This is a genomic window from Actinomadura spongiicola (assembly GCF_003432485.1).
Classification (GTDB): domain Bacteria; phylum Actinomycetota; class Actinomycetes; order Streptosporangiales; family Streptosporangiaceae; genus Spirillospora; species Spirillospora spongiicola.
The window spans coordinates 1-57,671 of record NZ_QVNQ01000011.1 but is presented as its reverse complement, the minus strand read 5'-3'; the positions used below and the strand labels follow the sequence as shown (position 1 = coordinate 57,671).

At 68.3% G+C, this 57,671-nt stretch carries 44 protein-coding genes and 1 tRNA gene; 29 read left to right on the top strand and 16 right to left on the bottom strand.

All coding sequences use genetic code 11. The features are described 5' to 3' along the window. The first annotated feature begins 110 nt into the window (after nt 1-110). Complete coding sequence (locus D0T12_RS29185; RefSeq protein WP_117403598.1) at nt 111-1,196, top strand: LacI family DNA-binding transcriptional regulator; 1,086 nt, start codon at nt 111-113, stop codon at nt 1,194-1,196. Between the two features lie 335 nt (nt 1,197-1,531). Next, complete coding sequence (locus D0T12_RS29180; RefSeq protein ID WP_199487771.1) at nt 1,532-2,059, top strand: NADAR family protein; 528 nt, start codon at nt 1,532-1,534, stop codon at nt 2,057-2,059. Here D0T12_RS29180 and D0T12_RS29175 read toward each other — a convergent pair. Further along, nucleotides 2,049-4,187 carry a terpene synthase family protein gene (locus tag D0T12_RS29175; RefSeq protein WP_117403594.1) on the bottom strand — a complete coding sequence of 713 codons (2,139 nt, stop codon included), beginning with the start codon at nt 4,185-4,187 and terminating at the stop codon, nt 2,049-2,051. The two genes, D0T12_RS29180 and D0T12_RS29175, sit on opposite strands and share 11 nt — an antisense overlap. A 137-nt stretch (nt 4,188-4,324) precedes the next feature. On the opposite strand from D0T12_RS29175, the gene D0T12_RS29170 reads away from it, so the two are divergent. From D0T12_RS29170 to D0T12_RS29135, 8 genes are all read left to right on the top strand, one after another. Then, complete coding sequence (locus D0T12_RS29170; protein WP_117403593.1) at nt 4,325-4,705, top strand: phage holin family protein; 381 nt, start codon at nt 4,325-4,327, stop codon at nt 4,703-4,705. Nucleotides 4,706-4,708: 3 nt separating this feature from the next. Next, a complete protein-coding gene (locus D0T12_RS29165) occupies nt 4,709-5,611 on the top strand; it encodes a Cgl0159 family (beta/alpha)8-fold protein (RefSeq protein ID WP_233526346.1) in 903 nt (300 codons plus the stop codon). A 30-nt stretch (nt 5,612-5,641) separates the two neighbouring features. Then, entirely contained in the window at nt 5,642-6,187 is a 546-nt protein-coding gene (locus tag D0T12_RS29160; RefSeq protein ID WP_117403591.1) for a 2Fe-2S iron-sulfur cluster-binding protein, read from the top strand. Then, entirely contained in the window at nt 6,184-7,161 is a 978-nt protein-coding gene (locus D0T12_RS29155; RefSeq protein ID WP_117403589.1) for an FAD binding domain-containing protein, read from the top strand. The genes D0T12_RS29160 and D0T12_RS29155 overlap by 4 nt, the downstream gene beginning before the upstream one ends. Continuing rightward, nucleotides 7,158-9,212, top strand: a complete 2,055-nt coding sequence (locus D0T12_RS29150; protein ID WP_117403587.1) for a xanthine dehydrogenase family protein molybdopterin-binding subunit — start codon at nt 7,158-7,160, stop codon at nt 9,210-9,212. Before D0T12_RS29155 ends, D0T12_RS29150 begins: the two co-directional genes overlap by 4 nt. Before the next feature lie 105 nt (nt 9,213-9,317). Further along, on the top strand, nt 9,318-9,746 hold the full coding sequence (locus tag D0T12_RS29145; protein WP_158581670.1) for an STAS domain-containing protein: 429 nt from the start codon (nt 9,318-9,320) through the stop codon (nt 9,744-9,746). Between the two features lie 145 nt (nt 9,747-9,891). Beyond that, the gene (locus D0T12_RS29140; protein ID WP_117403583.1) at nt 9,892-10,713 is read left to right on the top strand and encodes an acetate uptake transporter family protein; all 822 of its coding nucleotides are present in this window, start codon (nt 9,892-9,894) and stop codon (nt 10,711-10,713) included. An 88-nt stretch (nt 10,714-10,801) separates the two neighbouring features. Further along, entirely contained in the window at nt 10,802-10,987 is a 186-nt protein-coding gene (locus tag D0T12_RS29135) for a hypothetical protein (protein ID WP_117403582.1), read from the top strand. A gap of 113 nt (nt 10,988-11,100) precedes the next feature. Here the strand turns inward: D0T12_RS29135 and D0T12_RS29130 are convergent, their stop codons facing one another. Further along, nucleotides 11,101-11,694 carry a flavin reductase family protein gene (locus tag D0T12_RS29130; protein ID WP_117403580.1) on the bottom strand — a complete coding sequence of 198 codons (594 nt, stop codon included), beginning with the start codon at nt 11,692-11,694 and terminating at the stop codon, nt 11,101-11,103. A 113-nt stretch (nt 11,695-11,807) separates the two neighbouring features. Further along, nucleotides 11,808-12,728 (bottom strand): NADP-dependent oxidoreductase, encoded by a 921-nt coding sequence (locus tag D0T12_RS29125; protein ID WP_117403578.1) that lies wholly within the window; start codon nt 12,726-12,728, stop codon nt 11,808-11,810. A gap of 95 nt (nt 12,729-12,823) precedes the next feature. Between D0T12_RS29125 and hsaA the strand changes: the two genes are divergently transcribed. Beyond that, nucleotides 12,824-13,990 (top strand): 3-hydroxy-9,10-secoandrosta-1,3,5(10)-triene-9,17-dione monooxygenase oxygenase subunit, encoded by a 1,167-nt coding sequence (hsaA, locus tag D0T12_RS29120; RefSeq protein WP_117403576.1) that lies wholly within the window; start codon nt 12,824-12,826, stop codon nt 13,988-13,990. Between the two features lie 27 nt (nt 13,991-14,017). Here hsaA and D0T12_RS29115 read toward each other — a convergent pair whose 3' ends face one another. Continuing rightward, nucleotides 14,018-22,885, bottom strand: coding sequence for a SpvB/TcaC N-terminal domain-containing protein (locus D0T12_RS29115; RefSeq protein ID WP_117403574.1), 8,868 nt, complete (start codon nt 22,883-22,885; stop codon nt 14,018-14,020). A gap of 471 nt (nt 22,886-23,356) precedes the next feature. Here D0T12_RS29115 and D0T12_RS29110 point away from each other — a divergent pair, with 471 nt between their 5' ends. Beyond that, complete coding sequence (locus D0T12_RS29110) at nt 23,357-23,983, top strand: phosphatase PAP2 family protein (protein ID WP_158581669.1); 627 nt, start codon at nt 23,357-23,359, stop codon at nt 23,981-23,983. Between the two features lie 149 nt (nt 23,984-24,132). Next, the gene (locus D0T12_RS29105) at nt 24,133-24,750 is read left to right on the top strand and encodes a TetR family transcriptional regulator (protein ID WP_117403570.1); all 618 of its coding nucleotides are present in this window, start codon (nt 24,133-24,135) and stop codon (nt 24,748-24,750) included. A 19-nt stretch (nt 24,751-24,769) separates the two neighbouring features. Here D0T12_RS29105 and D0T12_RS29100 read toward each other — a convergent pair whose 3' ends face one another. Then, nucleotides 24,770-25,960, bottom strand: a complete 1,191-nt coding sequence (locus tag D0T12_RS29100) for a beta propeller repeat protein (protein ID WP_117403569.1) — start codon at nt 25,958-25,960, stop codon at nt 24,770-24,772. 431 nt (nt 25,961-26,391) lie between these two features. On the opposite strand from D0T12_RS29100, the gene D0T12_RS29095 reads away from it, so the two are divergent. Then, the gene (locus tag D0T12_RS29095; protein WP_117403568.1) at nt 26,392-27,030 is read left to right on the top strand and encodes a DUF4360 domain-containing protein; all 639 of its coding nucleotides are present in this window, start codon (nt 26,392-26,394) and stop codon (nt 27,028-27,030) included. Between the two features lie 288 nt (nt 27,031-27,318). On the opposite strand, the gene D0T12_RS29085 is transcribed toward D0T12_RS29095, so the two are convergent. The 3 genes from D0T12_RS29085 to D0T12_RS29075 all read right to left on the bottom strand — a co-directional run bounded on the left by D0T12_RS29085 (nt 27,319) and on the right by D0T12_RS29075 (nt 32,881). Beyond that, on the bottom strand, nt 27,319-28,962 hold the full coding sequence (locus D0T12_RS29085; protein WP_117403566.1) for an SEL1-like repeat protein: 1,644 nt from the start codon (nt 28,960-28,962) through the stop codon (nt 27,319-27,321). 229 nt (nt 28,963-29,191) lie between these two features. After that, nucleotides 29,192-32,578 (bottom strand): DUF4132 domain-containing protein, encoded by a 3,387-nt coding sequence (locus D0T12_RS29080; RefSeq protein ID WP_117403565.1) that lies wholly within the window; start codon nt 32,576-32,578, stop codon nt 29,192-29,194. 78 nt (nt 32,579-32,656) lie between these two features. After that, complete coding sequence (locus D0T12_RS29075; RefSeq protein ID WP_117403564.1) at nt 32,657-32,881, bottom strand: hypothetical protein; 225 nt, start codon at nt 32,879-32,881, stop codon at nt 32,657-32,659. 222 nt (nt 32,882-33,103) lie between these two features. Here D0T12_RS29075 and D0T12_RS29065 point away from each other — a divergent pair, with 222 nt between their 5' ends. From D0T12_RS29065 to D0T12_RS29055, 3 genes are all read left to right on the top strand, one after another. Further along, nucleotides 33,104-34,690, top strand: a complete 1,587-nt coding sequence (locus tag D0T12_RS29065) for a carboxylesterase/lipase family protein (RefSeq protein WP_199487770.1) — start codon at nt 33,104-33,106, stop codon at nt 34,688-34,690. A 291-nt stretch (nt 34,691-34,981) separates the two neighbouring features. Further along, nucleotides 34,982-35,419, top strand: a complete 438-nt coding sequence (locus tag D0T12_RS29060) for a LytR/AlgR family response regulator transcription factor (RefSeq protein WP_233526345.1) — start codon at nt 34,982-34,984, stop codon at nt 35,417-35,419. Between the two features lie 31 nt (nt 35,420-35,450). Beyond that, the gene (locus D0T12_RS29055) at nt 35,451-37,034 is read left to right on the top strand and encodes an outer membrane protein assembly factor BamB family protein (protein WP_117403560.1); all 1,584 of its coding nucleotides are present in this window, start codon (nt 35,451-35,453) and stop codon (nt 37,032-37,034) included. A 257-nt stretch (nt 37,035-37,291) separates the two neighbouring features. On the opposite strand, the gene D0T12_RS29050 is transcribed toward D0T12_RS29055, so the two are convergent. Continuing rightward, entirely contained in the window at nt 37,292-38,584 is a 1,293-nt protein-coding gene (locus tag D0T12_RS29050) for a phosphodiester glycosidase family protein (RefSeq protein ID WP_199487769.1), read from the bottom strand. 91 nt (nt 38,585-38,675) lie between these two features. Further along, on the bottom strand, nt 38,676-39,638 hold the full coding sequence (locus tag D0T12_RS29045; RefSeq protein WP_117403558.1) for a DUF5954 family protein: 963 nt from the start codon (nt 39,636-39,638) through the stop codon (nt 38,676-38,678). Between the two features lie 353 nt (nt 39,639-39,991). Here D0T12_RS29045 and pqqA point away from each other — a divergent pair, with 353 nt between their 5' ends. From pqqA to pqqE, 5 genes are read left to right on the top strand one after another with little or no spacing between them, the layout of a single operon-like run. Next, nucleotides 39,992-40,114, top strand: coding sequence for a pyrroloquinoline quinone precursor peptide PqqA (pqqA, locus tag D0T12_RS35605; protein WP_158581668.1), 123 nt, complete (start codon nt 39,992-39,994; stop codon nt 40,112-40,114). A 10-nt stretch (nt 40,115-40,124) separates the two neighbouring features. After that, a complete protein-coding gene (gene pqqB, locus D0T12_RS29035; RefSeq protein WP_117403554.1) occupies nt 40,125-41,024 on the top strand; it encodes a pyrroloquinoline quinone biosynthesis protein PqqB in 900 nt (299 codons plus the stop codon). Continuing rightward, a complete protein-coding gene (pqqC, locus tag D0T12_RS29030; protein WP_117403552.1) occupies nt 41,021-41,767 on the top strand; it encodes a pyrroloquinoline-quinone synthase PqqC in 747 nt (248 codons plus the stop codon). Before pqqB ends, pqqC begins: the two co-directional genes overlap by 4 nt. Next, nucleotides 41,757-42,023 (top strand): pyrroloquinoline quinone biosynthesis peptide chaperone PqqD, encoded by a 267-nt coding sequence (gene pqqD / locus D0T12_RS29025; RefSeq protein WP_117403550.1) that lies wholly within the window; start codon nt 41,757-41,759, stop codon nt 42,021-42,023. Before pqqC ends, pqqD begins: the two co-directional genes overlap by 11 nt. Next, nucleotides 42,020-43,147 (top strand): pyrroloquinoline quinone biosynthesis protein PqqE, encoded by a 1,128-nt coding sequence (gene pqqE / locus D0T12_RS29020; RefSeq protein WP_117403548.1) that lies wholly within the window; start codon nt 42,020-42,022, stop codon nt 43,145-43,147. Before pqqD ends, pqqE begins: the two co-directional genes overlap by 4 nt. A 26-nt stretch (nt 43,148-43,173) precedes the next feature. On the opposite strand, the gene D0T12_RS29015 is transcribed toward pqqE, so the two are convergent. The 4 genes from D0T12_RS29015 to D0T12_RS29000 all read right to left on the bottom strand — a co-directional run bounded on the left by D0T12_RS29015 (nt 43,174) and on the right by D0T12_RS29000 (nt 46,780). After that, nucleotides 43,174-43,875, bottom strand: a complete 702-nt coding sequence (locus tag D0T12_RS29015; RefSeq protein ID WP_117403546.1) for a spherulation-specific family 4 protein — start codon at nt 43,873-43,875, stop codon at nt 43,174-43,176. Between the two features lie 240 nt (nt 43,876-44,115). Further along, nucleotides 44,116-44,736: a LuxR C-terminal-related transcriptional regulator gene (locus tag D0T12_RS29010; protein WP_158581667.1), complete on the bottom strand. Its 621-nt coding sequence runs from the start codon at nt 44,734-44,736 to the stop codon at nt 44,116-44,118. 644 nt (nt 44,737-45,380) lie between these two features. Beyond that, nucleotides 45,381-45,453: transfer RNA gene (locus D0T12_RS29005), tRNA-Leu, on the bottom strand. A gap of 1,120 nt (nt 45,454-46,573) precedes the next feature. Beyond that, on the bottom strand, nt 46,574-46,780 hold the full coding sequence (locus D0T12_RS29000) for a DUF397 domain-containing protein (RefSeq protein WP_117403542.1): 207 nt from the start codon (nt 46,778-46,780) through the stop codon (nt 46,574-46,576). 1,116 nt (nt 46,781-47,896) lie between these two features. Between D0T12_RS29000 and D0T12_RS35060 the strand changes: the two genes are divergently transcribed. Together D0T12_RS35060 and D0T12_RS28990 are read left to right on the top strand one after the other, a co-directional pair. Further along, nucleotides 47,897-49,069, top strand: coding sequence for a helix-turn-helix domain-containing protein (locus D0T12_RS35060; RefSeq protein WP_147339680.1), 1,173 nt, complete (start codon nt 47,897-47,899; stop codon nt 49,067-49,069). A 138-nt stretch (nt 49,070-49,207) separates the two neighbouring features. Beyond that, nucleotides 49,208-49,963 (top strand): methyltransferase domain-containing protein, encoded by a 756-nt coding sequence (locus D0T12_RS28990; RefSeq protein WP_147339679.1) that lies wholly within the window; start codon nt 49,208-49,210, stop codon nt 49,961-49,963. 326 nt (nt 49,964-50,289) lie between these two features. On the opposite strand, the gene D0T12_RS35055 is transcribed toward D0T12_RS28990, so the two are convergent. Continuing rightward, a complete protein-coding gene (locus tag D0T12_RS35055) occupies nt 50,290-50,523 on the bottom strand; it encodes a hypothetical protein (protein ID WP_147339678.1) in 234 nt (77 codons plus the stop codon). A gap of 947 nt (nt 50,524-51,470) precedes the next feature. Here D0T12_RS35055 and D0T12_RS28980 point away from each other — a divergent pair. From D0T12_RS28980 to D0T12_RS28970, 4 genes are read left to right on the top strand one after another with little or no spacing between them, the layout of a single operon-like run. Next, a complete protein-coding gene (locus tag D0T12_RS28980) occupies nt 51,471-53,699 on the top strand; it encodes a type IV secretory system conjugative DNA transfer family protein (protein ID WP_117403535.1) in 2,229 nt (742 codons plus the stop codon). Further along, on the top strand, nt 53,696-54,748 hold the full coding sequence (locus D0T12_RS28975; RefSeq protein WP_117403533.1) for a replication-relaxation family protein: 1,053 nt from the start codon (nt 53,696-53,698) through the stop codon (nt 54,746-54,748). Before D0T12_RS28980 ends, D0T12_RS28975 begins: the two co-directional genes overlap by 4 nt. Next, nucleotides 54,738-55,091 (top strand): hypothetical protein, encoded by a 354-nt coding sequence (locus tag D0T12_RS35050; RefSeq protein ID WP_147339677.1) that lies wholly within the window; start codon nt 54,738-54,740, stop codon nt 55,089-55,091. Before D0T12_RS28975 ends, D0T12_RS35050 begins: the two co-directional genes overlap by 11 nt. Continuing rightward, nucleotides 55,088-55,435, top strand: coding sequence for a hypothetical protein (locus tag D0T12_RS28970; protein WP_147339676.1), 348 nt, complete (start codon nt 55,088-55,090; stop codon nt 55,433-55,435). The genes D0T12_RS35050 and D0T12_RS28970 overlap by 4 nt, the downstream gene beginning before the upstream one ends. A 604-nt stretch (nt 55,436-56,039) precedes the next feature. Here D0T12_RS28970 and D0T12_RS28965 read toward each other — a convergent pair. Continuing rightward, on the bottom strand, nt 56,040-57,485 hold the full coding sequence (locus D0T12_RS28965; RefSeq protein WP_117403530.1) for a recombinase family protein: 1,446 nt from the start codon (nt 57,483-57,485) through the stop codon (nt 56,040-56,042). 23 nt (nt 57,486-57,508) lie between these two features. Between D0T12_RS28965 and D0T12_RS36805 the strand changes: the two genes are divergently transcribed. Then, a partial coding sequence (locus tag D0T12_RS36805) for an SAM-dependent methyltransferase (protein WP_325050853.1) occupies nt 57,509-57,671 on the top strand: 163 nt, incomplete at its 3' end.

Sequence of the window (57,671 nt, the reverse complement as noted above, 5' to 3'; positions counted from 1 at the left end):
GGCCCCGACCGTTCGACACCGTTCGGGAAAACGCTTTCTGGGTACGGTGACGCACGGGCGCGGATTCCGCGGAGCGGGACCACGCCGGCCGGCGGCGAGGGGGGCGGGGGATGACGGAACCGGGGGACGCGCACCGATCCGTGACGGCCGGGAGGGAGGGGGCCCGGGGCCGCGCGAACGTGAAGCTCCAGGACGTGGCGGAGGAGGCCGGGGTCTCGCTCGCCACCGCGTCCCGCGTCCTCAACGGGACCTCCCAGGTCCGGGCCGACCTGCGGGAGCGCGTGCTCGCGGCCGCCGCCGACCTCAGCTACACCCCGAACGCGCACGCGCAGGCGCTGGCCGGCTCGTCGAGCAAGTCCGTCGGCGTCGTCTGCCACGACGTCAGCGACCCCTACTTCGCCGCCATCGCCGACGGAGTGATGCGCACGGCCGCCGACCACGGCGTGCTCGTGATGCTCGCCAGCACGTTCCACGACCCCGCCCGCGAGGTCCAGTACGTGGCGATGCTGCGCGCCCAGCGGGCCCGCGCCATCCTGCTCATCGGCTCCGGTTACGAGGACCGCGACTGGGAGCGGTCGATGTGCGCCGAACTCGACCCCTACCAGCGCACCGGCGGCCGTGTCGCCGTGCTCAGCCGCCACCGCGGTCTCCGGGTCGACGCGGTCCTGCCGCAGAACCGGGAGGGCGCCGCCGCCCTCGCCCGCGCGATGCTCGACCTCGGGCACCGCGACTTCGGGGTGCTGACGGGCCCCCGCGCGCTCACGACGGCCTCCGACCGGCTCGGCGGCTTCGTCGACGCGCTCGCCGGCGCGGGCGTCCGGATCCCGCCGGGGCGCATCGTCGAGGCGCCCTTCACCCGTGCCGGCGGGTATGCCGCCGCGACCGAACTGGTGCGGCTCCAGCACCGTCCGACGTGCGTGTTCGCGGTGACCGACCTGATGGCGATCGGCGCGCTCGCCGCGTTCCGCGACAACGCCGTGTCCGTGCCCGGCGACGTCTCGCTGGCCGGTTTCGACGACATCCCGATCGTCCGCGACCTGACCCCGTCCCTCACCACCGTCGCGCTCCCGTTGGACGCGATGGGCGAACGCGTCATGGGCCTGGCGCTTCGCGAACCCGCCGCGCGCCGCAGCCGTGTCGAACGCGTCGCCGGCGAGGTCGTCCTGCGCGCCAGCACCGCCCCGCCCGCCGCGTGAAACGGCGGAACCCGTCCGGGGAGCCGGACGGGTTCGACATCTGTTCGGCCGTGGCCGTCAACGCGCGGCGGTCTCTCTCGCCTCGGTCTCCGTCGGACGCTCGGAGCCGGTGTCCGTCGGCGGCCGCTCCGGCCACGCGACGATCTTGGTACGACGAGGGTTCGCCAAGGGGTTGCTCATCGCTACTGCTGTCCTCCTGTAGGGCCGCCTGAGATGGAGAAGATGTTCCGATGACCGGCCCGTTTCCGCAAATGGGTCTAGACCTCATGCCGAACGGCCGCGGCCCGGCCGGAAAGCCGCTCGCCGGTGTCCGACCTTCCTGGCACGCTTTCCCCATGGACGTCGCCGAACTGCTCCGCCTCCAGAACGAGGGCACGCCCCTGAAGTTCCTGTTCTTCTGGGGTCACAGAAACATCGATCCGGGCTGCCTCAGCCAGTGGTGGCCGTCGCCCTTCACCGTGGACGGCGTCACCTACGCCACCGCCGAGCACTACATGATGGCCGAGAAGGCGCGTCTTTTCGGCGACGAGGACTCCGCCGCCGCCATCGTCGCCTCGTCCGATCCGAGCAAGGCGAAGAAGTTGGGCCGCCGCGTCCGGAACTTCGACGAGCGCGCCTGGCGGGACAACCGCTTCGCCATCGTCACGAAGGGCAATGTGGCCAAGTTCTCCCAGAACGACGAACTCCGCGACTATCTCCTCGGTACGAGCGACCGCGTTCTCGTGGAGGCGAGCCCGGTGGACCGCATCTGGGGCATCGGGCTGGCCGTCGACGACCCCCGCGCCGAGCAGGTGTCGGCCTGGCGGGGCCAGAACCTCCTCGGCTTCGCCCTGATGGCCGCCCGCGAGTCCCTCACCCCCTGACCGGGCGGAACGCCGAGGTGCCGAGGCCGGTGGGCCGCGGAACGCGCGGCGGCGTGCCGCGTTCGTCGTAGCGGGCGGACTCGCGGTGCCAGCGGAGGACTCCGGCGGTCCAGTCGCGGAGTTCGCCGACGTAGGCGGACAGGGCGGCGCGGGCGGGGCCGTCCAGCGCGAGCCGGTCGGCGAGGGCCGGGAGTTCGTGTTCGGTGAGCCGGTCGAACTGGTGGCGGCGGGACGTGATGAGGTCGTTCACGATGGACAGGGCCTCGTCACGGCCGCAGGCGAAGAAGTTCCGCACCGCGAGGACGCCGTTGTTGGGTTCGCCCTCGTCCTCGATCTCCTTGCGGTAGGAGAAGCAGTCGTTCAGGAGGCAGCCGACGTCCATCACGGAGGCCTCGATCTCGCGGAGGGTGCGGCTCTCGAAGGCCCGCGCGGGGATCTCGCGGGCGTGCTCGACTTTGGAGAGGGTCAGCGTCAGTTCGGGGGCGAAGGCGCGCCGGCGCATTTCGAGGTAGTCGACGGGGTCGGGGACGCGCGACTGGAGATGGTTGTTCAGTTCCCACAGTCGGCTTTCGGTCATGTGCTCGACGGCGGCGCGGAGTTCGTGACGGCCGTTGTCGTCCATGGGGGTGGCGGTGCGTGACCACAGATCGGCGAGGCCGGACTCGGCGGCGTTCTCGGGAGAGGGCGTGGTGCCGCAGTCCATGGGCATGAACGCGGGCAGGCGGGCGTGGAACCGTTTCGCCCCGGCCATGTCATGGTCGCGGTTGAAGACGGCGCGGAAGTAGTCGTCGACGAAGGCGCCCCAGGCCTGCCACCGCGTCACGAGGTCGAGTGCCTCGGGGTTCGCGTCGGGGGCGACGGACGCGGCGCAGACCTCGAACGCGAAACCGGTCACCCGCTCCGCGTCCCACACCGGCTCGGGATGGCGCGGTCGCGGGTCGAACATGCCCATGTCGCGGCACCAGGCGACGACGTTCTCCCCGGCGCGTTCGCGGTGCGGGTTGACGCGGACCGGGTACGGGACGTCGAAGTCCGGGAGCAACGTCGGACCCACCTTCTGGTACGGAACGTGCGGCAGGCTGATCCGGCCCGATCGGAGCAGTGCGGGCACCCGGGCGGCGGACATGCCCAGCGCCTTCTTGTTCATATAGCGGCTGGAGCGCGTGTGCCATTCGTGGCCCCCGGACTGCCAATCCTGGAGGGCCTTCACGTACAGGGTTGTCCGCAGGCGCTCGACCGGGTCGAGGGCGTGGTCCTCGAAGAGCTGCGGCAGCTCGGTCACGGCGGTGTTCTCGAACTGGCGAAGCCGGGACGTGAGCAGGTCGTTGACGGTGTCGGCGGCGGCCTGCGGGGCGATGCCCAGAAAGCGCTCCATCACCAGGACGAAATTGTTGATCTCTCCTTCCGCCTCGGTCTCGCGCTGGTAGGAGAAGATGTCGTTGCGCAGATGGACGCCGTCGGAGAACGTCTCCTTGAGGACGCGGAGCGGACGGGTCCGCACGACGCGTTCGGGGATCTCGACGTTCGCGGCGTGCTCCGCCAGGTCGGCCGACCAGGGCGCCCCGCCGACCCTGCGGCGCATCTCGATGTACTCGACCGGGTTCGGGACGCGCCCGGCGCTTATGTTGGACAGTTCCCACAGCGATTCGCGGAGCAGGTTCAAGGTGCTTTCGGAGAAGCGGCGACGCCAGGTGACCGATCGCGCCGGGACGGTCCGCGCCCACAGGTCGGTCAGCCCGCGCTCCACGGCGTTCGCCGGGTCCGGCGGGTCGAGCGTCATGAACGGGGGAAGCCGGTCGAGATACGCCTGTGCGCCCGCCTGGTCGTGATGCTTCTTGAAGACCTCAAGGAAGTGGTCGTCGAAGTAGAACACCCAGACGTACCAGTCGGTGATGAGGTCGAGTTCGGGGCCGTCGCAGTCGGGATGGGTGTAGGCGCACAGCAGCGCGTAGTCCATCGCTTCGAGCTGTGGCTCGTTCCAGATGTCGGGGGTGCCGGGGTCGCGGTGGTCGTCCAGCATCCTCATCTCGCGGGCCCACGCCATGGTGTGGGCCCGCGCCCGCTCCAGATGCGGGTTCAGCCGGGCCGGGTACGGGACGTAGAAGTCGGGCAGCTCGAACGGTTGCATCGACCGGCCTCTCTGTCGGGGGCCACGGAGTCCGTCGGGGCCTGGGGCCGATCGGCAACTTACAGCACCCACGAAGTTACCGATGGTGACACATTGCTCTCCGGAATCTCTCGCACGCTTTTGGGTAAAGCGTGGGCATGACGGAGTCGTACGAGCCCGCGGAGATCGACGACTCGCTGGAGCAGAACCTCCTGCTGGTCCGGCGGGTGATCGACGCCGCGCAGGAGGAGATGGCGGCCAAGGCGCGGCAGCGTCTGCCGGCGCTGCGGTTGGGGGTCGTGGCGGGGGCGTTCGGCGCCATGGCGGCGGCCGCCACGTACCGGATGAACGTGATCCTGCTGGAGAAGAAGCTGCCGCCGGAGCTGGCGTCGTTCGTCGCGGCGGCCGTGTACGGGAGCGGTGCCGGTGCCGCGGCGCTGGCCGCGTCCCGCAAGTGGAAGGGCCTGCCGGCGCCGCTGCCGAGCCAGACGGTGCGCCAGGTCCTGGAGACGCTCACCGACACCGACCGCTCCACCTGACGCATGGCGGGCGGCGGCGGGCCCGGGGAGGCGCGTGTCGGCGATCCGACCGATCTGACCGGCGTGCGCGCCGCCCGGCCCGAGGCGATCGCCGAGGCCGCGGCGGCCCGGGAGCGCCGGAACGGGCCGCCCGGCGGGTCGAGCCCGCTGCTGATCATCGCGGCGGACCAGCCCGCGCGGGGGACCCTCGGCGTCGGCGGCGACCTGACCGCGATGGCGGACCGGCGCGACCTGCTCGACCGGTTGTGCGTCGCGGTCGACCGGCCCGGCGTGGACGGCGTCATCGGCACCCCCGACGTCCTGGAGGACCTGATGCTGCTCGGCGTCCTGGACGGCCGTCTCGCGATCGGGTCGATGAACCGGGGCGGGCTCGCCGGGACGGTGTTCGAGGTCGACGACCGGTTCACCGCCTACGACGCCGACGCGATCGCCGCGTCCCGTCTCGACGGCGGCAAGATGCTCCTCCGCGTCGACGACACCGACCCGGCGACCGTCCGCACCCTGGAGGGCTGCGCGCGTGCGGTGTCGAGGCTGGCGTCGCATCGGCTGATGGCCGTGGTGGAGCCGTTCGTCGCGCACCGCGTCGACGGCCGCGTCCGGAACCTGGTGACGCCGGAGGCGATGATCCGCGCGGTGTCGGTCGCGTCCGGGCTCGGCGTCACGTCGGCGTACACGTGGCTGGCGGCACCGGTCGTGCCGGAGATGGAACGGGTGGTGGCGGCGACGACGCTGCCCGTGCTGGTGCTCGGCGGCGACACCGGCGGCGAGCCGGGGGAGTGGCTGGACGGCTGGCGGCGCGCGCTGCGGATCCCGGGAGTGCGGGGGATCGTCGCGGGACGCGCGCTGCTGTATCCGCGGGACGGAGACGTGAGAAGCGCCGTCGACACGGCCGTCGAGGTGTTGTGATCGACAGGGCTTCCAGGGTAGGCCGGAACCATGAACAACGCGACCACCCCGGTACATGCCGACATCACCCTCGTCGTGAACGGCCAGGAACACCGGCTCAACGTCGACACGCGAGCGTCCCTCCTGGACGTGCTGCGCGAGACGTTGGGGTTGACCGGTTCGAAGAAGGGGTGCGACCACGGCCAGTGCGGCGCCTGCACCATCCTGATCGACGGACGCCGCGCCAACGGCTGCCTCGCGCTGGCCGTCGCGCATGACGGCGCCGACATCGTCACCGTCGAAGGACTCGCGCAAGGCGACCAGCTCAGCCCGATCCAGCGGGCGTTCATCGAACAGGACGCGTTCCAGTGCGGGTACTGCACCCCCGGTCAGCTCTGCTCCGCGACGGGGATGCTCGACGAGGTCGCCCGAGGTTGGCCCAGCGTGGTGACCGATGACCTCGGCTCCGACCCCGTTCTGAACGACGACGAGATACGCGAACGGATGAGCGGCAACCTGTGCCGGTGCGGAGCGTACGTCGGCATCGTCGCCGCCGTGAAACAGGCGGCCCAGGACCGGGAGGCCGCCGAGGCATGAGGCCCTTCACTTACGAGCGCGCCACCAGCGCCGAGGACGCCCTGGCACGCCACGACCACGAGACGTACTACCTAGGTGGCGGCACCAACCTCGTCGATCTGATGCGGCTCGGCGTCGAGACACCGGCCAGGCTCGTCGACGTCGCGCACCTCCCGTACGACCAGATCCAGCTGACCCCGGACGGAGGGCTCGTCATCGGCGCGGCCGTGAGCAACAGCGCCCTCGCCGCGGACCGGGCGGTGCGCGAGGGACAGCCCATGTTGGCGCAGGCCGTCCTGGCGGGTGCGTCCGGGCAGATACGCAACCTCGCGACCGTCGGCGGCAACCTTCTGCAACGCACCCGCTGTTCCTACTTCCAGGACGCCGCCAAGCCGTGCAACAAACGGAACCCCGGCAGCGGATGCCCGGCGCGGGAGGGCGAGCATCACAACCTGGCGATCCTGGGGCACTCCACGGCGTGCGTGGCGACGCACCCGTCCGACATGGCGGTGGCCCTGGCGGCGCTGAACGCGTCGGTGCGCGTCCGGAACCGGGCCGGGGAGAGGACCATCCCCATGGACGAGTTCCACCGGCTCCCCGGCGCCGAGCCCGAACGCGACACCGTCCTCGAACCGGGCGACCTCGTCACGGCGGTCGAGGTTCCGCCGCTCGGCATGCCGTCCCGGTACCGCAAGGTCAGGGAACGGGCGTCGTTCGCGTTCGCGCTGGTGTCGATCGCGGCGGCGCTGGACGTGGACGACGGCGTGGTCCGGGACGTCCGGGTGGCGCTGGGCGGCGTGGCGCACAAGCCGTGGCGGGCCCGCCGCGCCGAAGCGGTCCTGCGCGGGTCGGCGGCGACGCGGGAGTCGTTCCTGCGCGCCGCCGAGGCCGAGCTGGAGGCCGCCGCCCCGCTGCGCGACAACGCCTACAAGGTGCCGCTCGCGCGCAACCTGATCGTCCGGACGCTGACGGAACTGGTGGAGGGGACGGCATGACCGAACGCCTGGAGAGCCGCGAGAAGGTCACGGGAGCGGCGCGGTACGCGTTCGAGTATCCCGTCGAGAACGTCGCGTACGCGGCGGCCGTACAGGCGAGCGTCGGACGCGGTGAGGTCGTCGCGGTGGACGCCGACTCCGTGCTGGCGCTTCCCGGCGTGCTCGCCGTCCTGTCCCACGAGAACGCGCCGAAGCTCCACGATCCGCCGGACGGCGAACTGGCCCTTTTCCAGTCCCGGACGGTCTCCTACCGTGGCCAGTTCGTCGCGGTCGTGGTCGGTGAGACGCTCGAAACAGCGCGGGAGGGGGCCCGTCGTCTCCGCGTCGAGTACGCGGCGGAGTCACCGGACGTGCGGCTGCGCACCGACCATCCCGACCTCTACAAGCCCGACAAGGTGAACCCCACCTTCCCGGCCGACACCGAGCAGGGCGAACCCGAGGACGCGTACGGGTGTTCGGCCGTGCGCGTGGACGTCACCTACACGACGCCCGCCGAGCACAACAATCCGATGGAGCCGCACACCACGCTCGCCCAGTGGAACGACGACGGCCTCACGCTGTACGACTCGACGCAGGGCGCGTCGTCCGTGCAGAACATCATCGCCCGGGTGTTCGGCCTTGACCGGACGCAGGTACGGGTCGTGTCACCGCACGTCGGTGGCGGGTTCGGTTCCAAGGGGTCCCCTCGGCCGAACGTCGTCATTGCCGCGATGGCCGCCCGCGCCGTGGGACGTCCCGTCAAGTTCGCGGTTCCACGCCAGCAGATGTACGCGACGACGGGTTACCGGACACCGACGATCCAGCGCTTCCGCGTCGGCGCGGACTCCGACGGGCGCCTGAACGCCGTCCTGCACGACGTGGTGGAGCAGACGTCCACCGTCAAGGAGTTCGCCGAGCAGACCGCGACGCCGACCCGCGTCATGTACCAGGCGCCGCACCGGCGCACGTCGCACCGGCTGGTCGCCCTGGACGTCCCGACTCCGTCGTGGATGCGCGCCCCGGGCGAGACGCCCGGCATGTACGCGCTGGAGTCCGTCATGGACGAGCTCGCCGTCGCCACCGGCGTCGACCCGATCGAGCTGCGCATCCGCAACGAGCCCGACCGGGACCCGGAGAACGGGCTGCCGTTCAGCTCCCGCAACCTGGTCGCGTGCCTCCAGGAGGGAGCCGAGCGCTTCGGCTGGGCCGGGCGAGACCCCGCGCCCCGGGCCCGCCGGGAGGGCCGCAAGCTCGTCGGCATGGGCGTCGCCGCGTCCACGTATCCCGCCTACATGGCCCCCAACCGGGCGACGGCCCGCGCGGAGCCGGACGGGACGTTCACGATCCGGATCGCGGCCGCCGACATCGGCACCGGCGCCCGCACCACCCTCGCCCTGATCGCCGCGGAGACGTTGAAGGCCGACCTCGGTGACGTGCGGGTCGAGATCGGCGACAGTTCGCTGCCGAAGGCGACCGTCGCGGGCGGCTCGTCCGGGACGGCCGGCTGGGGCACGGCGGTCGTCCGCGCGTGCGAGGCGTTGCGCGCCGAGTTGAACGGCGGGCTCCCGGCGGAGGGGCTGGAGGTGTCCGCCGACACGACCGAGGAGGTGAAGGCGCGGGAGGCGTTCTCCCGGCACGCGTTCGGCGCGCAGTTCGCCGAGGTGGAGGTGGACGCCGACACGGGCGAGGTCCGGGTCCGCCGGATGCTCGGCGTCTTCGCCGCCGGGCGGATCATCAACCCGGTGACGGCCCGGTCCCAGTTCATCGGCGGCATGACGATGGGGATCGGCATGGCGCTGATGGAGGAGAGCGTCATGGACCGGGAGTTCGGCGACTACCTCAACCGGGACCTGGCCCAGTACCACGTCCCGTCGTGCGCCGACGTCCGCGACGTCGACGCGGTCTGGGTGGAGGAGTCGGACCCGCACCTGAACCCGATGGGCGCCAAGGGCATCGGCGAGATCGGCATCGTCGGGGCCGCCGCGGCGGTCGGCAACGCCGTCCATCACGCGACGGGCGTCCGCGTGCGGAGCCTGCCGATCACCCCGGCGACACTCGTCCCGCGCCTCTGAGGGCTTTTCGGCCCGGCGGCGACCGGATGTCGCCCGCGGATGAGAACCTTGCCTGGACGGGACCGCCCAGGGCAGCGGCGCCCCCGGGGCCGAGGTGAGGAGCGGATGACGGTCTGGCGTACCACCGGCGACGAGGACGGCCTGGAACCGGGTGACCGGGTGTCTCCCGGTCGCGGGCCGCGCTACGACGTCGTCGAACTCGACACGCCGCTGCTGCGCGTCGTGGCCACGGCGACCGCGCCGCGGTTGCTGATGAGCGGTGAGGTCGACGTGTCGAACGCGCGGGAGGTGACCCGCGCGCTCGGCGCCGCCCGGGACCGCGCGCCCGGCGACGTCCATGTCGACCTGGCCGCCGTCGAGTTCGTCGACGTCGCGGGGTTACGTGCCTTCACGCTCGCGGCCTGCGGGCTGCACGAGGGCGACCGGCCGCTCGTCCTGCACGCCGTTGCCCCGCACATCGAGAGGCTGTTCGAGCTGATCGGGTGGTGCGCGGCCCCCGGCCTGGAGATCCACTGCCGGCCCGCCGGACGGTAAACCCGACGCCATGCGCGTCCGCGCGTTCGGTAAACGAACCCAACGGTGCCCGATATGTCGTTTGGTATCCGTTCTGATCCTGTTTGACCCATCAAGGCACGGTTAGGAGGGGGGTACGGCTCTCCGAATTGCAAAGGGGGATCTCATGGCAAGGCGTAGAGAGCGTGCGGAACCGCCGATGTCCAGCGGGCGGACCGCTGCGACGCCGGCCGAGGGCGCCGCGAGCGCGGCCCCGGGCAGGGGCGCCGATGTCCCCGGTGAGCACGCGCTTTGGGAGCAACGGACACGCATTTCCCTGCAGCCGGTCGCGGCGCCGTCCATCCTCGGACTGTTCGGCCTCGCGACCGCGACCATGATGGTCGGCGCCTGGCAGGCGGACTGGTACGGCACGGCCCTGACACCACTGGCCCTGTGGCCGCTCGTCCTGGTGCTCGGCGGCATCGCCCAGCTCCTGGCGGGGATGTGGGCCTACCGGGCCCGTGACGGGCTCGCCACCGCCGTGCACGGCGCCTGGGGCGCGTTCTGGGTCGGCTGGGGCCTGCTGTTCATGCTGGTGAGCGTGGGCGCCTATCCGGCGGCGCTGGCCCCGACGCTCGGTGCCGCCAACGAGGGCTTCGCGTTCTGGTGGATCGCCATGGCGGTCATCAGCGGGCTGGCCGCGCTGGCCGCGCTCGGCGTGAACCTCGCCATGGCGCTGCTGCTGGCGTGCCTGGCCACGGGCGCGGGCTTCACCGCCGCTGGCTTCTGGGCCCCGTCCAACTGGAGCCTGGACGTCGGCGGCTGGCTGTTCGTCGCGGCCGCCGTCCTGGCGCTGTTCGCGGCCGCCGCGATGATGATGGAACACACCTTCGGGCGCACGATCCTGCCGACCGGCCGGATGCGCTCCGGGGGCAACATCCCCGGGGGCCGCGGGATGCGACCGCTGGAGTACCGGCACGGCGAACCCGGCGTGAAGATCGGCCAGTGAAGATCGATCTGATCGGCGTTTCGCCTTGACATTCCCGTTGCCTTATCCTGGGCCGATCGCAAGCAGTGACCTCGGAGAGGGAGCGGGAATGTCATCGGCGGTCCGGCGGACGTGGCGGCGCCTCGTCCAGACCTACCACCAGCTGTGCGCGCGGGACGACGCCGCCGCGCACGGCTTCACCGTGCCCACCGGGGTCTGGTCGTGCGTGCGTTGCCACCAGGCCCACCTGGAACTGGCCACGCTCCACCACCACCTCCGCACCGAGCACTGGTGAACGCTCCCGGCGAGCGGAACCGGGCGGATCGCCAAGCGATGTCGCGTTCGCTCCCGGGAACGGTCACGTAGCGAGCCGCCAGGCGAGCGCAGTGGGCCGGGCCTGTGATGAATTCAGCCCCAGCCCCAGCGGTCGCCCACCCCCCACGGGTCGGGGGCGATCGGCCCGTCGGGCTCGCCGACGCCGAACCGGCTGCGGAAGAACACCATGGGACGCCGCCAGACGCCGTCCCGCGTGTCATGCCGCTCGACGCCGAGAACCCGTCCGATCACGACATCGTGATCCCCGGCCCGGTGCACGTCGTGGACGACGGCGTGCACGCCCAGCAGGACGTCCGGGAGAACCGGGGTGCCCCACGGGGACGCCTCCCAGTCCAGGCCCTCGAACTTCGCGCCGCGCCTCGACCCGAACCGTTCGCACAGGTCCCGCTGCTCCTCGGCCAGCACGTTCACGCAGAAACGTCCCGCCGCCCGGATCCGCGGCCACGAACGGCCACGGTGGTCGACACAGAACAGGATCAGCGGAGGCTCCAGGGACACCGAGGCGAACGACTGGCAGGCGAAGCCCACCGGCTCCCCGCGGTCGAGCGCCGTGATCACGGTGACGCCCGTGGCGAACTCCGCCATGGCCTTCCGGAACTCCACCGGATCTAGGGCCTCGCCGGGCGTGGCCCCGGCACCGTCGGTGAGCGCTGGCTCGGCTGACATCTGTTCCCCTCGGGGCTGATAGCGGATCGCCCTTCCTTTCTAACAAGCGACGCCGAGGCCGCGTCAGTCAAGGGGTGCCGCGTTCCTCCGGCCCGGGAACCTGCGGCGGCGGGCTAGGCGGAGCCCTGGACGGCCAGGACGACCTTGCCGCGGCCATGGCCGGTGGCGACCTCGCGGTGCGCGTCCGCGGCCCGCTCCAGCGGGAACACCCCGCGCACGTGGATTTTCAGGCGTCCCTCGTCATACAGACGCGCCGCGTCCGCCACCCTGGACGCCGACCTTTTGTCGGGCGTGATCCGCACGCCGAACTCCGCCGCGCGTTCGTGCTCGACCATCGTGATGATGCGGTTCCTGTCCTCGACCAGCTTGAGGGACACGGCCAGCGCGTCCCCGCCGGCGCCGTCGAGCGCGGCGTCGACCCCGTTCGGCGCGGCGGCCCGGACGCGCTCTTCGAGGCCGTCGCCGTAGGCGACGGGAATCGCGCCGATCGACCGAAGGTAGGCGTGGTTGGGCTCGCTCGCCGTGCCGACGACCGTGGCCCCGGCGGCGCGGGCGAGTTGCACGGCGACGGTTCCGACCGCGCCCGCCGCCGCGTGCACCAGCAGCGTGTCACCCGGGCCGACCGCCATCTCCTCCAGCGCGATGTGCGGCGTCATCACCGCGGCGGGAAAGCCGCCCGCCACCTCCCATCCCATGCTCGCGGGCTTGCGCACCAGCACCGTTTCCGGGACGACGACGTACTCGGCGTAGGCGTTGAGGCGGCAGTTGCCGAGCACCTCCTCGCCCGGCGACAGGGCGGTGACCCCGTCGCCGACCTTGTCGACCACGCCCGCGAACTCGTTGCCCGGCACGCGGGGGAACCCCTCCGGTGTCCCCGGCGGCGACCATCCCGCCCGGACGGCCAGGTCGAACGGCTGCACCCCGGCCGTCCGCACCCGCACGAGCACCTCCCCGGGCCCGGCCTCCGGGATAGGGACGTCCAGGACCCTCAGGACCTCGGGTCCGCCCGGCTCGGTGAATCCCGCGACTCGCATTTCGGTGTCCTCCTCCGACCTCGGTCGTTCAGGACGCTAAGACCTCAAGTAATGTCGAGGTCAAGCCGGTCGGAGAGGGAAGGCGGGAGCCGTCGATGAGCAACGAGGTCCTGGAGGCCCTGCGGGCGCTGCTGCCCGGCATCGCCGAACGCGCCCGAGCCGTGGACGAGAAGGGCCGCGTTCCCGTCGAGACCATCCGCGAACTCACCGCCGCGGGCGTGTTCCGGATGCTCCAGCCCACCCGCCACGGCGGCGCCGAGGACGACCCCGTCGCCTTCTACGAGGTCGTCCGCGCCATCTCCGGCGCGTGCGGCTCCACCGGCTGGGTCGCCGCGATCCTCGGCGTCCACTCCTGGCATCTCGGCCTGTTCCCGGACGAGGCGCAGCGCGAGGTCTGGGGCCCCGGCCCGGACACCCTCGTCGCCTCCTCCTACGCCCCGATCGGACGGCTCACCCCCGTCGACGGCGGCTTCGAGGTGACCGGCCGCTGGTCGTTCTCGTCCGGGGTCGAGTTCGCCTCCTGGGCCCTGCTCGGCGCCCTCGTCGTCGGCGCCGAAGGGCGTCCCGTCGACTTCATGACGGTCCTGGTCCCGAGACGCGACTACGAGATCCGCGAGGTGTGGGACTCGATGGGCCTGCGCGGCACCGCCAGCGACGACATCGTCGTCGAGAAGGCGTTCGTCCCGTCCCACCGCGCCGTGCGCAACATCGAGCAGGCCCGGCTGCACATCCCCGGCCGCGAGGTCAACCCCGGCCCCCTCTACCGGATGCCGTTCGGCACCGTCTTCACCAACACGATCACCGCCGCCGTCATCGGCATGGCCGCGGGCTGCCACGACCACTACGTCACCCTGATGCGCGACCGGATCCGCCTCAGCCTCGGCGGCGGCCGCTTCGCCGAGGACCAGTTCGCCCAGGTCGCCGTCGCTCGCGCCGCGTCCGAGATCGACGCCGCGATCCTCCAGACCGACCGGAACGTCCGCGAGATCCACGAGTACGCCGCCCGCGACGAGAGGATCCCGATGGAACTCCGCCTCCGCGCCCGCCGCGACCAGGTCCGCGGCACCGAACGCGCCATCGAGGCCATCGACATCCTCTTCAAGACCGCGGGCGGCAACTCCCTTCATCGCGGCAACGTCATCGAACGCGCCTGGCGCGACGCCCACGCGGGCAGTGTCCACGTCGCGAACGACGTGGACCACGCCCTCTCCATGTACGGCCGCGGCGAGTTCGGCCTCACCGTCGAGGACAACCTCGTCTGATCGCACCGAACGGCGGCCGCCCAGACACTAGGGATGAGCGTTCAAGTATTCGAGCATCACCGTGCATCCGTGGCATCGTGGTTCCAACATGCCATGGGTCGCATCCTTTTTGGATGCCTTTACGGTGATGATGATCGCGTCTTTAAGAGTGTCTCGGGTGACCGTCTTACCGGCGGCTTCCAAGGCATAGAAAGTTCTCGAGCAGGCATATGTCTCTGCGCAGTAGGACCAGAACTTCGCTCTTTCTGCCGGGTCTACCAGTTCAAGAGCTTCCTGCGTTAGCGAGTGATGGACAAAGCCCTGGTTGTTCTTCATCCCGGAGATCCCGAACTCCACCACTTCGAGTTCCGGATGCCAGATCCCGGAAACCTTACGTTCCCCCTTTTTACCCAGAACTTTCCGTCCCTGCGCCCGTGCCTGGTGCGCCTTCTCCAGCACGGCGGACAGGGTCTGCTTGTACTGAGCGACCTTCCGTTCGGCGACCTCCATGGCCGTGGGCGCGACCATGGACACGCCCTTGAACACGCCCTTGGCGGCAGCTTCGCCGACAGATCCGAGAACGCCGGTGGCCGCTCCGGCCAGGGCGCCCTCACTGATGCTCGTCCCCTGGACGGCGGCGCTCGTCGCTTCGCCCGCCGCGTTCGAGACGGCGCTGTGGGCCACGGCCTTACTGCCGGTGACAACGGCCCTGGTCAGGCCGGTGGCGGCGATGCTGCCGCCGAAGGTGAGGCCGGCGAACGCGCCGGTGACGGCTCCGCCGGCCGCGGCTCCGGCGACGGCGCGCCAGTTATAGCCCTCGCCCTTCCACCACTGCATGCCCAGCTCGATGCCGGCCCCGATCACCGCGCCGCTGACGGCGCCCGCCGCGGCCGCGGCGACATTGACGACCCTGCCGTCGGGGTCGGTGAGCTTGACCGGGTTGTTGTAGGAGTAGGAATAGGAGGAGAGGTTGCGTGAGTTGTAGACGCCGCCGTTGGCGCTGCCGTTGAGATAGCGTTCCGCGGCGGGGTCGGTGGACAGCCAGCCGCCGCTTCTCGGGTCGTAGTAGCGGGCGCCGTGGTAATAGTGGCCGGTTTCGGAATCCAGTTCTTTACCGGTGAACTGATAGGGGTTGCGTTCGCCCAGGTTCTCGCTGATCCACGTTTCCCCGGAAGGGAAGAACGCGTTGTGCTCGATGACGCGGCCTCGAGCGTCGGTACCGAAGCCTGTCGTGCCCAGGTGGTCCTTCTGGTAGAAGAACTGGGCGTCTTCGTGGAAGGGGCCTTGTTTGACGGCCTTGGTCGCCAGGCGGGCGCCGCCGACGAAGACGTGTTTGAACGAGACGTTGTCGCGCTGGGTGTAGGTCTCGCTCGGGTAGACGTGGGTGCGCAGCGACTGCTTGATGACGCGGTTGCCCTGGTCGTCATAGAGGAACCGCACCGTGGGGGGCTTGCCGGGGGCGTAGCAGCCGTCCGGGTTCTGCGGCATGTCCGGCGCCTGGGTGGAGTCCTGGACGCAGGCGAGGCGGTTGTCCTCGTCCCAGACCATCTGTCGCCGCAGCCGTCCCCACTGGGTGTCGCTGCTGGTCAGGTTGCCGTTGGCGTCGTAGCGGCGGTGCGCGTCACCGATCCAGGTGGGGGCGTGCGGACCGTCGCCGAAATAGGTGTAGCGGTGCTGGTAACTAGTGTCGCGTTTGCCCTGGACGTGCCCCGCGCTCGTGACCAGTTCGTGCTGCTGGCTCTTGGCCGTCAGGTTGTGGATGGTGTCGTACGACTGGTCGAACCGGTAGCGGTCGGTGAGGTCGGCCGACATGTCGAACTCACCGCGTGCTGAGGTGAGCCGGTCCAGATTGTCGTACTTGAAGGTCTGTTTCGTCGGGCCGCCGACCTTGGGCCAGACTTCTTGCGGCGTCGGCCTGGTGGTGTCGTTCTCGATGGACGTGACGTTGCCGACGTCGTCGTAGTCGTAGCGCAGGTTCTGGAAGGCGTATCCCTGCGGGATCTTCGCTTCCTGGACGGCGAGGCGCCGGTCGGCGGCGTCGTAGGTGTAGCGGGTGACCGTGCCGTTGCCGAGTTCGGTGAGCGTCCGCTGGCCGAACTCGTCGTAGTGCTGCCGGGTCAGATAGCGGTAGCGCTGGCCGCGTTTGACGCCGTCCGCGGAGGCGACGCTTCCGCCGCTGTCGTAGCCGTACGACAGGACCTCGCCGTCCGGGAACGTCATCCGGAGCATCCGGTTCCAGCTGTCGTACCGGTAGGACGTGGTGAAGGTGCGCGAGTCGAGGTGCCGGACGTCGACCCGGCGGGTCTCCTCGGTGATCTCGCCGAGCGGCCCGTACTTCCGGTTGGTGCGTCCCGTCGCGTCACGGACCTCGACGACGCGGCCCGCGCCGTTGTGGCGGGCGCCGGGTTCGCCGTAGGTGTAGCGGACGTCGTTGCCCGTGAACGTCGGGTAGCGGATCGCGGTCAGCCGGTTGTGGTCGTAGGTGTAGGTGACGGCCTTGCCGGCGGCGGCGAGGTTCGCGGTGACCTTGCGGATGACGTTGCCCGCCGGGTCGTGGACCGTGGTCGTCGTCCCGGAATCCGGACTGGTGACCTTCGTGCGGCGGCCGAGGAGGTCGTAGGCGGCGGTGGTGACGTTGTCGTGGTCGTCGGTCGTCCTGGTGAGCCGGCCCAGACCGTCGTAGGCGTAACTCGTCCAGATGGGGGCCTGACCGTCCTCGGCGCCCGGTTCACGGACGGCGGTCCTCTCGCCGCGGGCGTCGGAGTACGACCGGGTCTGGTTGCCGTTGGCGTCCGTGGCGACGGTCTCCAGTTGGAGCGTCCCCGACCGGTCTTCACCGAAGCCGTAGGCAGTGGTGGTGACGGTCTGGTCGGGCAACTGGACGCGGAGCGCCCGGCCCAGGGAGTCGTAGGTGGTGGTGGTCGGGCGGACGGTGTCGAACCGGGGATTGAAGGTGAAGTTCGCGGGGCCTTTGGGCTCACTGGTCGGGTAGTACTGCTCGACGACGCGGCCGAACTCGTCGAACACGGCTCGGCCGGACACCGTCATGGCGTCGGCGCCGGAGATCTCCGCGTCCATCTTGGTCTGGACGGCGCGTCCGAACCCGTCGGTGAAGGTGACGGTGTCGATGGTGTCGGCCTTCACCGAGCCGTCGGCGGCGCGGTCGAGGTGCCGTGTGACGGCGTAGGGCACGTCGGCGTCGGGCCGGTACTCGAAGTCGATCGTCGGGCGGTCGGCGTCGTGGTCGTGCGGGCCCGTGACGGTGTCGACGCGTCCGATGGCGTCGTAGGTGGTCTTCCGTTCCTGGCCGTTGGCGTCGGTCGCGGTCGTGACCTGCCCGAACCTCAGGTCGTAGGCGGCGGTGGAGCGGAGCCCGAAACTGTCGACGGTGGACGTGACGTGGGTGCCGGTCGTGTCGTCGTAGGTGTAGGTGCGTTCGTAGCGTTGCCCACGGTGGTTGGCGGGGGACTTGATGGACGCGATCGTGCCGTTGTCGTTGTAGGTCAGATCGGTGACCGCGTCGTCACCGGTGCCGGACTTGGCCCGGTGGCGGGTGACCCTGCCGGTGTCGCAGTCGACCGTCGATTCGCTGGCGGCGAGCAGATCTCCGCCGCTGCGCACCTCCGTCGCCTCGGCGACACCGATGATGTGGGTGTCGGTGCATTCGGTGTAGCGGGTCGTCGTCTCGACGTCGTCGGCGGCTCCCGGCTCACCGCGGTCGACGGTGCGGACCACGTTGCCGTACTTGTCGTACGACATCTCGGTGGAGGTGATCTTGCCGGGGTCGGCGCGGCCCTCGTACCAGCGCTGTTCCATCCGCCCCAGTTCGGCGAAGACCGTGCCCGTGTCGCCGCGCCCGTCGGTGACGTCACCGGAGTCGACGTCGCGGAGAACGTGGGTTTTGAGGGTCTCGGTGTACAGCGCGCCGGACGCATCCGCCACGGCCTCCCGTTTCACCAGGCCGCGCGTGGAGTGATTCCGGGTGTCGTAGTCCTGGGTGACCGTCCGGTAGACCTTGCCGTCGTCGGTGCGGTCCTGGCTGGTCACCCGGCCGTAGCCGAGGAACTCCCGCTCCCGCCGGTCGTACGCTCCGTCCGCGTAGGTGAAGGTCGTCTTCTGTATGTCGGGACCGTCGCCCGGCAGCCCGTCGGAGACGGAGACGGACGACATCAGGTAGCGCGACCGCGGCTGGTCGTAGGTGTTGCCGTCGCGGGTGTAGTCCAGGTCGATCCGCGACCCCAGCGGCCGGTGCACGCTGCGGAGCAGGTTGGTGCGCCCGGTCTGGTTCGACGCCACCTTCAACTCGCCGTCCCTGCTGGACGCGAGATGGTCGGCCAGCCCGTCGCCGTTGATGTCCCGCAGTGTTTGCTGCGTGCGGGAGACACCGATCGAGGCGTTCACGCCGGGGTTGATGACGAAACAACCGAAGAACCAGCACGGGGCGAACCGCGCGTAGGCGCCCCCGCCGAGCGTCGCACCGCGGTCCTCGTTGACGCCGCCGAGGCTTCCGTTGAACGGGACGGGCGCGGCGAACCCGGTACCGGTGTTCAACGCGACCCTGAGCGGGTCTCCGGTGAACACCCGGTCGATCAACCCGTCGCCGTTGACGTCGGCGAGGGAGTTCTTCGTGGACGAGGAACTCTGCTCGAAGGACGCGCCGCCGCCGATGGCATAGAAGTCGGTGTTGAACCCGATGTTGAGGCCGTTGTTGACGGTCGTCCCCTCGTCGAGCTTCCCGCCCCGCCAGGGTTCGGGGTCGGCGAAGCGGTAGCCGAGGTTGAGGGCGGCGCGGCCGTCCTTGTAGACGCGGTCGGGCAGCCCGTCGCCGTTGATGTCGAGCAGGTCGTGTTCGGCGTCGGATCTGGCGGTGCCGTGGCTGCCGCCGAGCCCGAGCGGCGGCATCTCGTTGCCGGCCGAGGAGGTGTTGGACGTGGTCCAGGCCGGCGGCGTGGAATGGCCGCGTCCGGTGGTGATGGTCCGCGCCGAGCTGCCCGCGCTGGCGTTGCCCGCCACGTTCTCCGATCTGCGCAGCGCCCCGCCGGGCACCCGCCCCCTGGTCGCGCCGAGCACGCCGGTCGGGTCGGTGTATTGGACCCCGCCCGCGCCGACGACGTCGGGGAAACCGTCGGCGTTCATGTCCAGGTAGTCGAGTTCGCCGGTCGTGGTGCCGTCCGCGACGCTGCCGCCGACGTTGATCACGTCGCCGCCGCCTCCGCCGCTCAGCGAGATCTGCTTCGTCCGGGACATACGCGGCACGGCGCGGACGTCGTCGAAGTCACCGGCGGTGGGGAGCCCGATGGTCCGGCCGCCGAACCGGGCGCTCGACACCTCACCGGCCGACACCCACGAGTACTCGCCCGCGTCCCACCGCCCGTGCTCGGGACGCGGGGTGAACGGGACGACGTTCGGCGGCTTGACGCGCGGGTCCTTCTCGAAGTCGTCGCGGTCCTTCGGCGGGTCGACCTCGCCGGGGAGCTGGTTCTTGATGTCGTCGGTGACGGCGAGGTCGGCCTGCCGGATCGGCTGCCCCGCCCGCTCCTTGTTGCCGTTGTAACCGGCCATGGACCAGCCGCGGTAAGGCCGTCCGAAGACGCCCTCGGCGGCCGCGCCGTGCAGGGTGCCGGTGACCGCCGCGTCGCCGACCGTCACCTCATGTCCGGTGATCTTTCCGGTAAGGTCGGCGTCGGCGACCGCGAAGTCGAAGAACAGCTCGTCGCCCGCCTCGACGGACACCGCCACCTCGGGTGGTTCGGCGCCGAGCGCGACGGTCTTCTTGGCGAGCAGGGCGCCCCGCTTCTTGACCGTGAACACCGCGTGGCCCTGGACGCCGGACGCCGCCGTCAGCCGCGGGACGACCGTCAGCGTGCCGCTTTCCGTCACCGTGTACGGGCGGGGCGGCGCGGTGGCGCTGCTCACCGGATACGTGTCGATGTCGAACGGCGCTTCGAACTCGGGCGCGAACCGGGCGTCGCGTGCCGCCGGGCCGCGCAGTTTGACCATCCCCTCGGCCTCGACGTAGCGGGCCACGGGTTTCCAGTCGAGCGCGCTCACGTCGATCGGCGAGTCGACCTTCAGCCGCAGGGCGAGCGTCTGCCCCTGGGTGACGGACACCTTGACGTCCACCGGGGTCGTGCCGGTCGACGTGGCGGCGACCTTCTTCTCCAGCACCTGCCGCCCGTCCTGAGTGATCAGGATCGTGACGTCGTCGGTGGTGGCGGCCTTCTTGACGAGGTCGCCGGTCAGGTGGAGGGTGCCGTCGGCGGGCGCGGCGACGGTGGACGCGCGCCCGGCGAGGGTGAAGTCGGTGGACGCGGTGTAGGAGTGCAGCGGCAGCCCGTTGGCGTCGGTGACGGGCGCCATTCCCGTGTAGGTGATCTGCGGGTTCCACGCGACGCGGTCGCCGGTTCCGTCGTTCACCGAGCCGACGCGGAAGTACAGTCGCTGGCCGCGCTTCACCGGGATCGCGTCCACGTCGCCGGGGGTGTGTTCGCCGTGGTCGTCGGCCGCGATCGTCTTCGACCACAGCTCCCGGTCCTCGAACTGGACCGCGACCCGCACCCCGTCCGGCTTGCCGAACTCGGCCGGGTCGTCCTGGCTCGGCTGCAACCGGACCGTACCGGTGACGCGCACGACGCCGTCATAGGGCGCCGTCCACCGGCGGAGGGTGTCGACCAGCGGGAACGAGTCGTCGCGCCGGTCGCGGTCGGGGCCGTAGTCGGGCAGCAGCCCCTTCGGGTCGACCTTGCTGGGCCCGATCGGCACCGGCGTGTCGGCCGCGGAGCCGTACGTCACCGTGCCGTCGGCGCCGACCCGTCCGAACAGCACGCCCCGGCCGTTCACCAGGTCGGCGACGCCGTCGGAGTTGACGTCGGTGAAGTAGCGCCGGGACGTGGAGACGGTGTCGGCGTGGTCGAGCTGCGCCGCCCTGCGACCGAGATAGCCCTCCACGCCGACGATGCGGGTGCTGGACGTCTCGTCGAAGATCCCGGGGAGGTTCCGCAACGGGGTCGTCGTCTCGGCGAACCGCGGGCTCCCGCCCGGTCGCGACAGGTTCTTGCGGAAGACCCATCCGCCGCCGCGCTTGAACACCTTGTCCGGCAGGTCGTCGCCGTCCACGTCGATCAGGGCGAGCAGGCCCTCCTGCGAGCCCCGCTGGTATCCGGCCTTCACCCCGACCGAGCCGTTCTTCGCGGGCAGGAATCCGTATCCGACGTACAGGTGTCCGCCGACACCGGTGGAGGTGTTGCCGTTGAGGGCTCCGGCCTCCCCGGCACCTGACCGGACGCCGTCCACGGCGCCGTTGCGCACGTTGTCGTCGGGCGACTCCCAGTTCACGCGGTTGAAGGCGTCGTACGTGCCGCCCGCGCCACGGACGTCGTCGAAGTAGTCGAACGTGTGCTTGTTGAACGGCTTCCCGTCAGCGTCGAACTGCTCGACGGACTTCAGCAGCGTCTTGCCGAACGCCCCCTGCTCGTACGCGAAGTCGTACTTGCGGATGAGCGTGTCGTTCAGCCGCACCTCGACCCGGCGCAGGAGATCGGCCGTGACCCGTTTGAATCCTCCCCGGGCGTCGATCGACACGTCCGGGCGCCGCGCCTCGGAAAGCTCACGGTCGCGGACGAACGTCACGGAGTACGGTCCTTCGGAATCCCCGTGACCCGTGTAGGAGATCCGCTTCACGTACAGGTTGCGGCCGTCGACCGTCCCGCCCTGAACTCCGGTGTCGTCGACCCGCACGTGGTGGTAGCGGATCGTGTTGCCGTTGCGGTCCCGCACCTCGCGCAACGCCCAGGAGAAGATGTTGCCGCCGTCGTCGGCGAGGGTCGCGCCCTCACCGCCGTAGGACCAGCGCGATCCCGCCTTGTCGGTGACCTCCCACTCGTACTCCTTGGGCGAGTCGCCCTTGCGGACGATGCGCGCGAACCCGCCCTGGACGCGCGGGCGGAACATCTTGTCGGCCTCGCGTGGCACGGGCCGCCCCCGGTGGGCCATCGGCGTCAGCTGCTCGCCGCCCATCGCGTACGTCTCGGTCTCGCGCTCCGCGTCGTACCGGGGTACTCCCCATCGGGTCTCGACGTCGATGGAAGGCACCGTCAGGTTCCATCCCAGGCCGAGCCAGCCGCTCGCGTCCGCGGACGAGTAGTTCACCGCCAGTGACGGTTGAAGCCCGGCGCGCCCTTTCGGAAGCTCGATCGGATAGGCCAGGCGGGCGGCCCCGTCATTTCCCGCCTGGGGTACGTCGATCTGGTTCACACCCGTCGCCGGGCTGGCCGCCTGAATGCCCTTGATCTCGTTCGGGTCGAACGACTCGACCGACGGGCCCTCGGGGGCCGTGACCGTGGCGTTCACCATGTCGGTGAAATGGTCGGTGAGCGAGACGACGCGGTGTTTCTTCTCGTCGACCGAAACCCGCCGAAGCGCCCGCCAGCATCCGGTCGGCTCATCGAAGAAGAACGTGTGCACGTCCTGCGCCGTCATCCCCGACGCCTTCAGGACGGCGGGGTCATAGGGCAGCGAAACAGTGATTTCGGCATCGAAGCGATGCGGTGATGGAGTGAACCGATAACCGCCCTTGGACAGGTTGTCCATGCCCGTGCCAAGGTCGGGAACCTGCTTTTCGGACAGCCGCTGAATACCGATCTCGACCGGTTCGGAAACGGCGTTCGGTCCGATCGTCAACTCGGCGCCCGCATGGGCGAGCCGCCGTGTCGCACCGGGCGCCACGCTGGCCCGATACGCGGCGGGCGCCGCCGCGGCCGCCGCCTTCGGGTCGCCCCGCAGGCACCCGGTCGGCGACGGGGGCAGCGCCTCCGCGCGCTCCGCGACGGGCCCGACACTCGCCGAAAGTCCGGACAGCAGTAACGCCAACCCGACCACGACGGCCAGCAGCCGATTCCGTCCCAGCGCACGTCCCATTTCCACCAGCCCGATCCGTCATCCGGCCCAATGCAAAGGCATTCAGTTGTGTGGGCATGCCGAAAACCGTTCATGGCATGCGTGAGGTGAAACCGGCCGGTGTCGCCGGTGTTCACAAGAATGCAGCGATCTGACTACATCAAGTGATGCGAGTCATTTCCACGATCAAGATGCATGGGCTTCGGCTCACTGTCCAGAGGAGATCGCTTGCTTTTCTTTTTAGAACGGAACAAATGACCGCTTGTGGACGCAGGTCAGGACGGGCGCGATACGCGCACGCGCGGTTTGTGTCACACGGCACACTTCCGGCGGTCGTGCCACTACGCCGACAACGTCATTCCGAAAAGGTGAATGCCCGGTCACCGTAAGCGACTCGGTGACCGAGCGTGAGGCGGGACGCGGTCGACTCTCAGGGGCGTCTCAGGAACATCCCTGATGCGCGGGGCTCCCGCTGATTCGTACGGTCCATTCATGAAAGCGCTTCCGAACACCTGGCGATTCAAGATGTCCGTGGCGGGAGGAGTCTGCCTGACCACCATGGGGGTCGCCGGGCTCGCCCTGGGGGACCGTGTTCCCCCCTTGGACTCCTGGATTCTCGGACACCTGTACTCCCGCCCCGAGACAACGCCCGCCACGATCGCCACGTTGGTCAGCGGGGTCGGCTCCCTGCTCGTGCTCGCCCTGCTCCTGGCCGCCGCGTCCACCCTGCTGTGGCGGCGCCGCGCCCAGGGCGTCCGGCTGCTGCCACGGCACGGGGTGCTCCTCGCGGCATGCCTGGCCACCGTGGCCCTCCAGGCGGCCTTCCAACGTTCGGGACCGCCGGTCACCGCCCAGGACTGGACGTATCCCAGCGGACATGTGACGATCCTCGGCGCCCTGGCCTTCACCGCCCTCATGGTCAGCATGGAGTTGACCGCCAGATGGCGTACCACCGTGCTCGCCGTCGGTGTGACGACGCTGGTCGCCGTCTCGGCCAGCCGCGTGACCCTGGGCGAGCACTACCTGATCGACGTGGTTGGCGCCGTGCTCGCCACCGTCGGCGTCGGCCTCCTCGCCGCCGCCGCCCTGAACCTCCGCCCCCGACCGGCCACAGCGTGACGGCGACGCCCGGTGAGGACGCGTGGTCTCGCCCGTGGGCGGGGCCACGGGTTCGCTGGTCCGACTGACCGGTAGGGCGTGGCCGCGAAGTCCCCGGGGTCTCTGGATATTGTTCCGTGCCAAGACCGCGAGGACCCTGGGAGAGGACCGTGGCGAGGATCGCATCGGCCCGACCGTCCGCTGAGCCGACCTCACCCGAGCAGCATGACCGCCGCCGACGCATCCTCCGCGCGGCGGCGCGCATCGGGGCGGAGAAGTCGCTCGAACGCGTCCAGATGCACGAGGTGGCGAAGGAGGCCGGGGTCGCGATCGGCACCCTGTACCGGTACTTCCCGTCGAAGGCGCATCTGTTCACGGCGCTCCTGGCGGCGCGGGTCGACCGCCTTCGGGAGCGGGTCGAGGCGCCCGCACCCGACGTCGGCGCCGAGGACGCGGTCGCCGACCTGCTGGTGGACGCGAGCCGGTGCCTGATGGCGCAGCCCGTCCTGTCGACGTCGATGCTGCGCGCGTCCAGCACCGCCCACGTCGCGACGGTCGCCGACACCGTTCACATCGACAACACCTTCCGCGACATCCTGCTGCGGACCCTCGGGATCGAGGACCCGACCGTGGAGGACGTGACGCTCGTCCGATTACTGATGCAGTGCTGGTCCGGGGTGCTCCAGTGGAGCCTGAACGGCCGCGCGTCCATGGCCGACGTCGAGGCAGACGTCCGCCTGGCCTGTGAGCTGCTCCTCGCGCCCCGCTCCAACACTCCGCATCCGTGACCGCCCAGGTGTCGTTGGTCTAGCGGTGTCCTCCGGCGGCGGGCGGGCCGATCGTCACCGGCGCCCAGGTCTCTCCCGCGTCGGACGTGGCGAGCAGGACGCCCTCTCCGTTCAGTCCGGCCGGGGCGTACACGACGAAACCGTTCCGGTCGGTGGTGAACAGCAGATCCTCCCAGCCGGCGCCGCCGTCGAGGTTCTCCACGACCGTCGCCCAGGTCACGTCGCCGGTGCTGCGGTAGATCCAGCTTCCGTCGGCCACGGAGGTGACCGCGAGGGTGGTGCCCGACGGGGTGGCGGCCAGAGCCGACCAGATGCCCGGTCGCGGTGTGGTCCCGGCGTCCGAGGTGGTCCGGGCGGTGTCGGTGGAACGGAAGACGTGCTTGGTCGCCTTGGAGAAGCCGACGTCGCCCACGCAGAGCAGCGCGACCCGTCCGCGTGGCATCGGCGCGACGTCCACCAGTGCCTCGGCGTGCTCCTTGTCGCAGGGGGACGGCCGCGGCGACCAGCGGCGGCCGGAGTCGCTCGCGAAGAACGCGTCGGGCTGTCCCGCAGTGCCGGGCATGGCGATATAAGCCGTCCGCTGGTGCAGGGCGAGGATGACTCCGGACGCGGTCCCCGCCGGCAACGTCACCGGGACGCGCCGCCATTTCCCGTGACCCACGCGGGCACGCCACACCGACGGGGGCTTGTCGCACTCGTAGGGCGGTACGCCCAGGGCGCACGGTGAGACCGCCGCGTAGACGACGCCGGCGTCGGCGGCCAGGGAGAGGACGCGCCGTCCGTCGCCGGGCGGCGCGGCTTCGCGCCAGGTGTGACCGCCGTCGGACGTGGCGTAGAAGGACGGCCCGAAGGCCCAGCCGTGCCGGACGTCCGCGAACCGGATCTTGGTGATGCCCGCCTCCCCGGGCGGGGCCAGCGGCGCCGGGGGCGCGCCCACCGCCGACCAGGTGCGGCCGCCGTCGCGGGTCGTGGCGACGGCGGTGCATCGCCCCGCCGGGCACGGGACGGTGCCGAGCACCCAGCCCCGCCGAGGTGAGGGCCAGGTGGAGGACTGCGCGCGGAAGTCGCCTGGAACCGGCCGGCCGCGCACGCCTCCGTGGGTGCCGGTCCCGCCGCCGTCCGCGACGGCGGGCCCGCCGGTCAGCCCGCCGAGAAGCAGCGCCGAGGCGCCGACGACCAGGCCGCGCGTCCATGTACGTGAGGCACGCATGGTTCTCCTCTCAGGAGGGAGCTTCCCCGGCACCACTTCGGGACGGCCTCAAGGCGCGTCACCGTCCCGATCATAACCGCCACCTTCTCGTCAATGGGGGACGAGTCGTCAACGTGGCAATTAAATGGATACCGAGCGTGTCGATGACGTCAATCGCGGCCGGCGGGACTTTGCGCCCTCCCGGGGCCCTTCAATTGTGGTGCCCGCAGTGGAACGGTCCCTGTTGAAATGTCGGCCGAGTTTTCGAGTGACGGCGACCGAAATGTATGGTCTGACGGTTCGGCTAGCTGAATAATGTTAAAAGTATGATCATTGACAAGGTCGGGGGGTCAAGTTACCGTCTGTCCGGATGTTGGGGGCCACATCCATTGAAAGGCAAACTTTCGGGCTCGCTCCATCGGCAGAGCACCGAATTCAAGAAAAGGACTCCCATGCGTAAGAGAATCGCGTTCTCCGCCGTTACGCTCGCCCTGGCCGCCGCGGGACCCGTCACCCCGGCCAGCGCCTCGTCGCTGCTCGCCAACGGCCCGGAGGACGTCAAGATCGATATCGCGGCCGTCAACGGCTCCGGATGCCAGCCGGGCACCGCCGCGGTCTCCCTCGCATCCGACAGAGAGAGCTTCTCCATCGCCTACGGCGACTACACCGCCCAGGCGGGCGGTTCGTCGACACCCGCGGACTCTCGAAAGACCTGCCGGGTCAACCTGCAACTGCTCGTCCCAGAGGACTACACCTACGCGGTCTCCGCGGTCGACTATCGCCTGCGAGCGGACCTCCAGGCCGGCGCCAAGGCCGTGCAGAGGGCCAGCTACTACTTCCAGACCGACTCGGAGACCAAGACGACCACGCACAACCTGACCGGCCCGTACAAGGACAACTTCCAGGCCAGCGAGAAGGTCGCGGAGGGTCAGCTCGTGTGGAAGCCGTGCGGTGACAGGCTGAACTTCAACATCACGACGGAACTGCGGGTCGACAAGGGAACCTCGGACGCGTCGAAGGTCAGCACCATCACCCTGAACTCCGGCAGCGGCGCCAAGGTGAACTACCACCTGGCCTGGAAGTCCTGCTGACGGATTCGCGACCACGTCCGAATCGGTTGGCGGGACCCCGCCCACGCGACCTGCTCAGGGTGCCTTGCCTCCGGCGAACAGGGCGAGGTCCGTCCGGACGTCGCTGCGGCGCCAAGGCGCGCCTTCTCCTCCCTCTCATGCAGGGACTCCACGTCGTCGCCCGCACCGAACCCGACCCCCACCGGCTCGCCGACGCCATCGACGCCGCCCTCGTCCCCCTGGCCCACCACCCCGAGCCCGAGTGACCACGGCGTCCCGGTCACTCCCGGGCTTGGGGCCTCACCCGCGTCACCCGCCCGCCGTGGTCTCCGCGCCGCTGCTGACGGTGATGATGCGGTCGTCGAGGTCGAAGAGGACGGCCAGCCGGTGCGGGTCGTCGTCGTCCGGGCGACGGCCCTGGACGCGGGCGGGGGAGTGCTCCACGATCCTCGCGTTCTCACGGCCGAGAATCGCGGCGACCTCCGGGTGCTCCTTGGCCCTTTCGATGGGGCATCGGACGGTCACCCGGTGACCGTCGGCGGACTCCACGACGATGACGGCGGGTGACTCGTCGACCTCGAACCCGTGGTGATTCATGAAGCCGCGGACGACGCGGAGTTGCTCGTGCGGCCAGACCTCGGCCGCCTGCATGAGCAGGCGGGGAACGGTCAGGCGATCGAACCGCGCGGTCGGCACGCTCGGATCGTCGGTGGCCAGGACGAGGCGGCCCTTGCCCTCGTTGACGGTGACGAAGCTGACGCCCTTGGCGCCGATCAGCGTGGCGGCGGCGAGGGCCATGGTGGTCGCGCCCCCGGCGGGATGGTTGAACCGGGAGAAGTCGAGGTGTCCCTTCATCAGTTCGGGGATCTGGTGGCGCTCGCCGAACTCCCGAATGGTGCGCAGCCCCGCCAACGCGGGCAGGTCCTGCTCCCAACTCGGGTTGTCCCACGTCCACAGCCAGGTCTGGGAAAGGTTTGAGAAGCTGCCCAGGACGGTGAGCCCGCGCAGGGCGCGACCGTCCAGTGTCAGGGTCGCTTTCGCCGGATCCCATTCGACGTAGTTCTGCTCAAAGGTGTCGTTGAACACGTCCTGCTGATGGATGGAGGCCGCCGCGACCTCACTCGCGAACGCCTCGAACTCCGGGCTGTAGAACTTCGGTCCGTCCAGGAACTCGGCCCAGAACCGGGCCTCGCGGTGCCGACCCGAGTTCGCGTAGATATCGCTGAGCTTGTGCGCGGCCTTCTCGTTGCCGACCTCCAGGACCGCCCTCCGCAGCCAGGTGACGGCCTCGTTCACATTCTGCTGCGACAGAAGAACATTCGCGATGGCGTTGGCCGCGTTCGGATGCTGGAGTTCGGCCGCGCGTCGCCATGCCTCGATGCTCTTTTCCGGGTCCTCCCGGTCGCGCCAGACGAAACCGAGGTTGTAGGCGGCGATGGCGTTACCGAGGTCGGCCGCCCTGCCGTACCACTCGGCGGCGGCGACGAGATCGCCCTTTCCGCCGTCGTCGTAGATCGCTCCAAGGTTCGAGGCCGCCTTGGCGTCGGATTCCAGTTCCCAGGCGCGCAGGAAGCAGTGCTTCGCCTCATCCAGGGACCCTCGACCGCGCAGGATCGCGCCGAGGTTGAGGTAGCCGCCCGCGTGTCCGCCCTCGGCGGCCCGCCGGTACCAGTGCTCGGCCTCCTTCGAATCACCGCGCGTCTCCTCCACATAACCGACCTCGAAGGCGCTCTCCGGCACACCCTGTTCCGCCCCGCGCCGGTACCATTCCACGGCCCCGGCCTTGTCGCCTCCGTCCAGCAACAACCCGGCCAGGTCGTGGGCGGCGGCCGCGTGCCCCTTCTCGAACGCCTCCCGAAAACACCGTTCCGCCTCCGCCGCGTCGCCCCCGCGCCGCGCCCGAAGCCCCTGCTCATGCAGATCGATCGCCTCCGGGTGTCCGGCACCGCTCATGAAGTTCCTCCTCGTGGTTTCAGACCGGTCCTAGGGAAGGACGCAGAAAAGCGATCACCGGTTCGTCTGCCGGGCCGATCGGTCCGTGGTCGGCTCCGACACGAAGCAAGGCTGGTTTCGGGCTCTGCCATTGAAGCCTCGAATGCGGCCTGCTCCTGCAACGTCGCCACTGGCCGGTATGCAGGCCTGTGCACGCACGAGCGGGCGCGGCGCCGACCGGGCGCGTCCGTCAGGCCGTTTCCGTTGTCGGGGTGGTCACCCGGGCCAGGTCGGCGAGTGCCTCGGAGACGAGTGCCCGGTTGAGGTCGCCGGGGACGTGCGCGGCGGGTCGTTGATCGGTGTAGCGGTCGGGGTGAACGGCGAAACGGACGTCATCGAAGGTTTGATCCCTCATCTCGTCGGACGCGCCGATGGTGATGCCGTAGTCGTAGGTGACGACCAGGTGCAGGTCGGAGGCGATGCGGCGGGAGATCCACCACTCGATGCCCGCGTCCATCGGTCCTCCGCGCTCCCAGCCGCGCCGGACGAGGCCGAGAATGTCACCGATCGGGACGCTCCGGCCCTCGAAACGGGTCAGGCGGCCGGTTTCGCGTTCCTTGTCGGTGAGCGCGTGGACGGGCCGTGCGAGCTGGTCGAACGGTTGCAGGATCTCGTAGTCGGCGAACACCCGCGACCATGCCTTCGTCTCGTCGCTCAGGTGGACCGGGTGCGCGACGGCGACCCGCGCGGTCTCGGGGAGGGTGACGGTGTCGTCGGCGGCGTCGGCGAACGTGCCGTCCTCGGCGACGCGGAACGCGGGGCCGTCCTCGGCCAGCCAGACCAGGCGGCGGACCAGGTGGCCGGTGAGGGGATGTTCGACGAGGAACTCGCGGAACTCGGCCATCGGCCAGTGACGGCCTGTGATCATGGCCGTTTCGAAGCGGGCGAGCCGGTCGGCCGCGACCGTCCGGACGTCCTTCTTGAGGCCCGTGAACCTTTCGTAGGCGGCGGGGGCGAGTTCGGGGTCGTCCTTCGCGCCTGGTTTGGGCAGGGACTTGCGGCGTGTGCCGTCCGCGTCGGCGATCGTCGGCCTGAGCAGCTCGTCGAACCCGATGACGAACCGGCGCGGACCGTAGTCGAGCGTGAGCGTCCCGGACGCGTCCAGCCCGAAGTCGGGGACGAGCCGGTCCGCGAGCTGCTCGGCGGACAGTCCGAGCTCGGCCGCGAGCTCGGAGATCTTCTCCTGCGCCCGGGTCTTGAGGCCGTTGAACTTCACCCGCTGCGAGATCGAATGCAGATGCAGGAGGGCGGTGTCGGTGCCGATCGCCGCGAGGACGTCGAGGCCCGCCACGGCCTTGGCGTGACCGCCGTTCCCCGGCCACGCCCGGATGACCGGGGTGAGGCGGCGGACCGTCTCGTCGTCACCGGTCAACGCCAGCTGGGTGAACGCCCAGTTCTCCTTGGCCGGTGCGCCGCACACCTCCCACCAGCGGAACAGCGCCCAGCCGAACTCGGCGAGGGACGCCGGATCGCACAGGTCGCGGACGATCTGCACGCCCGCGTACGCGTCGCCGGGCTTCGACATGGCCAGCATCGTCAGGACATGCCCGGCCGCCTCGTCCGGGAGAGCCCGCTCACGGTCGCGCAGCAGGATCTGCGGGAGCACGCGCGGGTCCGCCCAGTCGACGACCGGAACGTTCTTCGGCAGGTCGTCGAGGGGGTCGGTGGACAGCAGCGCCTCGATCGCGGCGGCGGCCCGTTCACCGTGCACGCGCGCCGCCGCGACGATCGGCGCCGGGCCATGCCCGTCGGCGATCAGACGCAGCGCCGCCTCGGCGGCACGGCGGGTCGGGCCCGCCTTGCCCAGCGCGTCCGGAATGAGGCAGGGGGCGGCGGCGGTTCCGTGGCGGCGGAACCAGGCACGGGCCGTCCCCGCCCCCGCCTTGAGCCGGACGAGCCAGTCGGCCATCGTCCGCGCGATCTCGTCGGACAGCAGCGGCAGCGTGTAATGCCCGAAGGCGCCCGGATCGCGGCGAACGACTGCCAGGACGGGGCCGCAGGCGTCCGTCTCATGACGTGCGACGAGCGGCCCCAGCCACTCGTGCACTTCACGCATTTCGGCGTAGCTGGGCTCCCAATCCCGCACCAGCGGCCGCACCAGATCCACGGGACCCCTCAGAAACAGGGTGGGACGCTCGATCACGTTGAAGGCGTGACCCCGCTCGACCGCCGCGGCCCTCTCGGCGAAATCCACACCCTCCGCCCGCCGGTCCCACAGGTCGGCCTGGGGCGCCGCCCAGCTTTCGCGTTCACCGGGCGCCCAGGTGATCGCGCGGGCGCCGGGCGCGGGCAGATCCTTGATGACGACGGGCGTGGTCTTCGCGCGGGGACGGGTCCACGGCGGCTCGGTCAGCAGGCACGGGACGTCCGTGGCCTGCGGGAGGCGCACGTTCGCGTCGAGGATCTCCTGGATCGCCGCCCCCTGCTCGGCGGGCAGGCCGCGCGCCACCTCCGCGGCGATGCCGGGGTTGGCGCGGACGTGCGCCGACAGTGGCTCGGCGACCGCCGCCCCCGGCAGCAGCCGCATCGCTCGAACCGGGAACCGGCGGGCGGCGGCCATCAGGGCCGCGACGACCTCGGGGCGGTCGATCCGGTCGACGAGGGCCTGGAACGCCTTGTCCCCGGGCAGCGCGGCGAAGAACTCCAGGATCGTCCGGACCTCGTCGGTGGTGCCCAAGTACGGGTTGTCCAGGGCCTCGATCAACAGCGGCACCACGGCGTCGACGCCGACGCCGTCGAGCAGCGTCGCGACGACGTCGCGTCGGCACTCGTTGCGGAGCCGCTGACCGAGCATGGCGGGCTGGTGCGCCCGGCCGAGGGCGCAGAGCGGCAACCACAGTGGCAGGTGGTCGAACGCGATCTCCCCGGGCCGCGCCCACAGGTCCTCGACCCAGTCCTCACGAGTCGGGGCCAGGTAGGCGGCGAGCACCTTCTGGAGCGGGTGGCGGCGGACGTCCGCGATGGAGTCCACGGCCTCGGCGTAGACGTCGTCGGGCGCGGCGGCCAGGCGGGCGCGCAGCCCCCTGCCGCTCGTGCGCGTCAGCCACCAGTCGTGGAGCATCTCGTCGGAACTCTTGCGGCGGAGCGTCATCGACCGCAGTTCCGCCCGGCGCTGCGCGGTGCCCAAGCGGAACGGCAGGCCGGTCTGGTTGACGTTCGCCGGGTTGTCGGCATGGATCCCGGCCCACTCCACGCAGGCGCGGGCGGCGAACGCGACGCCGTGCTCGGCGACCAGGGCGTCGACGAACAGACGGTCGGGCGGCGGATCGGACCGCTCCTCCATCTCGTTCAGCGGAGCGGTGACGTACGCGACCGCGGCGGCGCCGAGCGGGTCGGGCTCCCCGCGCAGATGGCCACGGGCGGCCTCCGCGATACCGGACTCGGTGCCCGGGAGCCCGAGGACCACGTCGATGTCGTCGCGCACGGCGTCCACGAGGGAACGCACCCGCTCGACGGCGTCCTTCACGAGCGCGGGCGCCGACGGAACGTCCGGCCGGTCCCGCCGAGGGTGCCGGACGCGGCGCCAGGCGTCCGGCATGACGAACGTGTCCTCGTCGACCACCGTGTTGTCGATCATGAGACGACCGTAGGCCTGACCGCCGACAGACCTCCCGAAAACGGCCCACTCCCCTCGACAGGGAAGACGACAGCCGGGTCAGTCCACCGAAATCACATACGCCGGCTCATACCGGTCGACCGGCACGACGAGTTCGGCCCGGCCGATCGGCTTCACGCGGCCGCGGATGGTACGGGGAAGCCGCTGGAGGTGGTGGCGGGGCAGCTTGCGCGGCGGAGGATTCGGGCGGACGTGCTTCCGCCCGGCCGGGGGGCGGTACCGCTTGGCGAGTGGGCGGCACCGCTCGTCGTGGTCGGCGTGCATGCGCCTGTTATGTCGGCTTATGCCGGACTTATCGTCCACCCGCTGGGGGGACGGGACGGCGGGTCGCACCGAAATGCCCGCCGGGAGCCCGTCGAACTGTAGTCGACGGTGAAGGACACGAGCATGAAAATGCCGAGTTCGACAAGGAGCATGGAAAGTCCGGACGCCTTTGAGTCCGGCATGAAGAGGCCGCGGACGAGAAACAGAAGATGGCTTCTCCCGGTGATCGGCGCCGCGGCGATCGCGTTCACCCCCGTGATGGCCGCCGCCCAGGCCGACACCGGAGACAATGGCGCCGGAAAGGCGCTGGTGTGCGCGTCCGGCACGACCGTCCAGACGGACAAGGGCCCGGTGTGCGGGACGGTCGGCGACGGTGTCCGCGCGTGGCTCGGCGTTCCCTACGCGGCCCCGCCCCTGAGGGAGCTGCGCTGGGCGCCTCCACAGCCCGCCAAGCCGTGGACCACCACTCTGGAGGCCACGACGGCCGGTCCGTCCTGCCCGCAGCCGCGGGGCCTCGGGCCGGGCTCGACCAACGAGGACTGCCTGAAGGTCAACGTCACGGCCCCGGAGAACACCGACGGGAAGCCGCTGCCGGTGATGGTCGAACTGCACGGCGGCGGATTCCGGTTCGGCGCGCCGTCCGACGGCAAGCACCTCGTCAAGAACGGCGGAATCCTGCACGTCGGCGTCTACTACCGGCTCAACATCTTCGGTTACATGGCGCACAAGTCGCTCGGCGCGACCTCCGGCAACTACGCGATCCGCGACCAGCAGGCCGCGCTGCGCTGGGTGCAGGCCAACATCGCCAAGTTCGGCGGCGACCCGAAGAACGTGACCATCTACGGCGCGTCCGCGGGCGGTTCGAGCGTGTGCGCCAACAGCGTCTCGCCGCTGTCGAAGGGGCTTTTCCACAAGGGCATCCCGCAGAGCGGCGAGTACAACTCGCGGCGGGGCAACGACATCCAGTGGCAGCCGCAGGACTGCGCGGCGAAACTGCCGACGCTGGAAGAGGCCCAGGCCGCCGGTGAGCGGTTCGCGAGGGCCGTCGGCTGTACGAGCGGCGACCAGGCCGCCTGCCTGCGCAACGTGCCCGTGGAACGGCTGCTCCAGCAGACCGGACGGGGCGTCGGCCCGGACGTGGGCACCCAGGCGCCGATCGTCGACGGTGAGGTCCTGCCCCTGTCGCCCGCCCAGGCGTTCGTCGAAGGAAAGGTCAACGACGTCACGCTCATGCACGGCGTCGACCGCGACGAGACTCAGCTTCCGGCCGCGAACACGCCCGCCGAGTACAGGACCAATATTCAGCAGCAATATGGGGATATAGCCGATCAGGTTATGAAGCTGTATCCGATTGAGCGGTTCCCCGAGCCGTCCGCGTTCATCGCCTACCGCACGATCGTCGCCGACTCCAACTCCGTCTGCCCGGCGCTGATCAACGACAAGCGGATGGCCAAGCACATGAAGGTGTTCGCCTACCAGACCGACAACGCCGACGCGCCCCCGATGTTCTTCCTGGACGACACGAAGCCCAACGGCGCGTACCACATCAGCGAGAGCGTCTTCCTCAGCCCGTTCGGTGATACGCAACTGACGCCCAACCAGGTGTCCTTCGGCAAGCAGCTCACGGCACAGTGGACGGGATTCGCCCGCACCGGCGACCCGACCGTGACCGGCACTCCGCTCTGGACGCCGTTCACCCAGTCCGACCCCGGAGTCATGTCGCTGGTGCCCGCGGGCGACAGCGAGATGACCAGGGAGATCGGAAGGCAGCACCACTGCGACTTCTGGGAGAAGTACATGGCGTTCTGATCAACAAAACCCGGTAATCGGCTGATCCGACACTTCCTCGACCAGGTGGATTGACGTGGAATGCCGCAAATTGTGCGCTACGTGCCAGATATGGGGTGGCCTCTTGAACGCCCTCGGCCACGCCGATTCCATGAGCGCATGCGAGCCACAGCGGTTCATTCTCGAGCGGTCCCATTCCAGGACCGAACGCCACCCGATGGCCGAGAACTCCAGGGTCGCCCGACGCCGCGTAACCGAACGTCGCCGCAGAGAAGGAAACCGTCCCGCTCGACCGAGGATGAAGAGCGTCTCGTGGTCGTGGTCGTCGTCAAGGCCGCCGACGCCGACGAACTCATCCCGGTCGGGCTGGGACGGGCCGTCCATTTCATCCGGCGTTCGGAGGTGCGGTACGCCGAGGCCCACGGCGACTACGCCCGCCTGTACACGCGGGACGGCAGCCACCTCGTGCGGGTCTCGCTGGCGGCACTGGAGGAGGCGTGGCGGGACGCCGGGTTCGTCCGCATCCACCGATCCCACCTGGTCTCGCTCGCGCACATCGACGAGATGGTCGTCGAGTCGGGGCGATGCACGCTCCGGGTCGGCGGCACCCGGCTGACCGTCAGCCGGCGCAACACCGGCGCGCTCCGCGACCGGCTGCTCAGGGGAGTCCTGCCGGGGGCCTCCCGAAGCGCCCGGAGCTCTCGCGGCGCCCGCAATCCCCGCGGCCCCAGGAACACCCGAGGTTCCTGAGGCCTCCAGCTCCCGAAGGGAACACCCCAACATGCGTGCCAAGAGACGGGCGACCGCCCTGGTCGCCGCCGCCTGCCTGCTGGTGGGCGGAGCCGTCGCCTCCGGACCGGCCGCGTCCGGAGCGCCCCCCGCCACCGACTGGCCGACCTGGACCAAGGACCATGTCGGCTCGCGCTACGCCTCGGAGGAACGCCAGATCACGCCGGAGAACGTCGGCGGCCTCAAGTTCAAATGGGCCTTCGGGTTCCCGAGGCAGGCCGGCGCCCCGCACAGCCAGCCCGCCGTCGTCGGCGACACCATCTACTTCGGCGGCCCGGACGGCGTCTACCGCGCCGCCGACGCCAAGACCGGCAAGGTCAAGTGGCAGTTCAACCTGTCCACGGTCGGCACCGGCCTCACCCAGGTGCGCGACGGCGCCTCCGTCGCCGAGGGCAAGGTGTTCTTCGGTGACACCCGGGGTTACCTGTACGCCCTGGATCAGGCCACCGGGAAGCTCGCCTGGGCGGAACGGATCGACGACTACCCCAGCGCCACCGTGACCAGCTCGCCGATCGTCTTCGAGGGCCGCGTCTACGTCGGCGTGTCCAGCGGCGAGAACCTCATGGGCAAGGACCACCCCTGCTGCAAGTTCCGCGGCCACGTCGACGCCCGCGACATCAAGACCGGAAAGCTCGACTGGCGCTTCTACACCATGCCCGAGCCGAAACAGGACGGCACCTGGCCGAACGGCGTACCGCGCTACGGCCCGGCCGGCGGCGGCGTGTGGAGCTCCCCGGCCATCGACCCGGTCACCAAGACGCTCTACGTGGGCACCGGGCAGAACTACAGCGGAAGCGGCGGGCACTTCGACTCCGTCCTCGCGCTGAACACCGCCACCGGCGAGGCACGCTGGACGCGCAAGATGACCGACGTCGACACCTGGCGCCGGGAATGCACCAGCCCGTCCCCCGAGGACCAGCAGTACTGCCCGAACCTGAAGGACGGCACGGCGCTCGACTTCGACCTCGGCGCCACCCCGAACATCTTCACCGCGGGCGGGAAGCGCCTCATCGGCATCGGCCAGAAGGTCGGCGTCTACCACGTCCTCGACGCGACCACCGGAGAGATCGTCTGGCAGCGCCAGCTGTCCGAGCCCATGCCCGGCGGCGGGCTGAGCGGCATCCAGTGGGGCACCAGCTATGACGGCCAGCGCCTCTACGTGGCGACCTACATGGGGAACCCGGGCACGCTCTTCGCCATCGACCCCGCCAACGGCCACATCATCTGGAAGACCCCCAACCCGGCGGACGGCTGCACGACCGGCGGCGCGGCCCAGTACCCGAACATCTGCCGACTCGGCCACCCACCGGCCGTGACGACCTCGCCCGGACTCGTCTGGGAGGGCAGCCTGGACGGCAAGGTCCGCGCGTACGCGTCCGACACGGGCAAGGTTCTCTGGACGTTCGACACCATCGCCGACTTCCCGACCGTCAACGGCGGCACGGGCCGCGGCAGCGCAGTGGCCGGAGGCGGCGGCGCCGTCGTCGCCAACGGAATGGTCTACGTCCTCACCGGCGACACGTTCACCCGGTATCCGAACGACAAGGGCTACGTGATGCTGGCCTTCGGGCATTAGTTTTTGCAATCCCGGCCCAGGGGCACTCGCCTGGCGGCTCGTACCCCTGACCGTGATTGTGTGAGCGCTGCATCGCTTCGCGACCTGGCCGGGGAGGCTCGCCTTCGGCTTCGCCTCCCCGGCCAGGTAACGCGCTCACGTGACGGCTGGGGACGCTGAGAAACCCTTTACCTATGGCTCGGCCGTGAGTCTCGGGCGGCCGAAAAGCGCGGGCGGGAGCGGTGCTTCGGCACCCTTCCCGCCCGCGCCTCTTCGGTTCAGTCGTCGACGAAGACGCCGATGCCGTTGGCCACGGCGCGTTCGCTGCCGTCCGAAGGCTCGTTGCGGACCACGGCCTTTCCGTTGGTCCGCGTGACGAACGTGGAGGAGCCGCCGCCGTCCAGGTTCACGGCGCCGTCCGCGCCCGCCTTGTCCATGAGGGACGCCAGCTCCGCGACGGTGAGGCCCGCGCTGCGCTTCGACCGGCCGTCCGCGACGACGAGGTACAGGTGGCGTCCGTCGCGGCTCACACCGGCGGCGGTGCGCGGGGCCGGGCCCTTCGGGTCCAGGCCCTTCAGCGGCTCGCCGTCCCGCAGGATCGGGAAGCCGCCGATCGCGAAGCTGAACCGGGTCGGGCCCGTCAGGCCGTAGGAGACCTTCACGCGGTCACCGGGACGCAGCGCGCGCAGCGCGTCCGCGCCCTTCTCCCGTCCGACCAGCACGGTCGTGTCATCGGGGATGGCGCCGCCGCCCACCGTGCCGGTCACCCTCCTCACCACGCCCTTCCGGACGGTCACCTCGGCGGTGTTGTCGCTGCACGGGGCGCTCCGGGCCTTGTCGGTCCCGCACACCGCCCGTTTGCGGGAGACCGAGCCCCACTCGTCGGTGAACGCCCCCACGCTTCCGACCGGCAGCGCGTACTGGTTGAGGCCGCGCAGCGTGAGGTTAACGCGCGTGTCGTCGGAGCGGACCGTGCCGGTGACGCGCAGCCGTCCGAGGCGGGCGCGGCCGTCGGTGTCGACCCCGATGACGTCCTCGGCGGACGTGCCCGGCGGCAGCGACGGGCCGAACCGCTGCCCCTTCGGCACCGCGCCCTTGAGCGGATCGTCGTCGGCGACCGCCGGCCCGGACGGCGCCCCGGTCGCGACCACCCCGGGATGTGTCTCGCCGGCGTTGAAGAAGTCGCCGTTCACCCCGGCGATCGCGCGTTGCGCGTTGGCCATCGCCGTGACGCGCCGCCGCGCCGCGACGTCCGACGGACGCAGCAGGTCGACGCCGACGCCCCGGGCCCGCAGGTCCACGTCCAGCAGGTCGCCGAGCACGGTGCCGCCGGTTCCGGTGGTCTCGAACGTCCGGTACACCACGCCCGGCGCGAGACGGCTCGTCGACGTGAACCGCAGCTTTCCGACCGTTCTGGACGGCGCCAGCAGCGCCGTTCTGGCGTCCGGTCGTTCGCCCGATCCGGCTCCGTCCGCGTCCGGCGGGGTCGGCACGTCGGGATGCGCCGGGACGGCCTGCGCCCCCGCCACCATTCCCGCCGTGACGAGGACGACCACGAGTCTTCGCGACATCAGTACCACCTTCCTCACTGATCCCGCTCGCCTTGATCATGACGGGTCGGGCGGGGATAGGGAAGGCGGGGGGCGAAAGACGGGCCGGGGCTCACGCCTCGGCGGCTCCGGTGAGGCCGTGGCTTTCCTCGTCACAGGGGCGGGGCCCTTCGGGCCCGTCCCGGCCGAGCCGCATCATCCGGGACACGCGGACGGTGCGGAACTCGCGTCCCCGCACGACGATCCGATGCCCGGACGACGCCTTGATCTCCTCGGAGATCGCCGTCCACTCGGCGAGCTCACCGGGTCCGGCGGGGTCGCCCTGGAACTCGCGCAGCCGGGGGAGCAGGCCGGTGAAGTGCCGGGCCAGCCGTTCCCTGGCGTTGTTCGGATCGTCACCGCCGGTGATCGGCGCCCAGGAGTCGCCGTCGACCTCGACGACGACGAACGTCGGCGGGAGCAGCACCACCCCGGGATGGGTGCGGATGGCGTGGCGGGCCTCGGCGCGGACCTGGTCGGGCACGGTGCCGGGCGGCGGCATGTGCCCGACCAGGTTCAGGCGCAGCTGCGCCTCCCACTGCCCGCACGGCGCCGGCGGGTCGATCAGGTGGTCGCGGAGCAGCCCGTCCCCGGCCAGGTCGGCGTCCGTGGACCGGGGAGGCTCCATGACGCGGTCGCCGATCAGGATGAACTTCTCGACGCGGACCACCCGGAACCGGCGGTCGCCGAGCTCCCACTCGTCCTTGGCGAGCTGCTCGCCCTCCTCGGGGTCGAGCCGGGCCGCGGCGGCGAGCAGGGCGCGGGCGGTCTCGGGGTCCTTCTCCTCGGCCGCGTCGGTCCGCAGGTCGATGGCGAGGCCGTACCGGGCGGAGGACGGATCGTCGCAGCCGAGCGCACCGATACGCCACTCTTTCCCTCTTTGGACGGCGTGCCCGAAGTCCGGGGCGCCCCCGGGCAGAAGTCTCGGGTATTTCCGCATCCGATCGCCGAGTTCCCTGTCGCGCACCGCCGCGACGGGGTCGAGTCGGGCGACCACGTTGATGTGGTCGTACCCGCGCATCAAGGGGAACGTCATGCCCGCATCCTGGCCGGACGGTCGCGTCCGCGCAGACCTTTCCCCATATCCGGTGGCCCGTATTGTCCGGCATTAATTGGAATTGCGGGGAATGGAATTTCGGGGGCGCGCCCGGGCCCGTTCGGGGAGACGGCGAGCGCGCCGGACGGTCGGGGCGCGCCGGGCCGTGGCGCGTCAGGCACAGCCGGTCGCAGGGTCCACGAAACCTGGCACGGACTTCATGGACCCTGGCACGAATGGCCCTGGAAGCGTGTTTTGGAGCGCCGTACGGTCAAGGAGAACGGGCTCGGAAAGCGCTTCCCGTAGTCGAAGGCGATCTCCGAGCTCAGCCAAGAGGAAAGGAGCACCCCGCTATGGCCGTCTACGCCACGGACGCGGACCGGACCGACGAACGCGCGGACCGCTGGGTCACGCCCGACTACCAGATCGTGGAGACCTCCCTGGAGGTCACGGCCTACTTCACATCTGAGGGCTGACCCGTCCGCGATGCGGATGCTGATACTCGGCACCGCGGCGGGTGGCGGCGTGCCTCAATGGAACTGTGCCTGCGCCGAGTGCGCCGCCGCCCGCTCCGAGCCCTCCCTCCGCAGACGACACGCCTCCCTCGCCGTCGAGTCCGGGCCGGGACGCTGGTACGTGATCAACGCGACGCCCGACATCGGCGAGCAGATCGAGGAGTGCCCCCCGCTGCACCCGGGACCCGCCCGGCGTGCCACCCCGGTCGCCGGGGTGATCCTCACCGACGCCGAACTCGACCACACCCTCGGCATCCCGCGGCTGCGTGAGGCCTCGGGCCTGGAGATCGTCGCGACCGGCACGGTGCGCGCCGCGCTGTCCGACGGGCTCCGCCTCGACCGGGTGCTGGCCCCCTACTCCGGCCTGTCCTGGACCCCGCTCCCCGAGACGGAGCCGGCGGCCCTCGACGGCGGGCCGCTGGAGATCCAGGGAATCCGGGTGTCGGGAAAACGACCCCGTTACGCCGCCGACCTCGACCCCGCCGGGGACGCCTGGGTGGTGGCGCTGCGCGTGCGGGACATGCGGGACGGCAAGGTCCTCGTGTACGCCCCGGCGCTCGCCGACTGGCCGGACGAGCTGGACCGCGCACTCCAGGACGCCGACTGCGTCTTCGTCGACGGCACGTTCTGGGACGACGACGAACCACGCCGCTCCGGATTCACCGAACGCACGTCCACCCAGATGGGCCACCTCCCGATCACGGGACCGAACGGCACCGCCGAACGGCTGGCCGCGCTGCCCGCCGCCCGGCGCCTCTACACGCACCTGAACAACACCAACCCCCTCGTCCACCCCGACCACGCCGGACACCGGAAGCTCGCCGAGGCGGGGATCGAGGTCGCCCAGGACGGAGCTCTGATCGAACTGTGAACACGGTGACGGGCACGGGGACGGGGCTGAGCGCAGCCGAGCTGGAGGGGCGGCTCCGGGCGCTGGGGGAGGAGCGGTACCACCACCGCCACCCCTTCAACCTGCGCATGCACGCGGGCGAGCTGAGCAAGGAGGAACTGCGCCGCTGGGTCCTCAACCGGTTCCACTACCAGCGGCACATCCCGGTCAAGGACGCGCTGATCCTGGCCAGGCTCGGCAGCTCCGAACTGCGGCGCTCCTGGATCCGCCGCGTCCACGACCACGACGGCGTCCCGGACGGCGACGGCGCCGACGGCGGCATCGAGCGGTGGCTGCGGCTCGGCGCGGCCGTCGGCCTCGACCGGGCGCTGCTGCTGTCCGGCAAGGGCGTGCTGCCCGGCGTCCGGCTGGCCGTGGACGGTTACGTCAACTTCTGCCGGAACGCGTCCGTCCTGGAGGCGGTCGCGTCGTCGCTGACCGAGCTGTTCGCGCCCGACCTGATGGCGACGCGGATCGCCGCGTGGGAACGGCACTACCCGTGGGTGGAACGCGAGGGGCTGCGTTACTTCCAGGTGCGCGTCGGCCAGGGCCGCCGCGACTCGGAAGAGGCGCTGCGGCTCGTCCAGGCGTGGGCGCGGACCCCCGAGGACCGGGAACGCGTGCTGGCCGCGTTCGCCTTCAAGTGCGACCTGCTCTGGTCGCTGCTCGACACGGTCGAGCACGCCGAGGGGCAGGGCGGAAGGGGGACGTTCGATGCCGTCTGACGCGTCGTGGCGTCCCGCCCTCGACAGGTCCGTCATGCTGCGGTACGACCGCGTCCGCGACGCCGACCTGCTGCTCATGCCGGAGCGCGCCGTGCGGCTCAGCGGCACGGGCGGCCGGATCCTGCGCCTGTGCGACGGCAGCCGCACCGTGGCCGACATCGTCACCGAACTCGGCCGGAGCTACCCGGACGCGCCGCTCGCCGACGAGGTGCCCGCGTTCCTCGACCGGATCCGCGCGGAGGGCTGGCTGCGATGATCCCCGCACCGTGGGCGCTGCTCGCGGAGGTCACCCACGCGTGCCCGCTGCACTGCCCGTACTGCTCCAACCCGCTGGAACTCGTCCGCAAGAGCGCCGAGCTGACCGCCGCCGACTGGGCGCGCGTCCTCGCCGAGGCGGCCGAGCTCGGCGTCGTCCAGGCGCACGTGTCCGGCGGTGAACCGCTGCTGCGGCCCGACCTCGCCGACATCGTGCGGTCCGCGCACCGCGCCGGGATCTACACCCAGCTCGTCACGAGCGGCGTCGGCCTCACCCCCGACCGGCTCGGCGAACTGCTGGACGTCGGGCTGAACAGCGTCCAGCTCTCCCTCCAGGACGCGCGGCGCCCCGGTTCCAACCTCATCGCCGGACGCGCCTCCTACGGCGACAAGGAGCGCGCGGCCGCGGTCATCCGGGACGCCGGCCTGCCGTTCGGGTTGAACGTCGTCCTGCACCGCCACAACCTCGACAACCTCCCGGACATCATCGAGGTCGGGGCGCGCTGGGGAGCGGACCGGATCGAGCTCGCCAACACCCAGTTCTACGGCTGGGCGCTGCTGAACCGCGCCGCGCTGCTCCCCACCCGGGACCAGCTCGACCGCGCCAAGGCCACCGTCGCCGAATGGCGTGCCGCCCACGGCACGAAACCCGAACTCGTCTGGGTCATGCCGGACTACTACGAGGGCGTGCCGAAGCCGTGCATGGGAGGCTGGGGCGCGCGTTCGATCACGGTCGGACCGGACGGTACCGCGCTGCCGTGCCCCGCCGCCTACGCCGTCCCGGACCTGGCGGCGCCGAACGTCCGGGACAGGTCGCTCGCCTGGATCTGGGAGGAGTCCCCGGCTTTCAACGCCTACCGCGGGACCGACTGGATGACCGGGCCGTGCCGGGAATGCCCGCGCCGCGAGATCGACTTCGGCGGCTGCCGCTGCCAGGCCCACGCGCTGACCGGCGACGCCGCCCGCACCGACCCGGCCTGCGCGCTGTCACCCGACCACGACCTGGTCCGCGCCGCGACGACCGCCGTGGACGAGGACGGGCGAACCGCCGGCGCGGACTCCTTCGTCTACCGCCGTCCGGGGGGCCCTCGGATCTCGAGCAACGGATCGTCGAGGACGCCCTAGTCGGGGTGCCGCGACGTTCGCGGCCCTCACCGGTTCGCGTACACCAGGTTCATCTCCCGGGAGAAGTACCCGGGCAGGCCGGACCACGGGTTCACGCCCGCCCGGTCCGTCACGTAGACGACGCCCGCGTTGCGCCGCCCGGCCCGCGCCAGCGCCCGCGCGAGGACGGCCTGCGGCGCGGCGTACACGAGATGGCAGAACCGTTCGGCGTCCATCTGCGTCGCCCACGCGGGAGCGCGGACATGCTGGTACGCCGACCACGGCCCCTCGAAGGTGACGAGGAGGTCGGCCAGGTCCGCGTACGCGGGGTCGGGGTACGTGCCGTGGTCGAACACGACGTACTCCGCGCCCCGGTGCCGCACGCCCGCCGCGATGCGCTCGTACCGGACCACGTGGCCGGGAACGGACGACACCTCGTCCAGGAACACCATTTGGACGCCGTACCACTTCCGGTACCGCGAGACCTCGTCCTCGACCTCGCGGGCCGGACGGGTGCCGTAGGCGGTGTCGACGTACCCGGCGAGCCGCACGCCCGCGTCGGCCATGCGGTGCGCGACGGCGGCGAACGCGCGGTCCCGGACGGTCCCGGCGCCGCCGTCGACGTTGAACACGACCGCTCCGAGGCGGGAGTCGGCGACGGTCGTCCAGTCCAGCGCCGTCGGGTGGAAGAACGCGGGGACGGCCACCGACGTGACGCGGCCCTTCACCTCACTGGTCATCCTGAGCATGACGCCTCCGCGCACAGATGGGCGAGTTCCACCGAGCCTCCCCGGACATGATGTCGACGGCGACCGAATTTCCACACCGTTCACATCAAGGGGCAGAAAGATAATGGCCCTGGAACGTGGACTACCTGATCATGCGACAGTGCCGCGAGCCGGGTAAAGGTGGTGGCGGGCCCATCTTGGTATGGGCAGGGTCCTAGGACTCTCGCCGCCGCGTATGATTGGCCGCCGCCGTGGACGGGGCTACGGCCGGTCCGGCTCTTCACCGGTCGCCGAATTCAATTCCAGCCAGCGCGCCGCGGCGTGTTCCCGCCCGGCCGCGCCCAGCCGCTTGTAGATCTGGTGGGCGTGGTTCTTCACGGTCTTCTCCGTGATGACCAGCCGCCGCGCGATCTCCCGGTTGGTGAGCCCGGCGGCGATCAGCTCCAGGATCTCGACCTCCCGCGCGGTCAGCCCGGGATCGGGTCGCGGCCCGCCGCCGTCGTGCACCCACCGCACGAGCGCGGTCACCGCGGGACGCGACAGCGACGACTCGCCGCGCGCCGCCGCGACCAGCACGTCCGCGAGCGCCTGTGGCTCGAAGTGGCCGTACACGAGACAGCCGTGGGCGCCCGCGGTCACGGCCTGGACGAGGACGAGCGGGTGCTGTTCGGCCGTCACGACCACGACCCGGGTTCCGGACCGTGCCAGCCGCGCGATCCCGTCGGGCGGCGGCGGAGAGGCGTCGAGCAGCACCACGTCGGGCCGGTGCACCCGCACCCCGACGATCGAGCGCTCGACGGTTCCGCTGCCCACCACGTCCACCGAGGGGGCCGCGCCCAACAGGGACCGAAACCCGATACGCGATACGGGATTGTCGCTCACGACCAACACCCGAACCGCTTTCGACCTCGGTCCCGGCACGGTTCCAAGTTTCATTGAAAAATCACTCTTCATGCCACCGGCTCGCAATACTGACGCCGCAGTGGATCCAGCGGGCACGCAACCGGCGACGCCTTCGATGCAAACCGACAGCAGAACATGCGTCAAGAATAAAGGACGATCTTGACCGCAGCAGGCCAGCGGAACGGGGGTCGGCGTTATCCGCCGCCGCGAAAACCCTTCGACATTCCCGTTGGAGCGCTCCGGACGGCCACGGCGCCGGACGGCCGGGGACGCGACGGTCGCGGGCGGAACGCCATTTCCGGGACGTTTCGGGGATCGGCTCCTCGGAACCGCGTGTCGCGGCGCGGCCGACGGCCCGCCGGCGCCATGGCGAAGTTCCGGTGTCGCGGTGGGGCTTCTCGCGGAAGGGCGTATCCGGCCCGGGGTCGCCTCGTTATTCTGGGTGACGAGAGTTCGGGGCGGTGCGGGCCGACCGGGGCACCGGAGCGGCGGCACCCGCCCCACCTGCACTACCGGCCGACCTTACCCGAATATTTTTCACCTTTTGGGTCGCGAGAAGAACGCGAGCTGATCATCCGGTGACGAAGAATATTCGTCGCCGTGAAGTGCGGGGTGCGTTTCTGTGCCTCCGGTCGGATTCGAACCGACACTTCTACTCTTTTAAGGAGTATGCCTCTGCCGTTGGGCTACGGAGGCAGAGAGCGCGGGGAGGGGTGGACGCGGCCGGTGCCGGCCGGTCCGGGCGGGCGCGTGCGACGATAATCGGTTCGCGTCCCGTCGTGGGGTCCAGGCGCGCGGGGGTCGCCGCGCCACCCGCAGGCGTGCCCCCGTACGGCTTCCGGCCGGATCCGGCCGTGCGTCGGCGATCGCGAGACGCCGTCCGTTCAAGCCCCCGCCCCCATTCCCCGTGGTGGCCCGCCGTGCCGAAGCCCCGTAATGACGTTTTGTGGTCAAGATGTGACCATTGCGGGACTCGGCTGATCATCCGTAACAACTAGCTTGCCCTGGAACGCGCATAGGTGCCGTATATTTGACGCATACGGCAGATGTCTTCCTCAACGGTGGGACCGGAACCCGAGAGCGGATGTGCAGGCGACCGCTCTGACAGGGCCGGTTAGGGGAGCAGATGGAATTCCGCATCCTGGGATCGAAGCAAGTCGGGTTGTACGCACGATCGTCCAGCTAACCCATACTCAGATGCCTAGTCCTCTGAACAGGGCCAAGATGCGGACAGTAAGTATAGGTGAGCGCCGAGTGACAAGGGGTCACTAGCGAGTTTCCCTCTTGCCCTCGTGGACTGTTAGCGGAACGTCGGAGCGCCTCAAGCAGTCCATGACCTCGTTTGCTGCGGAGCGCCTAACCTTGGGGCATTGTCCTTTGGAACATTTGACCAGTTTCCAGACGACGTGAAGAAATGGCCCATCCTGATAACAGATAGACCGATCGGCCGGAGCTTCGGAGAGGTTCATCACTAAAGCAGATCGTTTAACACTGGGGTACTCCGCAAGGGCATCGCGTGCGACGGCTTCAAAAGCCGCAGACGGTGTACGATACCTGTTATTTGCAAAAAAGAAATCGATGTCAATATCTTGCCCGGCGAGCACATTCGTTGCATCCCACCGCAAACGCCAAAAATGCCAGTGTTTCACTGTACCGCGCTCCATTCTCACACCTGCCACAGAAGGCTCTCCTGGAGACATGCCACACGCTCTATGACGCGTCAGGGCCTACCCTATGGAAGGGAACCGGCGACGGCTCCCCAGCCTCGTCGCCGGTTCCCTGGCCTAATACCCCCTGCATCCAAGCCGTTAGCGAATCATTCGACGATCCGCGCGTACGCAGGCTCGACCTGCACCAATAGTGAAAGCTTTCGCCACACGGAAGGGGAAAGGCGCAACATCGGACCGTTCGGGTTCACCGAGTCGCGAACGATAACGCACCCTTGCGCGCTCGCGACTTCCACACACCCTTCTTGGTCCAGTTCCGCGCACCGCGACGATCTCCGAAAGGTCAGCGATTCCAAGGCCGTGCCTTCTCCTCATGATTGTCGTGTTGGTAAGTTTGTGGCGGACACGCGCACGCGAACGCCACGTAAAAGATTCGGCCCACCCTGTACGAGTCGTAACCTTTGTCAAGCGCTAGAAGCGCTTCGGCGTACGAAGGGTCACCGGTCACATTCCCGTCACGTACAAGCAGATCACGCACCATTGCAAGCGCCGTGGCGCGGTTCTGCCGTTCCGGGGAAATCTGCAAAGCTCCGTGTCGCGACGTCGCCACGTGCCAATGATCGGCAGGTACCGGAAACGCTCCCATGAGTCACCGTTTCGCCGGTCGCAGGTACCCCTGCATTCGCAGCGCCGTATCAACGACCTGATATGCTGGTGAGATGGGTTCGTTCCACGATGTGTAGAACCACAGGACTCCACCGTCGTCCTTCCGGGGGCGACACGTGATCGAATCGCTAAGGTAACGATCGCAGCACCCACGCTCGCATGGGTTGGCGACTTTGAGTGTCGAACCGTGAAAGTCAGCCAGAAATCCCCGTGCGGACAAATGGATGGCGAGAGCGGCAAGTCTGCGTTCGGGTATGGCCAAGTCGGTCACAACGCGCACCCCCGTCCGCGTCTGCCACCCCACAGGACCGACAGCACACGGGCCGCCGCCCCCGGTACGTCATTAACGGAACCAAGATCGTTTTCGCTTCCCCACCGGAACCGCTCCCCGTCGGTGGCAATGGCCCGTTGAATGCTCGCAGGCACGCGCAGAGCGACGACCAGGGTCTCACCGGACACCTGGGCGCGGCACTCGCCCGTCAGCTCCTGGGCCAACTCATCCAACGGCATACCCGTAGGATCTGCCATGGGTCCGACCTCCCTGTCGGGCCTAGGCCCCGGGCACTCCCGATGGTGGCTCATCGGGACCGGGGCCGCCTTGACGGACTCTGCCCTCGAAGACGTGTCGAGGGCATCTCGTTTCCCGTCAGGCCAATATTTCGGAGATCGATCTGAAGCGGCGTATCTGCTGCTCGTGCGCGCCTGATCAAACTCCGTGGCCTGGGCGGGTCCTGCGTGCCGTACAGACTCACGCTTTCGCCCGTGAAGCGGTAGAAGCTGACCGCGCTCCGACGTACGCTCAGGCCATGGAGACGACAGATCCGGCCGAAGCGCTTAATCTGATCATGAAAGAGCACGGATGGAGCCAGCGTCAGTTAGGCCGTGAGCTGGGCGGACGCTCTCAGGGGTGGGTGTCTAGTGTCCTCACAGGACGCCGAGACCCTGGAATCAAGCGTTACGCGGAGTACCTGGGGTATATAGGCTGGGAAGTGGTCATCCGTCCTAAAAGGGAGAACCCGGTGAAACGCCGCGAATTCAACGAAAGCGTCATGAAGATAGCCGGTGCCGCACTTGCCGGAAAAGCCCCGATTGTATTCACTGGTCCGAAGACGCCTGACAGTCCTTACCAAGATCCTGGGTACGTCCTGGGACTTGCCCGGCGCGCATCTGACATGAGGGAGGAACTAGGCGGAATACCAATCGCCCAGAGAATCCATGCACAAGCGCAAAGCCTGGCAACATATCTGCCACATGGGGGAAGGGCACTCAAAGGCGCAGCTTCAGAATTCTCGCGGCAGGCCGCATGGGTTTTCTGCGATTCGGGACGTCCTGATCTCGCCGAAAGGTACGCGGGCAAGGCATTGGACCTAGCGAGAAAATGCGAGGATTGGGAGAGGCAGGCTGCCGCACATGCTGTGTTGAGCGACCTGTTTCTGACAGAAGGAAAGAACGCAGACCGGGCAGCTTTCCACGCGCAAGAGGGGTTGAAACTCCCCGACGTCAGCGAGGGATTCCGCGCACCCCTCAAGGCGTATATGGCGTGGGCTTTGAGCCGTAAGCCAGAAGTGCCCAAGCGTCGATCACAACATCTCATCGACCAAGCTATGGAAGCTAGTGGTATTTCACCGCTGGATTCCGGGTGGGTTCAGCACGCTTCCGGGAACGTGCTCCATAACCTGGGCGAAGATCGACGAGCCTTCGATTCTTTCGAGCAATCCGCTCGGGTTTCTGAACCTGAGCAAGAAGCCCACGCTCTTGCAGATGCGGCACGGGTAGCCCTGCATACACGTGACTTCGACCGCGCCGCGCAACTTATGGCGGCGGTCTCGTACCTAGTTCCCCTGGTCGCTTCCATCCGACTAGATCGGAAGACGAAAACTCTCCTACGTGAATCCGCCCAGTGGACGAAGAGTCGAGAGATCCGGCTAGCGCGGGAACTCCTCCGCACGGCCGTACTTAAGCCGTCAAGCACGATCTAGAAGCACCAAACGAGAAAGGAAAAAGCACATGGGTAGGCATGAGGACGACCCAAGTAAGAACGGACAAGAGAAGGGGCGACCGATTCCTCCCCCGGAAAAGCCGAACCCCCCCGGCGGCGGGAAGCACGAGAAAGGAAAGTGAATCTGGCGGAACGCCTTAACCGGGCGATGATCCGGGAGATTGAAAAGCTCGGTGATATCGGCCCGTGGCGTGACGCGTTTCTGGCAGTACCCCGGCATCTGTTCATTCCAGACCTGGCCTACGTTTCGCCCGACGACGATGAAAGCTACATCATCGACAGGCAGGCCAACCCGGAAGAGTGGCTGCGTTCCGCTTACCTCGACGTGGCAATCATCACGCAAATCAACGCCGGGGAGAGTCCCATCACGGAAGCGGGGAAAGACGGCGCGCGGTTCACATCATCGGCATCTGCGCCTTCTACCGTCGCCGCGTTCCTGTCACTTCTAGGGGCCCGCAAAGGACACAATGTGCTCGAAATAGGCACAGGAACAGGATGGACGGCAGCCCTACTAAGTGCCGTCGTTGGCGATCACAACGTCACATCAATCGAGATCGACGAGGAAGTCGGCAATCAGGCTGCACAACATTTGTTGAACGCCGGATATGCGCCCCATCTCGTTACCGGCGACGGCGCGGAGGGGTTTCCCGACAAAGCGCCCTTCGATCGGATACACATCACGTGCGGAATCGATGATATTCCACCGCAATGGATCGATCAGACGAAGACAGGCGGAATACTCGTCGCTCCCTATCGGCGGGAACTCGTGAGCCTCGTGGTTCATGGGGGTGGCGAAACGACGGTAAAGCGCTACGGTCGGGCGCGGTTTATGATGCTCCGTTCACCAACAAGTGAGCTTTCAGACGAGCGATGATCTAGCCGTCTCCGTCCGTGAGTGCCCGTCCCGTTCGGTGGGGCGGGCACTCTTCTGAGTGGGCTATGTGCAGCCCTGAGACCGTCTCTGACGGCTGATCAGAACGACCAGCGTGGCATGTACAGGGGTGAGAAGGAGAAGCCTACAGCCGCCCCCGAGTCGATATCGTCTCGGCTGACGCTGCGTAGCGTCGTAGCTCCGAATCGGACCGTGTAGCTACCGAGGTAGCTTGAACTGACCACAGTCCCACATCCGCCTTTTGGGCCTGATCCCATCCCGAGAGATCGCCGAGCGATCACTTTGTCACCCTGCTTGTCGGCATTCGCTCAATCTCCCTTCCCTTGCTCTTCGGATCGCGCGGTGATGTCGGGAAGGTTTTGCAGCGTTTCGGCTCCGTCTGCGCCAATAAGAACGCTGTAGATCATGAATGCCAGATCAAACAGCAAGGCCGGTTCGTGCTTGAGTCGGAAGGTGTTGGGAGCCACGCCGTAGAGTTGTGCCGCATTCTGCCTGCGGCTCTCTAGTGTCTGGAGTGCTATTGCCTCGCTTTCCAGGGCCAAGCAGATACGGACTGCCTCACTGTCCGGTGGTTTCAGAAGTGAGATCGCGCATCGGATAAGGTATTCCGCTTGGACAGCTCGGAGAGCGTAGCTAACGTCCGTTGGGGAGTTAGCGGGTACGAGTAGATCGATTAATTTCCGGCCGTGTTTGTAGAGTCGGGCTCTCCGCGCGCCGTAGTGGAGTGCCTCGCCTCGTAGTTTGTCGTAGATCTCGTCTACTTCTGTTTCCACTTGTGCCGCCACTTCCCGCAGTGCCTTTCCGTTGCTCTCCTGACCGGTCCGATATTGAGCGTTCCGATTTTGTGCCGTAAGAGACGTTCTCGAAGGCGATACGGCTACCCACTCCGTGGTCGGGTGCCGAGTTAGAAGATCACTTACGCGACCATGCGTGGCGCGCAGGCCCTTGAGGCACACGGCAAACCCCCTTTGACCTGCGCAAACACTGCCGGCCGGACATGCTGCGGGGTGTCTTTCAAGCAGGTGTCTACGATACGTCACCTTTGCCGCTTCTGTCACTGTGAACTATGGAACGTGTCAATACACCCTCTGACCTGCGGAAACAGTGCTCCGGCAGCAAGTGTATAGCAGGTCCTCGGCACGTTCCGGGCAGCCATATCAACAAGGTTCAGCGAACCGAAATCAAAAGAATTGCTACTAGCTAGCGATACGAATCGTTGATATCCGTCACTGATCACGGTCAGGCTTGATGTGCCCGAATTCGCCTCCGCGAAAGGACATGTCAATGGCCAGGTACTACCGCCGCTCAATCTGGACCAGAATTCTCGCCGTCCTGATCTCCATCCCCGTAATCGCCTACCTCGCGCATCTGACATACCAATGGCTAGTGCCTCTGTTGCCTCTGGTCGGTGGCGCAATCCTCGCCATCGTTTTCGTGGGACTTTTTCTCCGTCGTCGCCGCTACTGACCGACCACGAGGAGACAGCGTTATGCAATGGTGGCCCGCAATCGAACTGCTCGGATTCCTCTCAGCCGGTTTCCTGTCGGTGGCCGTATTCCAGGCTTGGGAAGCTCGGAGATGGCGTGCGGATCTAATGGCACTGCGTCTCCGACTGCCATCCGATATCGACCTTGACGACGTCTCTCGAATGCTTAGCATTCTGGCAGGCTCAACCCGCAACAGACCGATCACATTCGAGATCATCGCAACCGCGCGAGGAATCAGGCACTTTGTTCTCGTGCCGTCCGTTCTCGCGCCACGTGTCGTCACCACCCTTACCACGACGCTTCCGAGCATCCGGATCGAAGATGATCCGGAATACCTGTCCAGCCGTCCCGCTATCCGGCTCGCGCGGGAATTGCGTTGCTCACGTTCTTGGCGTCCGCTCGCCGCCGATCGTGGCGCGTCCGCCATCGCGGGCTATTTGTCCGTCCTCTATCCGCTACACCCTGCGGAAGTCGTGCGGATTCAATGGATATTCCGAAACACGCGTCACACTCGTCTTAAAGGGGAACCTCCAGCGGAGTTGGTGCGCGACTTCCGGGAAAAGCAGTCAACGCCATTGCTGCAAGCCTGTGGACGGGTCGCCGTCTCCGCTCCGCACAAGCGCAGGGCCGGACTTCTGATGTCCGGCGTCATGGCGGGCCTGGGCGTGCTCAACAGTCCGGGAGTAGCACTCGTTCCTCGTATCCTCCCGTCCGCCTATGTTGCCGGAAAGGTGTATCCACGGGCCTTCACCCTGGTTGGTCCCTGGCCGTGCTTGCTGAATGCTGCGGAGGCTGCGGCAGTCGTGGGGATGCCTCCGCAGGGCATCACCGTTCCGGGATTGGCGACAGGTAGCGCGGCCCAGCTGCCGGTACCGCCTGACATGCCTAATACGGGCCTGATTGTGGCGGAGTCGAATTATCCGGGTATGGAGGGCCGACCGCTCACGCTCGCCCCTGACGACCGTCTAAGGCATGTGTCGCTGCAAGCTCCCACGGGCGCAGGAAAGTCCGAGCTAATGGCGAACATGTTCCTTCAGGACATCAACGCGGGATACGGCGGAGTCGTTCTAGACCCGAAATCAGACCTGGTCGCCGATATCCTCGCGCGCATCCCTGAGAAACGGCTGGATGACGTCATTCTCATGGACCCTTCGGCCCTCGAAACGCCGGTCGGGTTTAACCTGCTTCAATCTGCCCGTGACGAGCTTTCCCGAGAACTTGTCGTTGACCGAACCGTACATATCTTTTCACAATTGTGGCGAACCTCGTGGGGCCCGAGAACTGCCGACGTGATGAGGAACTCCCTGCTGTCCTTAATCTCATCGAGGGGTGCCGACGGGTCACCGCTGACTCTCGTAGAACTGCCGGAGCTTCTCCTCAACCCCGACTTCAGGAGAATGGTTCTTAAAAACGGCACAGTATCCCCCGCGGTGCTGCAATTCTGGAGTGTCTACGACCGCATGAGCGAGGCTGAACAACTGCAAGTCATCGGGCCCACCCTCAACAAGATTCGGGCCTTTACCGTGCGGGCTCCGTTGCGGCTCATGTTGGGGCAGAGCACAGGGGTGGACCTCGGATCAGTATTCAGAGACGGGAAAATACTGCTGGTTCCTCTATCAAAAGGGTCCATCGGACCGGAGGCCGCGCAACTCCTAGGCTCTCTGGTCCTCGCGTGCCTATGGCAAGAATGCCTTCACCGAACAACCGTCCCTAAACACAAGCGTAAGCCGGTCTTCGCCTACCTGGACGAATTCCCCGACGTTCTTCGTTTCGCTGCTGCTCGTGAATTGGCTGACATCCTGGCACAGGCACGCGGTCTCGGGTGGGGGTTGACACTCGCCTTCCAGTATCTGAACCAACTTACTCCCGAGGTAGCGTCGGCCATTCTCGGAACCGTCCGAACGCAGATCGTCTTTCAGTTGGAGTACGCGGATGCGCACACAATGGCGCGGAGATTCGCGCCATTGGAGCGGGAAGACCTGGCTAATCTGGACGCCTGGGAAATTGCCATGCGGCCTTGTATCGACGGTTCCACACGTGCACCGGTCACCGGCTCCACATTCATGATGCCGGGCGCGCTACACGATCCGGAAATGGTCCGGCTGTATTCGCTCACCCGTTACGGAAATGACCGGCTCGCCGTCGATCAAGCACGCGCACGGCGTATCAAGACCGCTCTGCAGATCAATCCGGCCGCTAATAGCTGGGAATCTCAAGAGGAGGAAGAATGACCGGCTACGCCATCCCTTACCCCCTTCCGTTCGGCTTGCGGTTCCGCATTCGCATCCGTCTTCGCTCGCGCGAAGTCTATCCGGGCCTGTCCGCGCAGGTCGGGGCCTCGAAAGAGCCTAACCGGATGCCTAAATTTCCTCCGGAAATCCGCCCCTCGTCGCTCCGCTCCTCCGGTCAGCCTTCCCAACCCCCCACTCCCCCCAATTCCGCTGGCCCCCCTCGCCCCCCTTCCCGCGTCAAAACTCGTACAAACTGGCTCGACAATCGTCTTACAAATCGGGACCGGGAGATCATCGCTACGCTTTACCGGCTCAACTCCGCGACGATCGGGCAAATTCACCGGCTGCATTTCGACGGACTCACTCTACGCAGTTGCCAATACGTCATGCGGCGGCTTCTGGACTGGCACGCAGTTTCGGCAACAGAGAGGAGAATGGGCGGCGTACTGAGCGGCTCCGGACAGACGGTGTATTCCCTGGACCCTTCGGCACATCGTCTTATGCGCCTAGCAGAAGGGCGCAAAGGTCCCCAAGAATTGGCGGATATCAAGCCTGGGAGGTGGTCACACCGACACGCACTCGTCATTTCTGAACTCTACGTCCAATGTGTTGAAGCCGTCCGAAAGGGTCGTCTTCAGCTCGCCGATTTCATTGCTGAACCCGCGTGCTGGCAGGACGACGGAAACGGCGGATACCTCCGACCCGACGCCTATATCAAAGTCGCGGTCCCCGATACGAACCGTCGCCAACATTGGTGGATCGAGGTGGACCTAGGCACCGAAAGCACACCGACTGTCCGCGCGAAATTCGACAAGTACATGGACTTCATCGGCCGAAATGTCGCCGGGCCCGACGGCACCATTCCCCGGATTTTGGTGACGGTCGAAGACGATAACCGATGCGCGGCGCTCCGACGCATTGTCAGCCGAATGGGGGACCAGGCTGCGCAGTTTATCTACGTCAGCCGGTTCGACTTGGCCACGTTTGCCCTAGCGGCCTTCGCAAATTCAACCACATCCCACGGAGAGGGAGAAAACCGTGACCAATAGCAAAGACGCGCTAAGCCGCATCAAAGTTGCGGCCGGACTCCGCGAACTCGCTTCATTCATCGAGAACAACCTAGACCTTCCCATCCCGTCGCGCGTAGAGATATCTCAACCGGTCCTCGGAGAAGGCGACGACGCCGAACGGACGGAAGTGGACCGCATCGGCCGAATCCTAGGAGAAATCCCCAGCGAAGAGTGGGAAGGCCACCATTATGCAGTAACCCGAAACTTCGGAGCCGTCAGCTATACCGCAACCGCCATCACCCGCGAATGGATGACACGCTACGTCGAAAAATGGAAAGCGGCGGAGTCCTACGCGCGTGAGAAGTGGGGGGACGACACGTGACCCACTGGCGAAATCTCATGGGGCATCTGAACGCGCCACTCGACCGAATCGCAACACCTGCCTTCGCGAATGACCTTCATGCGATCGTGCAGTTCTTCACGGCCACTCTCACCGGATTCGCCCTGACGGCATTCGTTATCGCAGAACCACGCATCGGCCTAACGCTCTGCGTGCTCGGAATCGTCAGCGTCTTCCCCGCGTGGCTGGTCGTATCCCTCGGCGTGCGTATGGCCATCGAAACCGCTCTAGCAATCCTCGCCATTCACCACCACATCAACAGGTACACCCAACCCTCCCAACCACCGCCCGACGAACCAATGGACGGAAAGGCGATCGGAAGGTGATGTGATGTTCTTTGGTCCAGACGGGAAATTTCTTCAATTCGTGGAAATCCTCCTAAAGGTCGTACTCGTTGTCGCCGTCATGGCGGCCCTGCTGATCGCGGGCACATCCGCATGGGGAGGTCTCGTGTCGGTGCCGGTTGAGGCCAAGCCGAGCTATCAGATGGAACGCGCATGGCGCGCAGACGCGTCTGAGAAGGCTGCTAGTCCATCGGGAACCTCGGAGCCATCCTCATGACCGGCTCTGCCGCAAACGACTCCCAGGGACGCCCTGAGGGCCGCCGCGCCTACCGGCTGCCCCCGGACCTACGGGAATGGATCAGTCGTGCCGTCGCCGAACGGGAACCACTCGCCGACGATGAACGCCGTTGGCGAGCCCGAACCCTGAACGATGCCCGTGAAGGGCCCTTAGACAGCGCGCACGGCCACGGCGTTGTCTTCCTAGACCATGACGTCAGGCTTCCCGAAGTCCTCGCCCACATCGAAGCTGGACGCATCGTGATCGTGGTCCCCGGACCCCAACCCCCGGAATAGACGACCCAACGGCAAGAGAGAGGCTCACTCGGTGCCCGAACCGAGTGAGCCTCTGTTGTTCTGCGGTGAACGGTTACGCCGCCTGCGAGGTTCGGCGACGGAAACACAATCCGTCCCCTAGGTCAACGATTCCGTCCGCTTCACCCGTCGCGCCCGTCGGGTCTGTCCCGATCACGATTCGCGGTTCTCCCTCGTGGACGACCAGGGACAGGCCCCAGGAATCCCGAACCGCTTGGACCATTCTGCGCTTCACGGTGTCATCGCCGCGCGTCCACATCTCGGCAACCGTCTGCCCGGTGGGAGCGTAGTCGTAACTGTCCGGCACGATTACGAACTTTTCGATACGCGCTTTGATGGCTTTGCGGTCCGCGACCATTGCGTCTAGTTCGTCGTCGTCCTCAGTCGCAGAAAGGCGGGCCTGGATCTTGAGAAGTTCGGCCTTGAGTGCGTCGAGTTCATGGGCGTTTCCCGCGACGCGCTGAAAGGCGAGGATGTCTGTCGTGTCGTTCCCGAACCAGGTTTCGACCAATTGTATGACCGGCTTTGCCTCGCAACGCTGGAATCGGCGACAGGACAGGCGCTTTTTTCCCTTACCGATACATGTCAGTTTTGGCGTTCGCGGGTTTCCTGCCGGGGTGAGTCCGGTAGCGATGTAGAGTTTTCCCCCGCATTCCGGGCACGGAAGGATTCCGGAAAGCCAATTTGTGGGCGACGCGACTGGACGGCCGCCCCTGTTTGCACGGGCACTCGTCCGGTTGGTGTCAAGCACTTTGTTCGCACGCCACCATAGAGCAGAATCGACCACGGGCGTAACTTCGTGCGTCCACGTCTCCGTTACGCCTTCATAGGTGTGTGAGCATTCCACGATTCCCGTGTGATTTGCCGCGAACCTGATCAAGGTTTTGATGCTTGCCGGGTAAAGGTCGTAGGTCCGTCCAACGGAACTCAGAGACTCTTCTTTGGCGATGCGCTCGTAAATGTCGGCTACCGCCTGCGGGTCAGTGCAATACGCTTGCTTTGCGTGCCGACGACCTCTTGCAGCCCAGAAAGAGGGCAACACCCCTTTGAAGGCGTTGTTGTCCCGAATCATCGACATGCCCCGGTAAGTTGTCCTCTGCACGTTCTTGGATTTTTCGGCGTTCCCGTACTGCGTGACTAGTGTCACCACGCGTCCAGCGAAGTCCGACTTACCGAAAGTCGGTTCCGCAATCGAGATCACGTCGCCACCCGCCGAACGAATCGCCAACAGAATTTCAGCCTGCGCGTCCAAGTCTTCACGCCGGTCCAGCCGGGAAGACTCCGTGACAATTAGAGTGCTGTAGTCCCCGCGCTGAATGTCCGCGATCACTTCACGAAGCGCAGGCTCTTGCATCCCCTTTGACGCGCTGTACCCCTTGAGTCGAACCGTCTTAACGACCGTGAACCCGTGCTCTTGCGCGTAGCGGTCAATGACCTTGACCTGGGAAGACTCATCCTGGCTGCCCGTGCTGACCCTGACGAACGCTGCGGCGAGACTCATGGCCGTTGATCCCTTCGGATGGCGTGCTCTTTCACCGTGCACACTACCCGGCAAGCTTTGATCCGATCGTCCTGAATCATGCCCGTGCCCTGCTGGCCGGGGTCACCGCGCCCACGGCGTTCATCGACGCCGACATCCGCGACACCGACCGGATCCTGGAGGAGGCCGCCGGTCTCCTCGACTTCG

What these genes read in the sequence shown, in the direction of transcription:
- D0T12_RS29160 (WP_117403591.1), top strand. Translation starts at nt 5,642, where the DNA reads ATGAACAACGCGACCACCCCGGTACATGCCGACATCACCCTCGTCGTG.
- pqqB (WP_117403554.1), top strand. Translation starts at nt 40,125, where the DNA reads ATGCGGATGCTGATACTCGGCACCGCGGCGGGTGGCGGCGTGCCTCAA.
- D0T12_RS29125 (WP_117403578.1), bottom strand. Translation starts at nt 12,728, where the DNA reads ATGCGAGTCGCGGGATTCACCGAGCCGGGCGGACCCGAGGTCCTGAGG.
- D0T12_RS29085 (WP_117403566.1), bottom strand. Translation starts at nt 28,962, where the DNA reads ATGAGCGGTGCCGGACACCCGGAGGCGATCGATCTGCATGAGCAGGGG.
- D0T12_RS29100 (WP_117403569.1), bottom strand. Translation starts at nt 25,960, where the DNA reads ATGCGTGCCTCACGTACATGGACGCGCGGCCTGGTCGTCGGCGCCTCG.
- D0T12_RS29080 (WP_117403565.1), bottom strand. Translation starts at nt 32,578, where the DNA reads ATGATCGACAACACGGTGGTCGACGAGGACACGTTCGTCATGCCGGAC.
- D0T12_RS29155 (WP_117403589.1), top strand. Translation starts at nt 6,184, where the DNA reads ATGAGGCCCTTCACTTACGAGCGCGCCACCAGCGCCGAGGACGCCCTG.
- D0T12_RS29175 (WP_117403594.1), bottom strand. Translation starts at nt 4,187, where the DNA reads ATGCAACCGTTCGAGCTGCCCGACTTCTACGTCCCGTACCCGGCCCGG.
- D0T12_RS29130 (WP_117403580.1), bottom strand. Translation starts at nt 11,694, where the DNA reads ATGTCAGCCGAGCCAGCGCTCACCGACGGTGCCGGGGCCACGCCCGGC.
- D0T12_RS29170 (WP_117403593.1), top strand. Translation starts at nt 4,325, where the DNA reads ATGACGGAGTCGTACGAGCCCGCGGAGATCGACGACTCGCTGGAGCAG.
- D0T12_RS29135 (WP_117403582.1), top strand. Translation starts at nt 10,802, where the DNA reads ATGTCATCGGCGGTCCGGCGGACGTGGCGGCGCCTCGTCCAGACCTAC.
- D0T12_RS29140 (WP_117403583.1), top strand. Translation starts at nt 9,892, where the DNA reads ATGGCAAGGCGTAGAGAGCGTGCGGAACCGCCGATGTCCAGCGGGCGG.
- D0T12_RS29150 (WP_117403587.1), top strand. Translation starts at nt 7,158, where the DNA reads ATGACCGAACGCCTGGAGAGCCGCGAGAAGGTCACGGGAGCGGCGCGG.
- D0T12_RS29115 (WP_117403574.1), bottom strand. Translation starts at nt 22,885, where the DNA reads ATGGGACGTGCGCTGGGACGGAATCGGCTGCTGGCCGTCGTGGTCGGG.
- D0T12_RS29045 (WP_117403558.1), bottom strand. Translation starts at nt 39,638, where the DNA reads ATGACGTTCCCCTTGATGCGCGGGTACGACCACATCAACGTGGTCGCC.
- D0T12_RS29185 (WP_117403598.1), top strand. Translation starts at nt 111, where the DNA reads ATGACGGAACCGGGGGACGCGCACCGATCCGTGACGGCCGGGAGGGAG.
- pqqD (WP_117403550.1), top strand. Translation starts at nt 41,757, where the DNA reads ATGCCGTCTGACGCGTCGTGGCGTCCCGCCCTCGACAGGTCCGTCATG.
- D0T12_RS28975 (WP_117403533.1), top strand. Translation starts at nt 53,696, where the DNA reads ATGACCGGCTACGCCATCCCTTACCCCCTTCCGTTCGGCTTGCGGTTC.
- D0T12_RS29110 (WP_158581669.1), top strand. Translation starts at nt 23,357, where the DNA reads ATGAAAGCGCTTCCGAACACCTGGCGATTCAAGATGTCCGTGGCGGGA.
- D0T12_RS35060 (WP_147339680.1), top strand. Translation starts at nt 47,897, where the DNA reads ATGGAGACGACAGATCCGGCCGAAGCGCTTAATCTGATCATGAAAGAG.
- D0T12_RS29165 (WP_233526346.1), top strand. Translation starts at nt 4,709, where the DNA reads ATGGCGGGCGGCGGCGGGCCCGGGGAGGCGCGTGTCGGCGATCCGACC.
- hsaA (WP_117403576.1), top strand. Translation starts at nt 12,824, where the DNA reads ATGAGCAACGAGGTCCTGGAGGCCCTGCGGGCGCTGCTGCCCGGCATC.
- pqqE (WP_117403548.1), top strand. Translation starts at nt 42,020, where the DNA reads ATGATCCCCGCACCGTGGGCGCTGCTCGCGGAGGTCACCCACGCGTGC.
- D0T12_RS28980 (WP_117403535.1), top strand. Translation starts at nt 51,471, where the DNA reads ATGCAATGGTGGCCCGCAATCGAACTGCTCGGATTCCTCTCAGCCGGT.
- D0T12_RS29145 (WP_158581670.1), top strand. Translation starts at nt 9,318, where the DNA reads ATGACGGTCTGGCGTACCACCGGCGACGAGGACGGCCTGGAACCGGGT.
- D0T12_RS28965 (WP_117403530.1), bottom strand. Translation starts at nt 57,485, where the DNA reads ATGAGTCTCGCCGCAGCGTTCGTCAGGGTCAGCACGGGCAGCCAGGAT.
- D0T12_RS29050 (WP_199487769.1), bottom strand. Translation starts at nt 38,584, where the DNA reads ATGTCGCGAAGACTCGTGGTCGTCCTCGTCACGGCGGGAATGGTGGCG.
- D0T12_RS29180 (WP_199487771.1), top strand. Translation starts at nt 1,532, where the DNA reads ATGGACGTCGCCGAACTGCTCCGCCTCCAGAACGAGGGCACGCCCCTG.
- D0T12_RS29075 (WP_117403564.1), bottom strand. Translation starts at nt 32,881, where the DNA reads ATGCACGCCGACCACGACGAGCGGTGCCGCCCACTCGCCAAGCGGTAC.
- pqqA (WP_158581668.1), top strand. Translation starts at nt 39,992, where the DNA reads ATGGCCGTCTACGCCACGGACGCGGACCGGACCGACGAACGCGCGGAC.
- D0T12_RS29055 (WP_117403560.1), top strand. Translation starts at nt 35,451, where the DNA reads ATGCGTGCCAAGAGACGGGCGACCGCCCTGGTCGCCGCCGCCTGCCTG.
- D0T12_RS29015 (WP_117403546.1), bottom strand. Translation starts at nt 43,875, where the DNA reads ATGCTCAGGATGACCAGTGAGGTGAAGGGCCGCGTCACGTCGGTGGCC.
- D0T12_RS29095 (WP_117403568.1), top strand. Translation starts at nt 26,392, where the DNA reads ATGCGTAAGAGAATCGCGTTCTCCGCCGTTACGCTCGCCCTGGCCGCC.